General features: G+C 33.8%; 84 protein-coding genes (2 of these 84 running past the window's edge). 77 read left to right on the top strand and 7 right to left on the bottom strand.

The window, feature by feature from the left end; all coding sequences use genetic code 11:
- The 3 genes from ACOMCU_RS00210 to ACOMCU_RS00220 form a co-directional block, all read left to right on the top strand.
- A protein-coding gene (locus tag ACOMCU_RS00210; RefSeq protein WP_421048953.1) for a hypothetical protein crosses the window boundary here: on the top strand, positions 1-5,038 show its 3' portion. Its footprint begins 3,527 nt before the window's first position; the window shows 5,038 of its 8,565 coding nt (coding positions 3,528-8,565); its start codon lies off the left edge, out of view; its stop codon occupies positions 5,036-5,038.
- 238 nt (positions 5,039-5,276) lie between these two features.
- Entirely contained in the window at positions 5,277-9,677 is a 4,401-nt protein-coding gene (locus ACOMCU_RS00215) for a GA-like domain-containing protein (RefSeq protein WP_421048954.1), read from the top strand.
- A 305-nt stretch (positions 9,678-9,982) separates the two neighbouring features.
- Positions 9,983-10,987: a hypothetical protein gene (locus ACOMCU_RS00220; protein ID WP_421048955.1), complete on the top strand. Its 1,005-nt coding sequence runs from the start codon at positions 9,983-9,985 to the stop codon at positions 10,985-10,987.
- Between the two features lie 221 nt (positions 10,988-11,208).
- On the opposite strand, the gene ACOMCU_RS00225 is transcribed toward ACOMCU_RS00220, so the two are convergent.
- Positions 11,209-12,099 (bottom strand): YitT family protein, encoded by an 891-nt coding sequence (locus tag ACOMCU_RS00225; RefSeq protein ID WP_421048956.1) that lies wholly within the window; start codon positions 12,097-12,099, stop codon positions 11,209-11,211.
- 523 nt (positions 12,100-12,622) lie between these two features.
- Between ACOMCU_RS00225 and ACOMCU_RS00230 the strand changes: the two genes are divergently transcribed.
- On the top strand, positions 12,623-14,245 hold the full coding sequence (locus ACOMCU_RS00230; RefSeq protein ID WP_421048957.1) for an ATP-binding protein: 1,623 nt from the start codon (positions 12,623-12,625) through the stop codon (positions 14,243-14,245).
- Positions 14,246-14,367: 122 nt separating this feature from the next.
- On the top strand, positions 14,368-14,796 hold the full coding sequence (locus tag ACOMCU_RS00235; RefSeq protein ID WP_421048958.1) for a hypothetical protein: 429 nt from the start codon (positions 14,368-14,370) through the stop codon (positions 14,794-14,796).
- A gap of 51 nt (positions 14,797-14,847) precedes the next feature.
- On the opposite strand, the gene ACOMCU_RS00240 is transcribed toward ACOMCU_RS00235, so the two are convergent.
- On the bottom strand, positions 14,848-15,297 hold the full coding sequence (locus tag ACOMCU_RS00240; RefSeq protein WP_421048959.1) for a hypothetical protein: 450 nt from the start codon (positions 15,295-15,297) through the stop codon (positions 14,848-14,850).
- A 683-nt stretch (positions 15,298-15,980) separates the two neighbouring features.
- Here ACOMCU_RS00240 and ACOMCU_RS00245 point away from each other — a divergent pair.
- The 7 genes from ACOMCU_RS00245 to ACOMCU_RS00275 all read left to right on the top strand — a co-directional run bounded on the left by ACOMCU_RS00245 (position 15,981) and on the right by ACOMCU_RS00275 (position 21,086).
- Positions 15,981-16,262: a hypothetical protein gene (locus tag ACOMCU_RS00245; protein ID WP_421048960.1), complete on the top strand. Its 282-nt coding sequence runs from the start codon at positions 15,981-15,983 to the stop codon at positions 16,260-16,262.
- A gap of 178 nt (positions 16,263-16,440) precedes the next feature.
- On the top strand, positions 16,441-18,519 hold the full coding sequence (locus ACOMCU_RS00250) for an AAA family ATPase (RefSeq protein ID WP_421048961.1): 2,079 nt from the start codon (positions 16,441-16,443) through the stop codon (positions 18,517-18,519).
- 178 nt (positions 18,520-18,697) lie between these two features.
- Positions 18,698-18,856: a hypothetical protein gene (locus ACOMCU_RS00255; protein WP_421048962.1), complete on the top strand. Its 159-nt coding sequence runs from the start codon at positions 18,698-18,700 to the stop codon at positions 18,854-18,856.
- Between the two features lie 17 nt (positions 18,857-18,873).
- The gene (locus ACOMCU_RS00260) at positions 18,874-19,686 is read left to right on the top strand and encodes a hypothetical protein (RefSeq protein ID WP_421048963.1); all 813 of its coding nucleotides are present in this window, start codon (positions 18,874-18,876) and stop codon (positions 19,684-19,686) included.
- Between the two features lie 81 nt (positions 19,687-19,767).
- Complete coding sequence (locus ACOMCU_RS00265) at positions 19,768-19,953, top strand: hypothetical protein (RefSeq protein ID WP_421048964.1); 186 nt, start codon at positions 19,768-19,770, stop codon at positions 19,951-19,953.
- Positions 19,954-20,007: 54 nt separating this feature from the next.
- Positions 20,008-20,181 carry a hypothetical protein gene (locus tag ACOMCU_RS00270; protein ID WP_421048965.1) on the top strand — a complete coding sequence of 58 codons (174 nt, stop codon included), beginning with the start codon at positions 20,008-20,010 and terminating at the stop codon, positions 20,179-20,181.
- Positions 20,182-20,219: 38 nt separating this feature from the next.
- The gene (locus ACOMCU_RS00275) at positions 20,220-21,086 is read left to right on the top strand and encodes a hypothetical protein (protein ID WP_421048966.1); all 867 of its coding nucleotides are present in this window, start codon (positions 20,220-20,222) and stop codon (positions 21,084-21,086) included.
- A gap of 39 nt (positions 21,087-21,125) precedes the next feature.
- On the opposite strand, the gene ACOMCU_RS00280 is transcribed toward ACOMCU_RS00275, so the two are convergent.
- Complete coding sequence (locus ACOMCU_RS00280; protein ID WP_421048967.1) at positions 21,126-21,683, bottom strand: hypothetical protein; 558 nt, start codon at positions 21,681-21,683, stop codon at positions 21,126-21,128.
- Positions 21,684-22,038: 355 nt separating this feature from the next.
- Between ACOMCU_RS00280 and ACOMCU_RS00285 the strand changes: the two genes are divergently transcribed.
- Positions 22,039-22,344: a hypothetical protein gene (locus ACOMCU_RS00285; RefSeq protein ID WP_421048968.1), complete on the top strand. Its 306-nt coding sequence runs from the start codon at positions 22,039-22,041 to the stop codon at positions 22,342-22,344.
- Between the two features lie 297 nt (positions 22,345-22,641).
- Here the strand turns inward: ACOMCU_RS00285 and ACOMCU_RS00290 are convergent, their stop codons facing one another.
- From ACOMCU_RS00290 to ACOMCU_RS00305, 4 genes are all read right to left on the bottom strand, one after another.
- A complete protein-coding gene (locus tag ACOMCU_RS00290) occupies positions 22,642-22,893 on the bottom strand; it encodes a DUF4176 domain-containing protein (RefSeq protein ID WP_421048969.1) in 252 nt (83 codons plus the stop codon).
- 58 nt (positions 22,894-22,951) lie between these two features.
- On the bottom strand, positions 22,952-23,239 hold the full coding sequence (locus tag ACOMCU_RS00295; protein ID WP_421048970.1) for a hypothetical protein: 288 nt from the start codon (positions 23,237-23,239) through the stop codon (positions 22,952-22,954).
- 146 nt (positions 23,240-23,385) lie between these two features.
- Entirely contained in the window at positions 23,386-23,649 is a 264-nt protein-coding gene (locus ACOMCU_RS00300) for a hypothetical protein (RefSeq protein ID WP_421048971.1), read from the bottom strand.
- Positions 23,650-23,792: 143 nt separating this feature from the next.
- A complete protein-coding gene (locus ACOMCU_RS00305) occupies positions 23,793-24,203 on the bottom strand; it encodes a hypothetical protein (protein WP_421048972.1) in 411 nt (136 codons plus the stop codon).
- A 229-nt stretch (positions 24,204-24,432) separates the two neighbouring features.
- On the opposite strand from ACOMCU_RS00305, the gene ACOMCU_RS00310 reads away from it, so the two are divergent.
- The 64 genes from ACOMCU_RS00310 to ACOMCU_RS00625 form a co-directional block, all read left to right on the top strand.
- Positions 24,433-24,609: a hypothetical protein gene (locus ACOMCU_RS00310; protein ID WP_421048973.1), complete on the top strand. Its 177-nt coding sequence runs from the start codon at positions 24,433-24,435 to the stop codon at positions 24,607-24,609.
- Positions 24,610-24,644: 35 nt separating this feature from the next.
- Complete coding sequence (locus tag ACOMCU_RS00315) at positions 24,645-25,016, top strand: hypothetical protein (protein ID WP_421048974.1); 372 nt, start codon at positions 24,645-24,647, stop codon at positions 25,014-25,016.
- Positions 25,017-25,038: 22 nt separating this feature from the next.
- Complete coding sequence (locus ACOMCU_RS00320; RefSeq protein WP_421048975.1) at positions 25,039-25,875, top strand: hypothetical protein; 837 nt, start codon at positions 25,039-25,041, stop codon at positions 25,873-25,875.
- A 30-nt stretch (positions 25,876-25,905) separates the two neighbouring features.
- Positions 25,906-26,187 (top strand): hypothetical protein, encoded by a 282-nt coding sequence (locus ACOMCU_RS00325; RefSeq protein ID WP_421048976.1) that lies wholly within the window; start codon positions 25,906-25,908, stop codon positions 26,185-26,187.
- A gap of 17 nt (positions 26,188-26,204) precedes the next feature.
- Positions 26,205-26,672, top strand: coding sequence for a hypothetical protein (locus ACOMCU_RS00330; protein WP_421048977.1), 468 nt, complete (start codon positions 26,205-26,207; stop codon positions 26,670-26,672).
- Positions 26,673-26,706: 34 nt separating this feature from the next.
- Positions 26,707-26,925 (top strand): hypothetical protein, encoded by a 219-nt coding sequence (locus tag ACOMCU_RS00335; protein ID WP_421048978.1) that lies wholly within the window; start codon positions 26,707-26,709, stop codon positions 26,923-26,925.
- Between the two features lie 14 nt (positions 26,926-26,939).
- Positions 26,940-27,227 (top strand): hypothetical protein, encoded by a 288-nt coding sequence (locus ACOMCU_RS00340; RefSeq protein WP_421048979.1) that lies wholly within the window; start codon positions 26,940-26,942, stop codon positions 27,225-27,227.
- Between the two features lie 234 nt (positions 27,228-27,461).
- A complete protein-coding gene (locus ACOMCU_RS00345; protein ID WP_421048980.1) occupies positions 27,462-27,587 on the top strand; it encodes a hypothetical protein in 126 nt (41 codons plus the stop codon).
- Between the two features lie 14 nt (positions 27,588-27,601).
- The gene (locus ACOMCU_RS00350) at positions 27,602-28,129 is read left to right on the top strand and encodes a hypothetical protein (protein WP_421048981.1); all 528 of its coding nucleotides are present in this window, start codon (positions 27,602-27,604) and stop codon (positions 28,127-28,129) included.
- 266 nt (positions 28,130-28,395) lie between these two features.
- The gene (locus ACOMCU_RS00355; protein ID WP_421048982.1) at positions 28,396-29,130 is read left to right on the top strand and encodes a hypothetical protein; all 735 of its coding nucleotides are present in this window, start codon (positions 28,396-28,398) and stop codon (positions 29,128-29,130) included.
- A 137-nt stretch (positions 29,131-29,267) separates the two neighbouring features.
- Positions 29,268-29,765, top strand: coding sequence for a hypothetical protein (locus tag ACOMCU_RS00360; RefSeq protein WP_421048983.1), 498 nt, complete (start codon positions 29,268-29,270; stop codon positions 29,763-29,765).
- 11 nt (positions 29,766-29,776) lie between these two features.
- Complete coding sequence (locus ACOMCU_RS00365; protein WP_421048984.1) at positions 29,777-30,358, top strand: hypothetical protein; 582 nt, start codon at positions 29,777-29,779, stop codon at positions 30,356-30,358.
- Positions 30,327-30,575 carry a hypothetical protein gene (locus ACOMCU_RS00370; protein ID WP_421048985.1) on the top strand — a complete coding sequence of 83 codons (249 nt, stop codon included), beginning with the start codon at positions 30,327-30,329 and terminating at the stop codon, positions 30,573-30,575. Before ACOMCU_RS00365 ends, ACOMCU_RS00370 begins: the two co-directional genes overlap by 32 nt.
- Complete coding sequence (locus ACOMCU_RS00375) at positions 30,572-30,790, top strand: hypothetical protein (RefSeq protein ID WP_421048986.1); 219 nt, start codon at positions 30,572-30,574, stop codon at positions 30,788-30,790. The genes ACOMCU_RS00370 and ACOMCU_RS00375 overlap by 4 nt, the downstream gene beginning before the upstream one ends.
- 59 nt (positions 30,791-30,849) lie before the next feature.
- Positions 30,850-31,059: a hypothetical protein gene (locus tag ACOMCU_RS00380; protein ID WP_421048987.1), complete on the top strand. Its 210-nt coding sequence runs from the start codon at positions 30,850-30,852 to the stop codon at positions 31,057-31,059.
- 75 nt (positions 31,060-31,134) lie between these two features.
- Positions 31,135-31,947 (top strand): hypothetical protein, encoded by an 813-nt coding sequence (locus ACOMCU_RS00385; protein WP_421048988.1) that lies wholly within the window; start codon positions 31,135-31,137, stop codon positions 31,945-31,947.
- A gap of 84 nt (positions 31,948-32,031) precedes the next feature.
- Entirely contained in the window at positions 32,032-32,550 is a 519-nt protein-coding gene (locus tag ACOMCU_RS00390) for a hypothetical protein (RefSeq protein WP_421048989.1), read from the top strand.
- A 3-nt stretch (positions 32,551-32,553) separates the two neighbouring features.
- Entirely contained in the window at positions 32,554-32,826 is a 273-nt protein-coding gene (locus ACOMCU_RS00395) for a hypothetical protein (RefSeq protein WP_421048990.1), read from the top strand.
- On the top strand, positions 32,816-33,118 hold the full coding sequence (locus ACOMCU_RS00400) for a hypothetical protein (protein WP_421048991.1): 303 nt from the start codon (positions 32,816-32,818) through the stop codon (positions 33,116-33,118). The genes ACOMCU_RS00395 and ACOMCU_RS00400 overlap by 11 nt, the downstream gene beginning before the upstream one ends.
- Before the next feature lie 15 nt (positions 33,119-33,133).
- On the top strand, positions 33,134-33,535 hold the full coding sequence (locus ACOMCU_RS00405) for a hypothetical protein (protein WP_421048992.1): 402 nt from the start codon (positions 33,134-33,136) through the stop codon (positions 33,533-33,535).
- Positions 33,536-33,756: 221 nt separating this feature from the next.
- The gene (locus ACOMCU_RS00410; RefSeq protein ID WP_421048993.1) at positions 33,757-33,993 is read left to right on the top strand and encodes a hypothetical protein; all 237 of its coding nucleotides are present in this window, start codon (positions 33,757-33,759) and stop codon (positions 33,991-33,993) included.
- Positions 33,994-34,004: 11 nt separating this feature from the next.
- A complete protein-coding gene (locus ACOMCU_RS00415) occupies positions 34,005-34,442 on the top strand; it encodes a hypothetical protein (RefSeq protein ID WP_421048994.1) in 438 nt (145 codons plus the stop codon).
- Between the two features lie 86 nt (positions 34,443-34,528).
- A complete protein-coding gene (locus ACOMCU_RS00420; RefSeq protein ID WP_421048995.1) occupies positions 34,529-34,714 on the top strand; it encodes a hypothetical protein in 186 nt (61 codons plus the stop codon).
- 402 nt (positions 34,715-35,116) lie between these two features.
- Complete coding sequence (locus ACOMCU_RS00425) at positions 35,117-35,278, top strand: hypothetical protein (RefSeq protein WP_421048996.1); 162 nt, start codon at positions 35,117-35,119, stop codon at positions 35,276-35,278.
- A 74-nt stretch (positions 35,279-35,352) separates the two neighbouring features.
- Positions 35,353-35,628, top strand: coding sequence for a hypothetical protein (locus ACOMCU_RS00430; protein WP_421048997.1), 276 nt, complete (start codon positions 35,353-35,355; stop codon positions 35,626-35,628).
- Positions 35,629-35,668: 40 nt separating this feature from the next.
- On the top strand, positions 35,669-35,923 hold the full coding sequence (locus ACOMCU_RS00435) for a hypothetical protein (RefSeq protein ID WP_421048998.1): 255 nt from the start codon (positions 35,669-35,671) through the stop codon (positions 35,921-35,923).
- Between the two features lie 56 nt (positions 35,924-35,979).
- Complete coding sequence (locus ACOMCU_RS00440) at positions 35,980-36,291, top strand: hypothetical protein (RefSeq protein ID WP_421048999.1); 312 nt, start codon at positions 35,980-35,982, stop codon at positions 36,289-36,291.
- A gap of 47 nt (positions 36,292-36,338) precedes the next feature.
- Positions 36,339-36,521 (top strand): RNA-binding S4 domain-containing protein, encoded by a 183-nt coding sequence (locus tag ACOMCU_RS00445; protein ID WP_421049000.1) that lies wholly within the window; start codon positions 36,339-36,341, stop codon positions 36,519-36,521.
- Between the two features lie 46 nt (positions 36,522-36,567).
- Positions 36,568-36,879, top strand: a complete 312-nt coding sequence (locus ACOMCU_RS00450) for a hypothetical protein (RefSeq protein WP_421049001.1) — start codon at positions 36,568-36,570, stop codon at positions 36,877-36,879.
- A gap of 305 nt (positions 36,880-37,184) precedes the next feature.
- Entirely contained in the window at positions 37,185-37,280 is a 96-nt protein-coding gene (locus ACOMCU_RS00455; RefSeq protein ID WP_421049002.1) for a putative holin-like toxin, read from the top strand.
- A 239-nt stretch (positions 37,281-37,519) separates the two neighbouring features.
- Positions 37,520-37,711, top strand: a complete 192-nt coding sequence (locus tag ACOMCU_RS00460) for a hypothetical protein (protein ID WP_421049003.1) — start codon at positions 37,520-37,522, stop codon at positions 37,709-37,711.
- Positions 37,712-37,837: 126 nt separating this feature from the next.
- Positions 37,838-38,374 (top strand): NUDIX domain-containing protein, encoded by a 537-nt coding sequence (locus tag ACOMCU_RS00465; RefSeq protein WP_421049004.1) that lies wholly within the window; start codon positions 37,838-37,840, stop codon positions 38,372-38,374.
- 226 nt (positions 38,375-38,600) lie between these two features.
- Positions 38,601-38,768: a hypothetical protein gene (locus tag ACOMCU_RS00470; protein WP_421049005.1), complete on the top strand. Its 168-nt coding sequence runs from the start codon at positions 38,601-38,603 to the stop codon at positions 38,766-38,768.
- Positions 38,769-38,867: 99 nt separating this feature from the next.
- Positions 38,868-39,479, top strand: coding sequence for a hypothetical protein (locus ACOMCU_RS00475; RefSeq protein ID WP_421049006.1), 612 nt, complete (start codon positions 38,868-38,870; stop codon positions 39,477-39,479).
- A gap of 4 nt (positions 39,480-39,483) precedes the next feature.
- Positions 39,484-40,197 carry a hypothetical protein gene (locus tag ACOMCU_RS00480; protein WP_421049007.1) on the top strand — a complete coding sequence of 238 codons (714 nt, stop codon included), beginning with the start codon at positions 39,484-39,486 and terminating at the stop codon, positions 40,195-40,197.
- A gap of 2 nt (positions 40,198-40,199) precedes the next feature.
- Positions 40,200-40,592, top strand: coding sequence for a hypothetical protein (locus ACOMCU_RS00485; protein ID WP_421049008.1), 393 nt, complete (start codon positions 40,200-40,202; stop codon positions 40,590-40,592).
- 117 nt (positions 40,593-40,709) lie between these two features.
- Positions 40,710-41,342, top strand: coding sequence for a hypothetical protein (locus ACOMCU_RS00490; protein WP_421049009.1), 633 nt, complete (start codon positions 40,710-40,712; stop codon positions 41,340-41,342).
- 125 nt (positions 41,343-41,467) lie between these two features.
- Positions 41,468-41,887, top strand: coding sequence for a hypothetical protein (locus ACOMCU_RS00495; RefSeq protein WP_421049010.1), 420 nt, complete (start codon positions 41,468-41,470; stop codon positions 41,885-41,887).
- 102 nt (positions 41,888-41,989) lie between these two features.
- Complete coding sequence (locus tag ACOMCU_RS00500) at positions 41,990-42,271, top strand: hypothetical protein (protein WP_421049011.1); 282 nt, start codon at positions 41,990-41,992, stop codon at positions 42,269-42,271.
- Positions 42,272-42,285: 14 nt separating this feature from the next.
- Positions 42,286-42,438: a hypothetical protein gene (locus ACOMCU_RS00505; protein WP_421049012.1), complete on the top strand. Its 153-nt coding sequence runs from the start codon at positions 42,286-42,288 to the stop codon at positions 42,436-42,438.
- 50 nt (positions 42,439-42,488) lie between these two features.
- Positions 42,489-42,812, top strand: coding sequence for a YozE family protein (locus tag ACOMCU_RS00510; protein WP_421049013.1), 324 nt, complete (start codon positions 42,489-42,491; stop codon positions 42,810-42,812).
- A 36-nt stretch (positions 42,813-42,848) separates the two neighbouring features.
- On the top strand, positions 42,849-43,115 hold the full coding sequence (locus ACOMCU_RS00515; protein ID WP_421049014.1) for a hypothetical protein: 267 nt from the start codon (positions 42,849-42,851) through the stop codon (positions 43,113-43,115).
- A 52-nt stretch (positions 43,116-43,167) separates the two neighbouring features.
- The gene (locus tag ACOMCU_RS00520) at positions 43,168-43,611 is read left to right on the top strand and encodes an HAD domain-containing protein (protein ID WP_421049015.1); all 444 of its coding nucleotides are present in this window, start codon (positions 43,168-43,170) and stop codon (positions 43,609-43,611) included.
- Between the two features lie 152 nt (positions 43,612-43,763).
- Complete coding sequence (locus ACOMCU_RS00525; protein WP_421049016.1) at positions 43,764-44,213, top strand: hypothetical protein; 450 nt, start codon at positions 43,764-43,766, stop codon at positions 44,211-44,213.
- A gap of 252 nt (positions 44,214-44,465) precedes the next feature.
- Complete coding sequence (locus ACOMCU_RS00530; protein ID WP_421049017.1) at positions 44,466-45,728, top strand: RNA-guided endonuclease InsQ/TnpB family protein; 1,263 nt, start codon at positions 44,466-44,468, stop codon at positions 45,726-45,728.
- Positions 45,729-45,901: 173 nt separating this feature from the next.
- A complete protein-coding gene (locus tag ACOMCU_RS00535; protein WP_421049018.1) occupies positions 45,902-46,447 on the top strand; it encodes a hypothetical protein in 546 nt (181 codons plus the stop codon).
- A gap of 148 nt (positions 46,448-46,595) precedes the next feature.
- Positions 46,596-47,138, top strand: a complete 543-nt coding sequence (locus tag ACOMCU_RS00540; RefSeq protein WP_421049019.1) for a hypothetical protein — start codon at positions 46,596-46,598, stop codon at positions 47,136-47,138.
- The gene (locus ACOMCU_RS00545) at positions 47,135-47,458 is read left to right on the top strand and encodes a hypothetical protein (RefSeq protein ID WP_421049020.1); all 324 of its coding nucleotides are present in this window, start codon (positions 47,135-47,137) and stop codon (positions 47,456-47,458) included. Before ACOMCU_RS00540 ends, ACOMCU_RS00545 begins: the two co-directional genes overlap by 4 nt.
- Positions 47,458-48,234, top strand: coding sequence for a hypothetical protein (locus ACOMCU_RS00550; protein ID WP_421049021.1), 777 nt, complete (start codon positions 47,458-47,460; stop codon positions 48,232-48,234). Before ACOMCU_RS00545 ends, ACOMCU_RS00550 begins: the two co-directional genes overlap by 1 nt.
- Positions 48,234-48,641, top strand: coding sequence for a hypothetical protein (locus tag ACOMCU_RS00555; protein WP_421049022.1), 408 nt, complete (start codon positions 48,234-48,236; stop codon positions 48,639-48,641). Before ACOMCU_RS00550 ends, ACOMCU_RS00555 begins: the two co-directional genes overlap by 1 nt.
- 86 nt (positions 48,642-48,727) lie before the next feature.
- Positions 48,728-49,063, top strand: a complete 336-nt coding sequence (locus ACOMCU_RS00560) for a hypothetical protein (RefSeq protein ID WP_421049023.1) — start codon at positions 48,728-48,730, stop codon at positions 49,061-49,063.
- Positions 49,064-49,123: 60 nt separating this feature from the next.
- Entirely contained in the window at positions 49,124-49,537 is a 414-nt protein-coding gene (locus ACOMCU_RS00565; RefSeq protein WP_421049024.1) for a hypothetical protein, read from the top strand.
- An 89-nt stretch (positions 49,538-49,626) separates the two neighbouring features.
- Positions 49,627-49,815: a hypothetical protein gene (locus tag ACOMCU_RS00570; RefSeq protein WP_421049025.1), complete on the top strand. Its 189-nt coding sequence runs from the start codon at positions 49,627-49,629 to the stop codon at positions 49,813-49,815.
- A 117-nt stretch (positions 49,816-49,932) separates the two neighbouring features.
- Entirely contained in the window at positions 49,933-50,217 is a 285-nt protein-coding gene (locus ACOMCU_RS00575; protein WP_421049026.1) for a DUF6440 family protein, read from the top strand.
- A 51-nt stretch (positions 50,218-50,268) separates the two neighbouring features.
- Positions 50,269-50,754 carry a hypothetical protein gene (locus ACOMCU_RS00580; protein WP_421049027.1) on the top strand — a complete coding sequence of 162 codons (486 nt, stop codon included), beginning with the start codon at positions 50,269-50,271 and terminating at the stop codon, positions 50,752-50,754.
- A 35-nt stretch (positions 50,755-50,789) separates the two neighbouring features.
- Positions 50,790-51,269, top strand: coding sequence for a hypothetical protein (locus ACOMCU_RS00585; protein WP_421049028.1), 480 nt, complete (start codon positions 50,790-50,792; stop codon positions 51,267-51,269).
- Positions 51,270-51,388: 119 nt separating this feature from the next.
- Positions 51,389-51,766: a hypothetical protein gene (locus ACOMCU_RS00590; protein ID WP_421049029.1), complete on the top strand. Its 378-nt coding sequence runs from the start codon at positions 51,389-51,391 to the stop codon at positions 51,764-51,766.
- Between the two features lie 58 nt (positions 51,767-51,824).
- Complete coding sequence (locus ACOMCU_RS00595; RefSeq protein WP_421049030.1) at positions 51,825-52,049, top strand: hypothetical protein; 225 nt, start codon at positions 51,825-51,827, stop codon at positions 52,047-52,049.
- 57 nt (positions 52,050-52,106) lie between these two features.
- On the top strand, positions 52,107-52,412 hold the full coding sequence (locus ACOMCU_RS00600; protein WP_421049031.1) for a hypothetical protein: 306 nt from the start codon (positions 52,107-52,109) through the stop codon (positions 52,410-52,412).
- Between the two features lie 80 nt (positions 52,413-52,492).
- Positions 52,493-52,810: a hypothetical protein gene (locus tag ACOMCU_RS00605; protein ID WP_421049032.1), complete on the top strand. Its 318-nt coding sequence runs from the start codon at positions 52,493-52,495 to the stop codon at positions 52,808-52,810.
- A 215-nt stretch (positions 52,811-53,025) separates the two neighbouring features.
- The gene (locus ACOMCU_RS00610) at positions 53,026-53,193 is read left to right on the top strand and encodes a hypothetical protein (RefSeq protein WP_421049033.1); all 168 of its coding nucleotides are present in this window, start codon (positions 53,026-53,028) and stop codon (positions 53,191-53,193) included.
- Positions 53,194-53,297: 104 nt separating this feature from the next.
- Complete coding sequence (locus ACOMCU_RS00615; RefSeq protein ID WP_421049034.1) at positions 53,298-53,657, top strand: hypothetical protein; 360 nt, start codon at positions 53,298-53,300, stop codon at positions 53,655-53,657.
- A 137-nt stretch (positions 53,658-53,794) separates the two neighbouring features.
- Entirely contained in the window at positions 53,795-54,013 is a 219-nt protein-coding gene (locus ACOMCU_RS00620) for a hypothetical protein (RefSeq protein ID WP_421049035.1), read from the top strand.
- On the top strand, positions 54,010-54,018 hold the 5' end (the start) of the coding sequence (locus tag ACOMCU_RS00625; protein WP_421049036.1) for a hypothetical protein. It continues 723 nt past the right edge of the window; the window shows 9 of its 732 coding nt (coding positions 1-9); it begins with the start codon at positions 54,010-54,012; its stop codon lies beyond the right edge, outside the window. The genes ACOMCU_RS00620 and ACOMCU_RS00625 overlap by 4 nt, the downstream gene beginning before the upstream one ends.

Below are 54,018 nucleotides of genomic sequence, written 5' to 3' on the forward strand. Positions count from 1 at the left end.
GAAAACGACTAGCACTTATTCACGCAACGGCTTAGTATTCGACACTGCTTCTAACTGGAAGAAGGATGATGCAGGATTCCCTGTATTAAAACATCATGAGGTGAATCTTCAGTTAGCTGGAGCTACATGGACATCAAGTGAAGTTGATCGAGATGCAGAGTATATTTCCAATGTCACTTCGTATTTAGATACGGCAGTTACAAATAAAGATGCATCTTTATTAAATCTAGCAACAGTAGAAATCAACAAAATTTCAGATGGTAATTCTCAAAAGCAAACTTTAATCAATCGTTTAGCAGAAGTAAAAGTATTTTTAGATGCCGATACTGCGTTAAAAGTTGCTGAAGCAACATTCCGAGAAGGGCATTTTGCAGAGGCAAAAAAAGCAGTTGCATTGGTTACAAATGCTACATGGAAAGCAGAATTGCAAACAAGAATTGACGCTCTAGCAGAAGTGTTAGAAAGTCAAAAATCGTTAGAAGCTGTGGCTGAGCAATTAATTGTAGCTGCTGAAGCCAATCCTTCTGAGGAAACAATTGCGGTAGCACAAGCAGCATTGGATCAGTTGAATTATAGCGTAACTGTTGAAGTGTTATCTTCACGTTTAGCTGATGTAAGCATGAGATATTCTACAGAGGTTTCTCTTCGAACAAATTTAGAAACTTTAGAGTTTAAGATTGCGACAAAGCAAGCACGTCAATTGTATTACAATCTAGCAATTCAATTTGATGAATCAGCTAACATCATTGATGTAACTCCATATGCTGCTCGACTGAATCAAGCATTTATTGACTTACAAATTGCAGAAATGTATGGTGATTTATTCCCGAATGCAGATGCATTAGTGGTTAAAGCTGAAGCTAATCCAACAGAGGGAAATATTACGGCTGCTCAAGAAGCGGTAACGGCTCTACCTGCTGGCGGTGCTAAAAATTCTCTACAAGAACGTATTGACGCCATTTATGAAAAGCTTGGTGTAACAGCGGCATTAGATAGTGCAATCAAAAAAGCACAAAACTCAATGGCACGTGCAGATTATGATGCAGCTAATGTTCTTTTTGGTAAGTTGACAGTATCGGCAGATGTTACGAAATATACGCCTCAAATGGCAAATCTATTAAAATTAATTGAAAGTGCTGAATTGGTAGTAATTGCAGAAACTGAAAAAACAGCTGAAACAGTAAGCAAAGCACGCACTAAACTTAATTCATTAGATAAATCTTATCCAAATTGGACTGTGCTAGATGAAAGATTAAAAGCGATTGAGCTAGAATTAGCTAGTAAAAGTCAATTAGAGGAAGCAGAAAAAGCAGTAGAGAAAGCGGAAGGTTCATTGCTATTAGTAGATGTAGATGCTGCTCAATTATTAGTTGATGCATTGCCAAACGAGCCAACTTTAGTCGCTGAAAAGAAAAAAGAGCTTAATGAACGATTGGAGGCTATTAGAAATTTATTAGCTGCTCAAGAAGCATTTGAGAAAGCTGAAGAGGCAGTAGTTAAAGCTGAAGGAACATTAAAGCGTGAAGATGCAGAAGCTGCTCAATTATTAATCAATAAGTTGCCAACAGGAGCAGAGCGAGATGTATTGCAGGAGCGTTTAGATGTTATCTTCAAAACAATTGAAGATGAAGAAACGAAACTAGCTTCGATTGATGAAGCGACAAAAGCACTAGAGAAGGCTGAATCGACAAAAACAGATGAAGATATTAATAGTGCTCAAGAGAAGGTAACTGCTTTACCTGATAGCGATATTAAAACATCTTTACAAGATCGATTAGATGCTCTTAAAGCTGAAAAAGCTGATGCTGATGCATTAGCAAAAGCGACAGCAGCGGTTGTTAAGGCGGAAGGCTCAAAAGCGACTGTAGACATCGATGATGCACAAACAAAGGTAACTGCATTAAAAGATTCAGCAGAAAAGGATGCTCTACAAGATCGATTAGATAAGTTGAAAGCTCAAATTGAAGCAGATATTGCACTTGCCGAAGCGACAGCAGCAGTTGAAAAAGCAGAAGGTTCTAAAACAGATGAAAATATTAATGATGCCCAAGGAAAAGTAACAGCTTTACCTGAAAGTGAAGCGAAACAAGCATTACAAGATCGCTTAGATAAATTAACAGGTGATCAAGCTGATGCTAATGCACTTGCTGAAGCAACAAAAACAGTAGAAAAAGCAGAATCTACTAAATTAACAGTTGACATTGAAAATGCTCAAGCGAAAGTAACGGCATTAAAAGATTCACCTGAAAAGAATGCTCTACAAGACCGCTTAGATAAATTAAAAGCTCAAATTGATGCGGATAACGCACTTGCTGATGCAACAAAAGCAGTCGAAAAAGCAGAAGGCTCAAAAGCATTAGCCGATATTGATGATGCACAAGGAAAAGTAACAGCTTTACCTGATAGCGAAGCAAAGCAAGCATTGCAAAATCGCCTAGATGCACTTAAAGAAGAATTGGAAAATGCAGGTGAATTAGAAAAAGCGACAGCGGCAGTTAAAAAAGCTGAAACTACGTATAGTCAAGATGATGTAAATGTTGCTCAAGAATCGGTGAAAAAATTAGACGCTTCTCCTGAAAAGGATGCGTTGCAAGAACGTTTAGATGTGGTGCAAGCAGAAATTAATGTATTAGCTGAAGCAACAAAAGCAGTCGAAAAAGCAGAAGGTTCAAAATCGACTGTAGACATCAATGATGCTCAAATGAAAGTGACAGCATTAAAAGATTCTCCAGCAAAACAGGCATTGCAAGATCGCTTAGATGTACTTAAAGCAACAATTGATGCTGAAAAAGCATTAGATGAAGCAGTGAAGGCAGTTGAAAAGGCGGAATCGACAAAAACAGATGAAGATATTAATGCGGCACAAGAAAAAGTAACAGCTTTACCTGAAAGTGAAGCGAAACAAGAATTGCAAGATCGCTTAGATAAATTAACAGGTGATCAAACTGATGCTAATGCACTTGCTGAAGCAACAAATGCAGTCGAAAAAGCGGAAGATTCAAAAGCGACTGAAGATGTTAATGATGCACAAACGAAAGTGACAGCATTGAAAGATTCTCCTGAAAAGGATGTTCTACAAGATCGCTTAGATACTATAAAAGCTGGTTTAGATGCTGAACAAGCGTTAGATGAAGCAACGAAAGCAGTTGATCAAGCTGAAACAACGAAAGCAGATACTGACATTAATAAGGCACAAGAAAAAGTAACAGCTTTACCTGAAGGTGAAGAAAAGCAAGCGTTACAAGACCGCATTGACAAAATCAAAGCGGAAAACGAAAGCGATGTTCTGTTCCAAACATTAGTAAATGAAGTTAAAGTGATTAATAAAGGGATTTTAGACGATGTAATCAAACCAGCCGAATTCTCTGCAACTAGAGAAGAATTGGAAGCGATTCGTCAACGTGGAGAAGCATTAACAAATGCTGACCAAAAAGCACAAGTAGATACATTAATTGATGCAACATTAGCATTAATGAATTTAGTTGATACAATCGAAGGTGGCGACAAATCGAAAGAAACGATTGATAAACTACCTGCTTCTAAAATCAAAGATAAGTATCTAGCTGAAATTGCTGAGGGGGATGCATTAGCAGCCGCTGAGCAAGCAGTGAAAAAAGCTGAAGAAACAATTGAATTGGCTGATATTGAAAAAGCTGAAAATAATGTTACAAAATTAGCTCCATCGGATAAAAAGGAAGAGTTAAAAGAGCGATTAAAAGCTGTTCGTGATAAATATGAAGAACAGCAATTAATTAAGCGTGCAACAGCATTGGTAGAACAAGCTGAATCATCTAAACGTATTACAGACATCGAACGTGCAGAAGATGTTGTGAAACAACTTAAAGATGGTGATGTAAAAACAGGTCTGCAAAATCGCTTAGATGCATTACGTAAAGGCTTAGATGATGCTGAATTAAATTCTGCTACACAAGCGGTTGAAAAGGCAGAAGAGCTTAAAACAAATAATTCAATTGGTTACGCAAAAGATAAGGTGAATGCATTACGCCCTTCACCTGAAAAAACAGCTTTATTAGATCGAATTGCTGCACTTGAGAAAGCTATTTATGATCAAGCTCAAATGGACCGCCTTTACAATCAAGCATTAGAAGCTGTGATTAAAGCAGAAAATTCTAGTCTTGTCACTTATTTGAACACTGCGATTAAATTAGTTGGTAAGGTGTCGGATGCAGATGATCGTAAACAAGGGTTAGTGGATCGCTTAAATGCTATTATCCTACGCAATCAGATTGCATCAGTTGATTCAGAGCTAGGTCGATTAGAATTACGCCCATCTCAAAGTGGAGTGGAAAAAGTACAGGGCTTAATTGATAATCTCCCTGATACAGTGGCTGAAAAAGAAGCATTCCAAGCTCGTTTAGACGCTATAAAACGTTCTTTAGACAACGAAAACTATGCTAAAGCATTAAAAGGTGTTGAATTTGCAGAATCAGCTAAAATTGAAAGTAAACGTGCAGCATACTACAGTGCATTACCATTAGTAGACGTATTGTTAAACGGTGAGCGTAAAACAGCTTTAGAGAAGCGTCTTGCTAAAGTGTTGGCTGAAGTAGAGGCTTATGAAAAACTTGATGGTGATTATAAACCTGGCGACAGCGTAGTAAAATCGGCACAATCAATTAAAGATGATAAAGTGAAGCCATTATTATTGGCATGGGCGAAAGCAGTAGAAGATGCTGAAGTCTATAACTCAAATACATTAATAAAAGCATTAACTAAAGCGAAACAAGATGTTGCACAAGAAATCTTGGATAATCCGAAATACAAAGATTTAATTGAGGAATTAACGCAACGTAGTAATCATATCCAGGAATCAAGCTTAGTATTTAGTGGGTTAGTAGCACGTGGGGCAATTAAAAATGCATATGTTGCTGTATTAAAATTTGAAAATGATCGTACTGAAATTAATAAGAAGGCAGCTGAAGTATTAATTAATGACTTAAAACGATTTAAAGGTCACGAAGGGCAAGTGGAGAAATTGTTTGTTCGTATTAATAGAATTGAAATTGTAGCTGAATAAATTCATTTAGAGGTTTCCTATTTAGGAAGCCTCTTTTTTGTTACTTTGTAAACAATCAAACTACGAATTACCCATAAGTTGATAGTTAAAAATGACCAAAACGACTTTTTGGATAGTATTTTTTTATTATCAAATTGATTTTGGCGTTTATAGTTATTTAAACAGGGGCAACTGTATAGAATTCATAATGCTTAAAAAAATGAGCAAAAAAATTATTATTTAAAAAGGAGCGTGTTATATGAAAAAGAACTATAAAAAGAAAATCGTAGCAACATCGGCAATGGTAGGAGCGGTAATTGCTGCACCAGCTATTGTAGGGGTAGTTGATGATGTGAGTGGCTTAAACCTAAATGGAAAACTGGGTTTTGATAAAATTAGCAATCAGGCATTGGCGTTTTCAGGAGGGTATGGCACGGAATCAGAGCCTTATCAAGTTTCAACTATACAAGATTGGTTGGCTATGGAAGGAGCTAATAAAGACGCTTATTATGAACTCTTAAATGATATAGATTTCGGTGGTAAGTCTGCTCAATTAAATGTTTTTAATGGGAAATTAAATGGAAATGGATTTACGATTAAAAACGGAACGGCTACTGTTGGACTTTTCGCATACTCAAACCATATGTCTGCAATAAAACCACAAAAAATTGAGAATTTAAGATTAGACAATATACAAGTGAAAAAAACTAATACAAGCACTTCTGATAGAACTGATGAATATGGCGTTTTATTTGGTCAGGTTTTGGGAACAAAACCGTTAGAAATAACCAATGTGGAAATTGTGAATAGTGGTGTATTAATTAATAGTCAAGCTAGTGGTTCTGTAGGTCTTTTAATCGGGGAAGTAAATATATTAAAAGTGTCAAATCTTAAAGTATCTAATTCATCGGTAAAAGTAGATGGATTGCTGGACAAGAATCCAAATAGTAATACTCCTAGTGCTTTAGGAGGCTTGATTGGTGCATTTGTTCAAAATATAGCTGGTTATCCACCTATTATAATTGAAGATGTGAACTTGGATGTAAATTTAGAGTTAGGTAGAAACGCTCATATAGATAGAATCGGGGGATTATATGGAAACTCTGATAATCGTGACGAAATTATAATCCGTAATAATAAATGGAATACTAAGATTTTATCAGATACATCGAAGCTTAATACAAATGAGTATGCAATTGGGAAGGGAGGAAAAAAGGTAACACTTGATAATAATGACATTATTTACGATACAAATAATAAGGCTACTACAGCTTTAATAGAGGGGTTTGACATCGGCTTTAGTGGTACGGTAGCAACAGGAAATTCGCTTGAATTAATTATTAATGCAAGATCGGTGACAAAACTTCGTCCAGCAGGAGGAAATATATTAACTGATAATGTTTTAAAAATAAATTCTTCTGTTGTGCCGATATATAACGACATTGCAGCTGCTAAAAATGTTGAAAATTTAGTAGTTACAGGTAATCTTCGAGATACTGTTACTACTAGCACCTCTTTCAACAATGGTTATTTTAAATTTTTGAGTGTAAAAGGTTATTATTTATTATTAGATGAATTTAAAGTTGGAAGCGGTGGGCAAAATTATTTGTTTACAACACCAAATGATCTTAAACAAATGCAGGGAAATCCTAATATCTATGGAACACTGTATTACAACAAGGAAATGCAACGTAGCAATAAACTAACAATGAACGAAGAACCAAATGTTCTTGGGTTGACTAAGGCAGAACAAATGCAAAAAGATTTTTATCCTACTTTTGATTTTAAAAAGACATGGGGTATTTATGAAGGAACAACATTGCCATTCCTATTAAACTCTCTAACAGATGAAGAGCGTAAGGAGTATGAAGATTCAATTAATCAGAAAGACGATGTATTAATTTTAACAGTTGAAAAAGCTGTTGTGAAAGCTGAAACATCTATACTTCAAGAAGATGTCGATGACGCTCGTACAAAGATTAGTGAAATTGATCAAGTAATTTATGAAACAGAAGTAATGGATTGGAATACTCGTTTAGATGCTGTCCAGGATAAAATTAATGCAGCTAAAAAGCTTACTGAAGCAACAAGTGCAGTTGAAACAGCGGAATTAACAAAAACAGAAGTAGACATCGACATAGCAAAAGAAAAGGTGACAGCGTTACCTGAATCAGCAGCTAAAAATGCGTTGCAAGAACGTTTAGACCGATTACAGGCGGAATTAGATGCTAAAAAAGCATTGGAGGACGCTACAAAAGCAGTTGAAGATGCTGAGAGGTCAAAATTTGAATCGGACATTAAAGATGCACAAGATAAAATCGATGCATTACCTGAAAGCAGTGAAAAGGATGCGTTGCAAGATCGGTTAAATAAAGTAAAAGAATACGTGGAGAATTCAAATGCATTAGCTGAAGCCACAAAAGCGGTGGAGAAAGCGGAGTCTACAAAAATAAAAACAGATATTGATACGGCTCAAGCAAAGGTAACAGCACTTTCTGAGTCGGCAGAAAAAGATACATTGCAAAGTCGCTTAAATGCGTTGAAAGCGGAGCAGGAAGGCTCAAATGCATTAGATGAAGCGACAAAAGTAGTCGAAGATGCTGAAAAGTCAAAATCTGAATCACATATTAAGGACGCACAAGACAAAATTGATGCATTGCCTGATGGTAAGGACAAAGCAGATTTACAGGATCGTTTAGATAAAGTTAAAGATGAAGTTAGTAATTCAAATGCTCTTGTTGAAGCAATAAAGGCCGTCGAAAAAGCAGAATCAACAAAGAAAAAAGTTGATGTTGATGCAGCACAAACAAAAGTAATGGCACTTCCTGCATCAGTTGAAAAAGATGCATTACAAGTACGTTTAGATGCACTTAAAAAAGAAGTTGCCGACAGCACGTTGTTTGAGGAATTAAAAGCTGAAGTAGCTGTTATTAATAAAGGTATCTTAGATGGAAAAATTAAAGTGGATGGTTTTGCTAAAGCAAGAACAGATTTAGAAGCCATTCGTGAACGTGGTAAAGTATTAACAGTAGCCGATAATAAAGAGCAATTAAATGTTTTAATCGATGCAACGCTGACTTTAATGGAGTTAGTGGAAAAAATTGAAGGTGGAGAAAATACACTAGATAACATTAGTAAATTACCTGATTCAATTATCAAAGATGGTTATTTAGATGAAATTGCAGCATCGGATGCATTAGTAGCGGCTGAAGCAGCGGTTGTGAAAGTAGAAGGCACTATTTCTTTAGCTGATATTGAAGCGGCAGATAAGTTGATTATTAAATTAAGTCCTTCTAAGAAAAAAGAAGAACTGAAAGAGCGATTAAATGTTGTACGAGAAAAATACAATGATCTTCAGGCATTATATAAAGCAACTAAGTTAGTAGAGGAAGCTGAAGCTACGAAACGTATTACGGACATCGAGCGTGCTGAAAAAGCGGTTGCTCAATTAAAAGAGAGTCCAGCAAAAGCCGATTTAAACGCTCGATTAGAAACCATTCGTAAAGGGATAGATGATGCAGGAATTGCAATAGCTCGTCAGGCAGTAGAGAAAGCAGAAGAATTGCGTACAAGTGCTTCTATTGTCTACGCTAAGGAAAAAGTAAATGCCCTACGCCCATCAACTGAAAAAACGGAGCTATTAGAGCGTATTGCGAAGTTGGAAAGCGATATTTACACACAAGAAGAAATGGACCGTCTGTACAATCAAGCATTAGATGCAGTTATAAAAGCAGAAAATTCAACATTAATTACGTATTTAAACACTGCGATTTCACTTGTAGGAAAGGTATCATCTAATGATTCACGCAAACAAGGCTTAGTTGACCGCATTGACGCAATCAAATTGCGAAATCAAATTACAGCAGTTGAAACTGAGTTAACTCGTTTAGAACAACGCCCAACACAAGCTGGCGTGGAAAAAGTACAGGCATTAATTAATACTTTACCTGATGAAGTAAGTCAAAAAGATGCTTTCCAGGTTCGATTAGAAACAGTGAAGCAAGTAATTGACAATGAGAACTATGCAAAAGCATTAAAAGCAGTACAGGATGCTGAAAACGCTAAAATCGATAAAAAACGCTCTTTATATTATGTAGCATTGCCATTAGTAGATGTATTGCTGAAAAGTGAACGTAAAACGATATTAGAAGATCGTTTAGCAAAATTATTATTCGAAGTTGAAACTTGGGAGAAATTAGATGGTAATTATACAGCAGGAGATCATGTTGTTGAAGCGGCTGAATCTATTAAAAATCCTGAAATTAAAAAGCACTTGCTTGCATGGGCAAAAGCCATTTACGATGCAGAATTATACAATTCTAACACTCTTGTAAATAGTCTAATCAAAGTACAAGGAACTGTTCCAAAAGATTTACTTGATAATAAAAAATATGCTGATTTAATTGAGGAACTAGTTCAACGTAGTGAGCATGTCATTAAATCAAACACTGTATTTGGTTCATTAACAGCTCGTGCAACAGCGAAGAAAGCTTATATTGCAGTGGACGCATTTGAGCGAAATCGAACTGAAGAAAATAAAATAGCGGCACAATATGCGGTTGATGATCTAAAACGCTTTATAGGTCATGAAACGCAAGTTCAAAAGTTCCATGAACGTATTGACCGTCTTGAGTTAACGATGAAAGAAACATCGAAATAGAATAAGCAATCTTAATATAGAGGTATAGCTCACTAGTATGCCTCTTATTTATCCTGAAGTATTGGCGGCTGTAATTGCAGCAGAAATAACTATCACTTATGCTGAAAAGAAGATTTCTCAAGTCAAATACGATAGCACAAGTAAGTAAGGTTTCATTAAGAAATATCCATTGGGAGATGTTGCTTTGTTTGTAACATCTCCTTTTTCATGCATTGGATTCTCCTATCCGACATGTTTTTTGGAATATACATTATCGAATTGTATAGAGTGAAAGATAACTTTTATTAAAGGGGAGATAAATTGATATGAAGATGAAATCTAAATTTATTGCAAGTTTATTATTAGCTACCGCATTATTGGGTGCTTGTACGCAGGAAGAAAAGCCGTATACTGAGGCACAAGAAAAAGAAGTGTTGAGTGAATTGATTACTGAGGATAGTTCAATTGCTGATACGTATGCATTTAAGGAAAAAATGGATGCTGAATTGCCTAGATTATCGAAGGATGGATCAAGTGATTTGGTGGACACATGGCTTTATACGCTATATAGCGAAACAGAAGCGTTGAATAATAAATTGTCAGCATTCCAAAAAGAATTAGGGGAGTTAGTGGAAGCAGAAAATGATCCGACATCAGAAAAATTTGATGTAAACAAAGTGGAAGATGAAGCATTAAAAGCGATTTTAAAAGAAACAGCAAAGCTGCACGTTGTTATGAAAACCGAATTTGATCGCAATTCGAAAGAATTAGTTTTCTTTTTAAATCCTGACTTTGAGCGTATTTTAAAGGATTATAAGCAATATATGGACAAAGATATTATTGCCTATATCGAGTTTAATATTCTTCAAACAGGCACAAATATTGTAAATGAAGATGGTACTGCTCCATTGCTTCCTGAAGTGGCAAAAATGATCGTTGAGCTTGAAGGAATTATTAAAACGAATGAAGATTCTAAGTATGTGCCAGCATTTAAGCAAATGTTAGTGTATTACTATGACATTTACTTCAGCGTAACAGCACCAGGGTTATTAAATGCAGAATCAACTGCATATTTAGATTCTACAATTGAAAGCTATTCAGCTCATGCAGAAGCATATAAAACATTCCAATTTGGTAAAGATTTATTACGTATTCTGAATGTTGTGCAGAAAACAGATGGCAACTTGATTACAAATGAAGTAACAGATGAAGTATCTCAATTGCTGCAAGAACGTGCTCCTGAAGAGTGGATGGAACATGTTGATGAAGGCGAAGAGCCGCTGGTGAACACTGGAGAATCAGAACAAGAAGCAGAATCTATAAAGAAATAGTATGAAAGGGGTGAGTATGAGGAATCATACCACCTTTTTTTGTGCAAAAAGAATAAAAGGATTTTAAAAATTAGTATTTATCAAATGTAAAGGTTTTTAAAATAACAAAGATTTTAAAAAAGTAGACTATTAAACAAATTTATTAGTTTTTTTAAAAACAAGGTTTATTAAAATAAAAAACAAATAAAAAATGTGTAGCTAACTAGCCACACATTTCCTGATTAATGAATATTTTCTTTAAAGTTGCTACCATGTACTTCTGAAATGTGGAATTTCGTTACAAAAGCCTTTGGATCAACTGATCTTACAATTTGTTGAAGCTTTGTTTCTTCAATACGTGTAATAGCAACATAAACGATCTTTTTAGGATCTTTATTATAGCCGCCTTCACCGATAAATAATGTTGAGCTTCGCCCTAATCGAGCTGAAATGGCTTCAACCATTTGATCAGGATTGTCAGTGATGACAAATACTCCTTTTGATTCATCGAAGCCTACTTGTACAATGTCGATTACTTTTGTAGCGATATAGAACGTTAAAGCACTGTACATAGCTGACTCCCATGTAAATACGAAACCTGCTACAGTAAAAATTACAACATTGAACATCATTATGATGTCGCCTACGGAAAAAGGTAGCTTTTTAGCTAGTAGTAGGGCAACTAAGTCGATGCTATCAATTGCTGCATTGGATCGGAATGCAAGACCTGCTGCTAATCCGAGTAATACGCCACCAAATGCGAATGCTAACAATGAATCCGAAGTAAATGGTTTAACGTGGTGTAGTAAACTTGTCGATATAGCGAAGCTTGTAATGCCGAGAGCAGTTAAAAATGCGAAAGATCGTCCGTTAGTTTTATATGCCACATAAATAAATGGAGCATTGAATATTAATAAGAATACACCTAAAGGTAAATCAATAAATTGTTTTGTGATAATTGAGATACCTGTAATTCCACCATCCAAAAAACTATTTGGAATGATGAAGAATTCAAGAGCTACGCCCCCGATGAATCCAGCAATAATCGTCATTATGATATTTTTAATATTACCTAGCAATAACGATCCAATGCCTCCTTTTGTTCTTTGAGCACTAGATGTTGTGTTTGTCATAAAACGCCTCCTGAAATTATTTCATATACGCTATGAAAAAGAGGCTGTTGTTATAATAAAAAACCTGTCGGACGTTGAAATTAATTGTGATTTAAAGGTTGCTTATATGAAGTGAGGTACTATATATTGTGGTATAAAAAAATGCCAACACAATGTATGTGCTGGCGATATGTATTCTAAAGTTACTTAGAAAACATTTTAGAGTACAAAAAGTTCAAAGATTTTGCCGAATGAAACGCCTAAAACGAGGTTGATAGCTAAAGATTTAGCGTGAAATGCAAGTTCTGCTGTTAAAAGTGATTTTTTCATAATGTATTCCCCCTAATTGAATGTTTTATAATAGTATATGTCAAAGTGTTACATAGGAAACTTATTAGCTTTAAATAAAATATAACACAAGATATGGTATAGGTCAATTAAAATTGACGATATATATAGTGTGTGTTAAAATAAATATAACATAGAAACATAAGCGGCAGTGTCCGACTACTATAGATAGATAATAAATAGGGAAGTGAATGATATGAAGGAAACAAATGTTGGTTGGTATACAGAATTGGTTAATCATTATACGTCAGGGGTATCAAACGTATTTTTATTAACAGGTAACATTTATGATTACATGACAGAAGCGAAATTGTTAAAGGAATTTTTAAAAGAAGAGCTAAAAGAAAAATTTAACTCTATTTCTTTATATAATCTATCTACACAAGGGGTAGACATTTATAATGATGATCCTGATTTAAAGGGTGACTTAGGAAGCTATGAATGGGACGAAATGATTTTGAATTTGAAAAATACTGAACGTAAACAGTGTTTAATAGTAGAATATCCCGAATTCTTCTTATCTCAAGGTGCAAATGGTCATATTTCAGATGAAGAGAAGAAGAAAGTTGTGGATCTAAACGAGTTATTTATGAGTAAAGAATTTGTAATCTCAAAAAATATGGTGATCTTTGTAAGTGAATCAAAATCAGGTATCCATCCGATGCTATTATCTGCAAATTCACGTATTAGCGTCATCAATATCGAGTTTCCAAATTTCGAAGAACGCAAGGAAATGATCAACTATTTAACAGATCGAGGCACATTTGTATTTAAAAATGATTTAACATCAGCTGAGCTATCACGTATTACAGCAGGTTTGTCACGATTGCACATCGAAGATATTTTTTTAATTGCTCACCAAAATGGCGTATTGGATAAAGATATGATTATGGAGCGTAAAAAAGAATTAATCGAACGACAATTCGGACAATTGATTGAAATGGTGGATACAGATCGTTACTCATTAGATGATTTTTCAGGACAAGAACATTTAAAAAACTATCATTTAGAAGCAATTGTAAATCCTATATTGGCTGGTGATTTGAATTCAGTTCCAAAAGGGCTTTTATATTCAGGTCCTCCAGGTACAGGTAAAACATATTTTGCGAACTGTTTAGCTGGTAGTGCTAAAATCAACTTTATCGAATTTAAAATGAGTAAGATTTTGGACAAATGGGTGGGGGAAGCTGAGAAAAATTTAGAAAAGGCTTTTAACTGCTTCAACTCATTAACACCTGTAATTGTATTTATTGATGAAATCGATCAAGCATTATCAAGAGGCAACGGTAGCGATTCTAATAGTGTTCGAAGCAATATGTTTGGTATGTTCTTATCATTTTTATCAAAGCCTGAAAATCGAGGCAATATCTTATTTATTGGTGCAACAAACTATCCAAATCAATTAGATGAAGCGTTAAAACGTGCAGGTCGCTTTGATAAAAAGATTCCGTTCATGCTGCCTAGTAAGGAAGAGCGGTCAAATGTCATCGAATATCATGTTAATAAATGTTCAGTTCTAAACAATTTAGGCAAAGCAGATTTCGATGCAATTGCGGATAATACAAATGATTATTCGCCAGCAGAATTAGAAAACATTGTAGTAAAGACATTGGAGCTTTGTAAACGAAGAAAATTGGATCTAATTGATAAGGCATTGATTGATGAAGCAATGAAATATATCTTGTCGGCTAAAAATCCTAAGATTGAAGAGATGACGGATTTAGCTATTCAGGAATGTAATGATTTAGAGTTTTTACCTAATCGTTACCTAGAGCGTTATAAAAAGCTATTATCTGAGGGGAAAATAGCAAGTCGATAATAAGTAGGAACAGACTTTCTCTAACAATGGAGAAGGTCTTTTTTTATCGTAATCTATTGAATAATACTCTGATCAAATATGTATAGTAATAGATAAAGAATTATATAAGGGGGGAGTTTGATTTGACAGAATTATCAACATCGTTTGTAGACAAATATTTGCAGCGAATTCGTGAAAATCGAGAGCTTAAAAACGCTACAACGATTACAAGTACGGAAGCAAAGCTGGAATTAGATGCTAGTAAAATTGTGTTTATTCCATCTTCTATTGAAGGAACGAAGGCTGTAGAAGTAGGTGAAGGAAACAATGCTTTAAAGTACGATTATGCAATTGATGAGACTGTTATGGAAATGATTTCGAGAAAGAATGCATTCACATTGAATTGCACGATTGTCGAAGGGTTGCCTGATGTTCATATCCATACATTCGCTGACTTATCATATGCCTATGACGATTATAACCCAGCTGCACAAAAGGGTGTTTATATTCCATTAAGTCGTAAAAAAGAAGAACCGATTATTATGCTATCGGATATAGGTGCAAATAAATGAAAATAAAAAAGCGTATGTCGTGAGAGCAAATCTACGATTACGCTTTTTTATTTACTGGCTAACAGCTAGTAGCAATTGATCCATGTCGTAAAATGGCTCCAATCTTGATAATCCAGTAAATGAAGTTTTATAACCTGCTTTTCGAATATTTTTGTCCAGTATAAATTGATCGTCTTGAAACGAATTTAACACTTCAGGTGTAGCTACACCTAGCACATAAAAAGTGTCACTCTTTTTCACAACGAATATTTGAGGAATTGGATTATTCCGATGGATGATTGGAAATTTTCCATATTCAACTGTTTTGATACCAATATTAATCCCTAGTCGTTTCATGTCAGAACCTCTATAATTCATAGAATCACCAATTGTTAAATCGACAAAATTCGCCTCAAGTAAATGAGCAATTGCCATTTCACCTGCAAATCCAGTTTTGAACCGTCTGAATTTTCCATAGTAATCTTTTCGATATTCCATTTCTTTTACTTTTTGATAAAGCATTCCCTTAATAAAAGTGTCGATTTTAGCATTTTCCTCGGTGGAAAGTTGAATGGAAGGTATTTTATAAGGAATGTTTCGTATTTCAGATTGAAAAGCTACTAATTGATTATTATTCTTGTGATTATATTTTGAAATAATTATCCCCTCCTAGAGTTCCAATTTTTTTTGATAAAATAAAACTATTAATAGAAGAAACGACTTATTTATTCTATCCAGCAAAATTTCATACTATTCGTGTCTAAATATAGGCATAAAGAATCAATGGAGTATTGAATGAAAAAAAGGTAAAATTTTGATTAAAAAGGACAATATTTTCTTATATGGTAATAGCTGATTATGGAATTCTCGGACTAGCATATCCATTTATTTGAATATAATTTACATAAAAAGGCATTTAACTCGACAGAATTCGACATAAAATGCTATATCTTAGGTAAAAATAATCAATTTTTTAATAGATTTAAAAAAATTAGTGCAATTGTACGGTTTTTTTTGAATTACAAGATAAAATCGCTAGATAACTTGAAAGAGCTCAAAAACTTCGATACAATACTGATTATGGATAAGATAATAGGCAAAATGATACAGGATAACAACCTGTTTGCTTGGTACTTATAGAAGCGAACGAGCGTTCTTTCATAGATGAAGAGGAATAGAAAAGGGAAAAGGGAAGAGGGATTGAAGTGAAAATTGAAGCATCCGTAGAATCAACTGAGTTGGAAGGTTATTTATATAACGTACTTAACAAGAAGATGGACCAGGTAGATGTTGAAATTGTTTTCAGTGAAAAAGACATGACTGATTATATTAAAGTAACTAATCAAAATGGCGAAACTGTAATTGAAAAACCAATGGATGAATCTTTTGAAATGATTAAAGAAGCTCTATTCAATGATTCAGTTAAGTTAAAGATTATAAGTTATCAACCAACAGAAGAAGGATTTGATTTTGTGTTAATGCAATAATCGATCTTGTTTATACATACAAAAAAAGGCAAATAAGGCATTCGATAAGGTAGCTAGGCTGCCTTTTTTTGTTGGACTTTTTTAGTACCTTCGTTATAAATCCTTAATTCAATACGTATCATGAAGCAGATTTAAAAATAAGGAATCGCTTTTATGCGATATATTGGAGGATTTTATTATGAATGGCATTATTTTTAATAGTTTACGTTTAAAGGGTTTTAAAGGATTTGAAGAAGAGGTCGTGTTTAATTTGGGACCAGGTTTAAATCCATTTAAGGCGGATAACGGACAAGGTAAAACATCGATTGGTGAGGGGATTGTATGGGTAGTTTTAGGAAAGAATTTAAGCGGAAACTCACGTAATATTAATGTAAAAAATAACCAATCAGAAGGTGCTTACGGAGAGCTGAAATTTGACTTTAATGGTGTGTCACATACGATTACTCGTAAACAAACATCTAGTGTGACAATTAAATTGAATGATAAAGAAATTTCGCAATCTGAATTAAACGAATTTATACAGGGTGACATTTTCTTACTCCTATTTAATCCAACGTATTTTTCTTCATTAGAGATGGCAGCTCAACGTAAAACAATCGTAGATATTATGCCAACATTCGGTAAGGATATAATTCTAGCTAATATGAATAATATTCATGCGAAAGTATTAGAAAATGAGCGTTTTGATGAAAATGATACGCAATATTACATCAAAAATCGTACAGCCGAGGTTGATAAATACGAGAAAGAAATGGAGCAACTAAAAGGTCGCATTGACTTTTTACAAGAGCCAATTCAAGAGGTCGCTGCACCAACGGTTAATAAGGATGAACTTGTAAAGCAATTCGATCAAAAAGAAGAGGAATTGCAAGCGATTGAAGGACAGTTGGCTGGAATGAGAAATGAAGTTGCACACAATGAGATGTTAAAATCATTACAGCAACAATTAACAATGCAGGAGCAAATGGCTTTTCCACAAGCAGGTGAATTGCAAGGTATTGCATCAGAACACAAGCGTATTACGGCTGAAATTGCTCGCATTACAAACGATACGTTTCGTCCTGAGCAAAATGTGATTGAAAATCAGCTAAAATATGTACGGAAACGTTATGAAGAACTTTCAGCTTCATATAACCAACAAGTACAATTGATTCAGCAAAACAGCCAGCCTATACAAACGGCTTGCCCAACATGTAATGGTCAATTACCTGGTCAAAAGATTGTAGAACTGCAAAATCAACAAAACCAGCGTTTAGCCCAATTAAACAATCACTTAGAGCAAATTCGAGCTGAGCATACAGATTGCTATCAACAAGGTAATCTGTTAAGTGAACAATTAAAGCAATTTAATGAACAACAGCAGAAAAACTTTGAGCAATTCGAAGCAGGTAAAGCGAATGCTATTCAGCAGTTAAATGTTGAGTTGCAAACAATTACCGCTAACGGTATTCAGCTGAAGGAACAGCGAACTTTATTCAATGCTCAAAAAGAGCGTGTTGTTATTGAATTACAAGAAAAGATTCGTATGGCTCAACTTCCATCAAATGTTAGTCAACAAGTAGAATCTTTAACTATAAAGGCGACTGCATTAAAAAATGAAATACAGCAGCTAAATGCACAAATTCGTGAAGTTTACGGAATGCATTCTGCGTATGAAGCGTATATGAAGCAATTAGATGAACGCAAAAAAGAATTAGCGTCATCTCAAAATTTATTTGTAGAAGCAAGTAAGCGAAGTAATCAAGCAACTATGACTATTCAAGCAATGAAAGAGTACAACGCAACATTCGTTCGTTTGTTAAATGGCGAATTAGAAAAACATCTAAATAAAGTTTCGATTGTATTACAAAAGTTTGTTCAATCGACAGGGGAAATTAAAGATGCTTTTGAGATTCAATATGAAGGCAAGAAACTTTCTATTTGTTCAACAGCCGAAAATATTAAGGCAGGTCTTGAAATTACAAATATGCTATCCGTATTATTGGAGTTTAAAATGCCTGTATTCTTAGATAACGCTGAAAGTATTACTGCTTATAAAGCCAATGCAGAACAGATTATTGAAGTTAGAGTGGTGAAAAACGCAAAATTACGTGATTCTAAAAAGAATCCATTGGTTCAGTCGTTAGTACCTGAAAATGAAAAAGACAGTGGTAAAGGTTCTGCTAAGGTAACAGAAGATGAAGGTTTGTCAACAAGCGGAAATATTGAACTACCAGTTACTACTGAAGAAACAGAAAATTTAGTGCCAGCCAAATAATTGAAATTTTTAAAGTGAGCGTACCTGTAGGTATAGCTCACTTTTTTTGTTATATCAAAGACTTCAAATACGTAATATGCGATATAAAACTTTTGAATAGGGGGGATTAAAAATCGAAAAAGATAGTCGTGTTTCTCGGACCATGTATCGAAAGCGATTGATTTTCTTAAATAGAGTTATGGCAGCGTTTTTATTGATCGTTGTGGCTTTTCAGTTAATTGGCTATTCAAAAGTAATTGAACGAAATTCGTATGATGTTGCTCTTGAGCCAATAACTTTTGAAAAAGCAGATAGAGAGGTAAATGCATCAGTCGGAGAAATTGTTCAATACAATTAAAATGGAGGTGTTTGTAAATGATTGCAGGTTTTTATACGGTGATTGTTGGACTAATCGGGATCTTTGTCATTCGTTCATTGTTAATTAAACGTGACAACGGAATTCCCTTTAAAGGTGGTGTTGTTATGCTTTTAACAACATTGTTGATTACATTTGGCAATTCGTTTATTGAAGGAGGGAAAGAGCGTATTGCTGAAATGTTCCAGCTTAATATGATCATTTCATCATTTTGTGGAATCGTTATTGGAGGAATGTTTTTTTGGAAAAGACGTGATATATTTGCGTATTTAGACAAAAATAAACTTCTATTTAACTGGAAGGTAACGCCATCAGGAACAATTGAAAATTTTGAGGAATGGCAAAAAGAGCAGGAACTCACTAAGGAAAAGGCTGTGGCATCAAATGTTAGTCATTCAAAGTCTGAATTCGTCCCAAAAGAAGATGTATTAAAGCGTATACGTGAAGATCGTGAGCGTATTAAAGGTCAAGGTTCAGATCCTACACCTCAATTACGATTCGAAACAGGTAAGGAATTGAGTGAAGAAGAGAGTCATCGTCAACTTGAACTGGATGAGGCTAAAAAGCGTCAACGCCAAATTGAACAAGAGGAAGCGGATAAGCGTAGACGAGAGCGTGAGCGAGAAGAAGAGCGTCAACGTCAACAGAATATAACAATGCAACAAAATGCACAACATGCGTCCAATTATCCTTCCTATGAAGATCATGACTGTGGTAGTAATTCTAGTGGCAGCTCTAGCAGTAGCTATGACTGCGGTTCTAGCTCTAGTAGTTCTAGTAGTTCAGACAGTGGTTCAAGTAGCTGCGATTAGTCAAATGAGCTCCATCAATTCGGTGGGGCTCATTTTTAAAATTGTGATTGTAAAATACTGTATTAAAAGGAGGGCATTGTGTTGTCAGTGGAAATGTTGGTAATTATTTTATTTGTATTAATAGGATTTGGAGCATTAGCTGCGGTTTCTTTTGCACTTTGGATCATGTTTTATACTTCAGAGCAGTCGGTAGATAACCAGGATGAAAAAGGTGAAATTGGTGGAGGAAACTCTAATTACTCAAGCTATGTTGGCGGGGGCGGCTAAGACGGTGGTAGTGACAGCTATAGTAGTGATTAGATTGAAAGGCAGGTGGTAAAAATGGGTTTACTTTTACTAATTACTGTAGGTCTAATTTGTACAACTATACATTTATATATAGAACATGCAGGGATGCCAGCTGGAGATAAAAATGAACGCGACACGAATTTTTCAACGGATGGCGGAGCAAATAGTGGCGACAGTGGTTCAACTGGCGATTGTGGAGGCTTTTAGTAAGATAAAAATATTGTAGAAAAAGGTGAAATGGACAAATGATAGTGTCAGAAATTATAGTAGGCATCATAGTTATTGTATCACTTTTTATGTTCTATACAGGCGGAAGAATGCTATGGGATTCGATTAAGTATGAGGTAAATAGGAAGAAGAATAAGGATTCAAAAACCATTTTTCAAAAGAAAGGATTTTACATGATTGCATTTAGTTTTCTTGCAATCATAGGGCTTATTCAATTTGGAAATTGTTTAATTAATGATCGAGTTGAAAATGGGCTTGTAGCGTATAAAGCTCTTGCACCTACAGCTTGTCTTAATGACGGTAAGATCGTTCGGGAAGATTTAGGTATCTTGTCTGAACGAAGATATTACATTAATTTTAATGAAGAAATGAAGCATTATGAGCACAAACATGAAGAAGCTAGTGAATGGGAACATGAAATTACAGATTTCCAATTATGTAAGAGGACAATTGGTGATGGTATGTTTTATTATAAATTTGAGGAAGGACTTGTGCATATCAACAAAGAAGGTATTGCTATTAATGCAGAAGGTGTAATATCATCTTTCCCTGAAAGTGTTGTCGAAATAACAAAAGAAAATTCAGATGAAAATATTCAAGTAGCAAGTAAAATTATTGAATCAGGTTATGAGCTGCTATATATGAAGGAATTCATGACAAATGTGACAAAGCCGTTCTATATGTTTAAATTTGAGTATTGGGACAAATTAGATACTGGGTATAAAGAGATGGCAGAACATAACGATGTTCAGAACAGAACATTTATAGCGGTAAAGGCAGATAGCATTGAATCAATAGAGAAGGACTTATTGCTTGAATTTAAAAAAGCTACTGTTCCTGTGGTTGTATATGTAGGAGAAGAATTCAAAGTGTATAAAAAATAAGTAAAGAGCGGAGTGCAATGCTGCTGCTCTTTACTTATTCTATACATATGCAGGTGGAGATTTATCAGTTTGTACATAATTTCGAATTTGATGTTGTTCAATACCATGTTTTGTTAAGCATTCACAAAATAATTCAATTTGATCTAAGCTTAAATCTATTTTAAATGTATATTTTTTGGTGATGCTGTTCTTGATTGAACTTAAAACCTTTACCCTACATATAGTTGGTGAGATTGGGTTAAGTACAACTTTTTCTAAGAAACGTAGTGAAAGAATTTTTTCCGAAAAGCCTACTTGATAATTTGTTGTATATGTTTGAGGGCGTTCAGTGAATTCCCATACAGCTTGTTCTATGCCTTTTTTTAATTTTGCCATTAAAATGATTTGAAAAAATCCAATAAAAAAGGCTAAAAATACCATTAATAAAAAATAAAATCCATAATAGCCCAATTTTGAAACGGCAATAAATGTTCCAATAATGTTAGCTAAACCAATGGATGTAAAAAAGATTAAATTCTTTACTACTTCAGACTTCCGCTGTTCAACAGATGTGTAAAATACATCTAATTTTTCTTTTGTTTGCGTGTTGTTTTCCAAATTTATCGCCACCTTTCTATTTAATTCCCTATACTATATACACCTAATGGCTCAATGATTGCGTTTGGATAGTATAATCAGTGACAAATACAAGATATAGGAAAAAGGTTACAATATGGATGTTGTGAACTAAACATCGATAAAGAAGTCTGAAAAATATTCAGGCTTTTTTATTTTGATTGAAAAAGATGATTAGTGATAGTGACTATAATCATTTCCATAAAGAGTTGTAGTATAGTATAGAAAACAAGCGTTCGAGCATAGAATGATTAATAAAAATCATAAAGGGAGTGAAAATGTTGAAATTAGGATTTGTCGTAGAAGGAACAAATGATGCCTGGGGCTATTAGAAAAATTGTATCCAAATGTCATGGTAGTAACAACAAGGGGAACTAGATTTGATAATCGTGTAAGAAAGCTAATTGATGAAATGTTAGAAGAAGTAGATTTAGCCTTTTTATTAGTCGATCCTGACGAACCAGGAATTAATTTTGGAAGATTGATTTTGGCGGAATATCAGTTGCCACAAATTCATCTTGATCCAGCAAAATGCATGTGTTATCGCAATCATAAATGGAAATGCGGTGTAGAACATGCCAATAAGGATTATCTAAAGAAAACAATTGATGATGCTATTGAAGCAGAACTGATCAAATCGTAACAAAAGGGACCACTTCTAAAGTACGGTTCTTTTTCTATTATTCAATGAATCGATAAGCGTTGCATAATGTAAGATTCAGGATTTCGAAGCTGCATCATATCCAAATCGCCTAATCGAATACTATTAAGCCAATCTGCATCCTTTCTATGATCATATTTTTAAATTCTTATGAATAGACTGTTAGCAAAGTGAAACGATAAGCTAGTATATGGTTTCACTTTTCAAACAACATACCAATAGAAAATAAAATAAAAAGTGACCTAACAATAAGTTTTGATAGATCACTTTAATAAAGTATTATTCATCTGATTTATTTTCTTCAGTCTTATCAATGATGTCAGGATGATTAAAATAAATAAAATCATCGTAATCAAAAGTTTTGGTAGTTGTAAAATGTCTTACAAGCCCTTTAGGGTGAGCTACAGCTACGTAGTCCCACGCTTTCATCGAAAACGGATTAATAATACGATGTCCAATAATTAAGCAGGGGGTTTTCTTTTCTTCAATATTGGCTGTTACAACTGTTCCAATAGGATGAAAAACTTCCATTCTGAACCACTCCTTTCTATAAATTTAGTAGATGTAATATTTAATCATTTTATGAGGATTATTTAATCGAAATGTTTACTACTTCATAATCTGGGTAATCAAAGCTCTTATTTTCATATTCTATATCATAGAGAGTATTTTCAACCATTTGCTTAATTTTTTCGTCTGAGATAGGTAGCTTAAATTGTTCACCATTTTCCTTTTCAAAAACACCATAAGAACATGTTTTACAGTTTTCAAAAGGATCTGTATCAACAAGCTTAACATTTTCAATAATTGCTGTTTCTGTTGGATTACAGGCAGATAATAATAGTGTTAAAGATGTGATAGCTAATAACTTTTTCATGTTTATCTCCACATATTTCATCCTCTCATTTACAGGTGACTGCCTATTACAACTACCTGCTTAAATTAAAATATATTTAATTTCTGATATGCAGCAAGCGTTTTTTCTGAACTAATTCATGAGGCAAGAATTCAATTCCTGCAAATTCATCTCGCAAGCGTAAATTTTTTAATGCATAGGAAAGGGGTAGCAATTCCCCAACGTGAAACGATTGTGCGTGTAGCTGCTTTAATGCGTACAGATGATGCAGATATGCGAACAATCTCATAGCAAGCAGTTTCTGTGCCTATACGTTCAAGAATGAAACGCCCTAGTAGCTTATTATTATCACGCAATTTTATATCGATTTCACAAATTTTATTAATTGTTTCTCTTAGCTCTTCATTTGTAGCTGGTAGTGCTACTGTCATGTGTTTCCACCCCCGACATAAACAATAAGTAATTTAATATATCTATTTTAATATGGTTAAATTATAATGTTTCTAATTATATGTGTCAATAATAATTTACATATAAAAAAGATCATTGAATAGTTCAATGATCTTTCGCAATACTACTTCTTCACAACTAATTGTACTACAGCTCCCGAAGGCACAAATTGTTTTTGAATATGTGGATTTTCTTCGATCACTACAGTCATTTGACGATTTAATTCTTCACCGTCTAAATATTGAGATTGTAAATCGTATAAATTTGATGGCTCATGTGCAATTGCTTCAATAATAGAAAATTGTGATGACCATTGTTTTTTAGCTTCAACTTTACCTGCCTCAATAAATTCATCATATTTAACTTCTACTACTTCAGCAACTTTATTTGCAGTTACTCCAGCTCCAATAGCTGAGAAGAGAATGACTGCAAGGAAGATAGCGACATTTCCCCAACGCACACCAACGATACGAGTACCCTTCATGCTGCGAATCGGTTTGATTGCATAATTTAATCCTTTTAAAATCCATTCCATAATAAAATCTACTCCCTTTTTGAAGTGCATTTGTAAATGCATCAGTTTTATTAAAATCACTTATTATAGTTGGGGTTTTTGCTAAATATTCCATTAAATATAGATTCAGTGAAACAAAATTATTTGTCGAAAAAAGTGTCGAATAGAGTGTTGAAGCTATTGCTAGATGCATATCATGTGTCATGAGCAATCTTTGATTGAGAAAATATCTAATGCGAGGTGATTAGTTATGGAAGAAAAACAAGGTCGAGAAAATAGAGGTTTAAATAAATGGATGACATTAGTTGCTTCTACGGCACTGATTGTTGTAATGATTTTTGGCTATTTTCACGCTTCGGATGAAACTCAAATGAAGGAATATGCTCCTGATGACACTTTTGAATCGAAGGACGTAAACATCGGCTAGTCCTAAAACATCAAAGAGAAAGGGGTGTATGGGACATGATTATTAAGCAGACAACAATTCAATTGGTCAAAGATGAAGTATCTGAAATTGAAGGTACTTATTTTGAAAACTTAATGGCTAAGATGCAAACACCGTATCATTTAATCAATATTTCGGTTTGGGAAAATCCAGTAATTTTTAGAGAATCAGTTGATAATGGTGCTTTTCGCTTTGTTAGATCAATAATCGTGTTAACAGACATGTATCCAATGTTGTTTTCTAAACAATCAAAGCGATTAGTTTCAGACATATTGATGCAGTTGTCTTATGGACAAAACAAAGTTTTCATCATTTTAAGTAATGATGTAGAAAAACGTACAGCAGAGGAAGAATTTATGAAAATGTATTTTGACAGCACGTATAACTAAAATCGAAGGGACGTGAAAAAAAATGAGTAATCCTAACCAATCTTATTCAAATAGTAATGAGATTAGAGATTTGAGTGATTACAGTCTTGATTCTATTAAAAAGACTATCGCTAAAATCTTTTCAACAGCACATCCATTAACGAGTATTATAGTAAACGCTCAATTTTCAATCTTAGATGAATTAAATGTAGGGGATAAAATTAAAGCCCCACTAATTAATCGAAATCGTGACAAAAATAAAGAAGTGAAATTAATTGAAGGTGAACGAAATTTAAAGGTTGAACGGTTTGAAATTGAAATCGATATTTCAGACATTAAAAAATATCAATGGCTGCGTTCGGTCAATCACGAATTAAGCAATTTGATAAAAATGCGTATACGTGATAAAAGTTTTGAAATTATTTTGAGCAATTTAAAGGAGCAGTTCAGCACTACACCTACAGCTGTTGTATTGCGTGAACAATTGATCGTGGAGCGTGCCTTAATGACAAGTTCTTATATTTATGAATCAATGCAAAACCAAAAATTTTTACTAATTGATCGGGATCAAATTCCATCTATTGTTTGGAGCGATGGCTTCATTAGCCAGTCTGAGGTTTCTAAAGCAGATCCGCTATCGAAACGTGTTGCTGGTATGATTGGCGGCGTTTATGTTGTGCCAGTTGAGAATATGGACCGTCAAGAAAGAAGCTACATCAATTATATGATTGAATATGGTTCAATTCTTTTAGGGTTTGGTCATAACGTGGAAGTGACCGAAAATGAAGATCGTACAAAGCTAACTATTGGTGTTAATTGTACGTGTCAAATTATAGATGAAACTCGTATTGATGCACTTGTTTTAAGAGCTACTACTTAGGCTATTCAAAAAAGCTAGGAGGTATTTGATATGAAAATAGAAGAATTGATGGAGAAGTTAGGGGAAATTGGTTTACAAATTTGTTATTGCAATCCACATGACAAAAATGTGATCAGCGTTGTAAAGGCTCATGTAGCCAATCCGTTATTGTTCTTTAATAATTTGCAAAGAGGTGCGTTTTATAACGGAAACGTCACATTCAAATCTGTAAACGCATGGCTCTTTACTGAATCAGAAATCGTTGGAGCTATTCGATTGGTAGATGAATATCTGAAATCGACACCAACACAAAATGCACAAATTTTAAATTGATTAGGGGGGAATTTTTAATGTTTAAAAAAGAAGATAAATTCGTATGGAATGGCATTGAAATCACAAAGGAGAAACCAGTGCTATTTATTCCAAAAACGGATAAATATAAAATCGATCAAGTATCGGATGAATTTATTAAAGCAGCAAAAGCAGCAGGTGCAATTAAAAGTAAAAAGCCAGCTGTAGCAAATTATTGGGATCAAGAAGTTCCACTGCGTGAGATGATTGATCACGACATTGTAGGGATGATCAAACAACGTGTGTCGCCAATTTTAGGGATTGTGCTGCTAACAAAGCAACGTGATTTAGAATGGGCAACAGATAAGTTTAAAAAAACGGTAGAACGTTTAATTGAAAAGAAAAATTTTGTCTTACTGATGCCAGCAGAAACAACGCCAACTCTTGATGGAAAACCATCACAACAAGAGCTGGAACTTGAAATCTTCCGCAAATTGTTTCCTGATTCACAAATTATCGAAGTTTAATGTTTGCTACTAAACAATAAGGAGTATAGAAACGATGGCAAAAACAATTGAATTATACACTGATCAAAAAGGTTATGAGTTATTTTTAGCAGGGAAGTCGTTTATAGCAACTTCTGAACAAAAAGAAGATGATTATAAGGTAATTGCACCGATTGAAAATGTAACAGAATATCCATTGGAAGATGAATTGGAATCTTACGATATTGTCGATTTGACAGATGTGAAAGTTGAAAAAATAGAAAATTCTCTTTAAGGGAGGTGATTGCAATGACTATTATTACAATGGTTCTTATTGCCACTTATTTGCTTTCGGGTATTATTACTTGGTTAGGTTTATTTAGATTAGCTGGTAGTAATGCCAATCCTACATCTCGTACTTTTGGCATCATATTGCTTTTATTAGGTTTTGCTGTTCGTTTTATCACCTTACTACTTGCATGGTTTAATGGGTTGCCACTATATATGGCTTGCATTGCACAATTTATACCTAGTGTTCTCTTTATGGCATTCTTTTTACTATACGATAAAATAAATGCTATACGAAAAAATAACTAAATTATGAATGAAAGAGTAGAACCCTAGAGAATAGCGTATCTGCTCTTTTTTTATACCAAAAAAGAGGTGAGGTAATGCAAGAACGAGAGAGTGATTGGAGCAGCAAAAATAAGTGACAATATAAATAGAAGAAACTCCATAATATTTCTAAATGTAAAATATAATTGACGATATGTATATTAAAATGTAAAGATTGATTTAACAAAAAATGAATGAAAAAATGGAGGGGTTTTAATGGTAGGTAGAAATGATGAAGCGTATAAAAAAGGTGGATTAGCTTTGATGATTGGCGATTTTTTGATGATTGGTATGCCGCCCGATTCATTAGAGACAAATGTTAATGGAAAATTCCACTTTTAGAGCTTGTAAAGGATATGAATATAAAAGGCTATACTCGCAATGGTTACGATTTAAGAGTTTTAATCTACGGTATTGAAGTAGGGAAAATTGAATTTGATTCACTGAAATCGCTAGAATCTTTTGCTGCTCAACTTGATGCAGGTGTTGTGAAACTCCAATGGGATGAAATGTTGAACAAAGCGAAAATTGCAACAGGACGAGCACAAGAAGATTTATTAACAGATGAATTTTATCGTAAAGAAGGTTTAGCTCTAACTATTTCGGACTATCTGGTACTAGGTGTTCATCCTGATGAAGTATATAGGGAAATGTCTAATTTAAGCATTGGTACTCGTAAAATCAACTATTCTGATGCATTTAGGACAATGATGCAGTCAAAGACAGAGGATGCTAAGCCATACTTAATGATTAATTTTAAAGGCATCTTGGTATCATGCATCACCTTTACTTCTTTTGAAAAAATGGGTGAGTTTTTAAGGTTGGTTGATGCAGGTGTTCATCCGATTAACTGGACAGCTATTAAAGACATAGTGAAAAAATGAAGAATATAACCTAATAATGATTGAAAGAGTAGATACCTAGACAATAGTGTATCTACTCTTTTTATATGAACGAGGTGAAGGAAATATAAATACCAATATTATTCACTTGTACATAAGTAGCCATTGTTTTAATTGGCATTTTTAGAGCAATGAAAGTATACGAGCAACATCAAAATAGTAAACAATAATGTAATGTAAATTATAATTGACTTAATATATATTGAAGTGTTAGGATGAAATTAATCAAAAACATGGAGGAATTTTCAGTGATACATTTAAACAAGCAAGCTTATATAAAAAATGGTTTAGCCCTTATGATTGGCGACTTCTTGATGATTGGTTATGCTCGCCATGATATAAGTATAAACATTGAAGCGATAATGAGTGGAAAACTTAAATATTCGTTTGTAGGCATTGTAGAAAGCATAAATCCAGGAGCGTTTGCTCAAAACGAAAGCGGTTATGATCTAAGGATTTCAATTTTTGGGATTGAAGTTGAAAAATTTGAATTTGATTCATTGGAATCATTAAAGTCATTCGCTTCTCAAGTAGATGCAGGAGTTGTAAATATACAATGGGATGAAATGCTTAATAGAGCGATAATTGCCAAAAAGCAAAAGGAAATGCAGGAAGAGTTAGAGCTAGAACAATTTTTTATTAAAGAAGGTTTAGCCTTAACTATTTCAGACTACCTGGCAATAGGGCTTCGGTGCGATGCATATAGAAGTATATCTACATTAGGAACGAGTGTTCGTGGCTCTCTTAAAATCAACTATTCTAATGCATTTAAGGAAATGATGCAGTCAAAGGCAGAGAATGCTGAGCCATGCTTAACAATCCGTTACAAAGGAAGTGTCGTATCATGCAGCACCTTTACTTCTTTTGAAGAAATGGGTGAGTATTTAAAGTTAATTGACGAAGGTGTTCATTCGATTGACTGGACAGCCGTTAAGAACCTGGCGAATGAAGAATATCGGTTGCGTTTAGAAATGCTGAAGTGAAGTGTTGGACCACTTTTTCAGCATACCGAATAGGTTCTATTGCATAGATTGTGATAGGACCTATTTATTTATAACAAGTTTTAAGCCTAAAAAGTTTTCAACAAAACATTTTACATAGGCATAAGGAGGAATGGATTGTGTTAGAACAGTATTTTGCTCAAAGAGAGCGTTCTGAGGCTGAAATTTCTAACTACCGAGAAGAGATACGAGCAATTGAAGCAGAGTTGAAGCCCATTGAGGAAAAGTTAAGACCGTTCTATGATCGTATTCGAGAATTGAAAAATTGGATTGAATATGAAAAACAAGAAATCTATCGTGGCTATTATATGTTGGTACGTGATATAAAACGTGGCACAACATGGCTAGAAAAAATCGGTGAATATTGTGATGAAAGTACGCCTGGGAAGATTAGCCGAGGCGGAATATTTAAACAGATTGCTTCAAATGCATCTTACGAAGAGGCTAAAGAGGTAGCTAATTTAATTATTGACTCATGGAATAGTAGTCGTTCAGTGAGTACGCAATCAGAATCAAAACGTGAATTAGTTGTCATTATCCATTTTGACCGTAAAAAAGTGTATGAAAATAACAAGGCTATTGCAATAGATAAATGGATTCAATCAAATAAACAATAGGTGAGTGATTTATGAAAAACGAGTTTATGCATAGTTCAACTGAAGAAACGTGGGAGCTTCTTGAAAAGTTATCAAGTGAACAGTTAATTGAACGTTTTAAAATGATTAATGGTGTATTTGGTAAAAGCTACTTCCTGCACAAAAGCGGAAATTTATATTATGCAGACAAGGCATGTACTGTAAACAAAGACGGACGTTCGTGGTTAGGAATGTCTTATTATCCAGTAACGAAGGAAGGAAAAATCGTTCACGATATTCCTCATACACGTGTTATGGATGAATTTGCATCTTACCGATTTGTCCCAATCAATACCCTTTATGATAGTTTTGCAGAAATATTTGAAATGGTTAAACATTTAGCCAACTATACAATGTATGCCATGAAATCGGTGCATGGAACATGGTCTTATAGTTTTTTACCATTTAACGAAGAAGATTTTAAAGGCATGGATGTAGAGCTCCATACTATTTGTGTAGAGGAATTTTTAATCACTAATACAACAATCAATGCAGAAACGGAAGGGCAATCTTTTGATGAAACTTATAGAGGGGTGAAAGACATTGGTGAATACGATACAAATGCCAGCAAATAAAAAGAAATTAGAAGTCGGAAATCGAGTGAAAACGAATTTAAAATTAGATGGAGTTGAAGCGACAGGGACGGTCAAAGCCTTAGAAGAAGGCGGCTTATTTGCTCTAATCGATTGGGATAAAGATACATTTGAAAATTATGAAGGACATCAAATAAAGGTTGGAGAGCTGCGTATTGCAGAACACCTAATACATTTAGAAGAAGAGGTGAAGTCATGATGGCTCAATTAGAAACAGGCTATTTTTACAATGTAATGGTTGAAGATCGTAGTAAAGATAATGAAATGAAAATTTTCAGCAAGAATGATTTGGACGAAAAAGATGTTTTTACCGTCATGGGTGAATATTTCGTTGTAACAGAAGTAGATGGTAATGACATTATTGTTAAATGTGTATCAGATAACGCTGATAAAGTAATGCTCGTAACGGAGTAAGCCCCTTCTTAGGGGATACATAAATGAGAATAATTACATGAAGTGAAGGAGCGGTTAAAATGACATATATTTTGTATCACACGATAATGAAAGTGTATGTAGTGGATGATGAATCGGGAGAAATCAGTGAGGACTTGCAGAAAGCGATGGTACTGATCGGAGAAGAAGTGGTTGCTGATGTAAAGAAATCGTTTGATGGATTCGTTGCCTTGCAAGTAGAGCGGTCTAATAAAGATGATTCATCGGAAATCAGTCTTTTGCAAGTATAAATCTTTTTTAAAATGTTTAGTAAAAAACAAGATAAAAAGATAGTTTTTTTAAAATTATTAAAAGGGGGGTTCGATTTGAAGGAATCCGATATGTTTGAGCCATTAAAAGCGTATTTGCAAGGAATTGGCTATGAGAAAGTATATGGAGAAGTGGGAACAGCCGATATTGTAGGAATTAATAAACAAGGTGAAGAAATCATTGTTGAAATGAAGAAAACGCTCAATTTTAAAGTATTAGAGCAAGCATTTGAACGGTTTGGACGAGCTAAATACATTTATATTGCTGTGCCATTAGCTAATCGTAGTAAGGCATATAATGTAAATCATCGTTTTGCTTATTACATCCTGCGTGAATATGGGGTTGGGTTACTTTATGTGCCTATAGGTTTAATAACAGGTGAAAATTCATATGAAAATGTGTATGAATTTATCGAAAGTGCTGAGCATCATGTTGAAAGAAGCATAGCTGATAGCATTAGACCTTATAACGAATTAACAGTAGGTGGTTCGAAATCGGGTGATACGATTACAGATTACGGCTATACCATGATGGCGGTCAAAGCTTTTATGCAGGAATATGGTGATTGGCTAACAGTGGATGAAATTTTAAAGCATGTAGAAACACATTGGGCTAGACCAAAACCATCGTTAGCTGCTGATTTACGAATGAGCCACAATACTAATTGGTGTGAATTTAAAAAAGTAGGTAGGGAAAACGTCTACCGCTATATAGAAGGAGCTGAAGAAAATGGACGAGAAGAAATTCGAGCACTTGAATCTGCTACCATTTCAGAAAAAGTCGATTCAAAGCCTAATTCAAAAAAGAAATTACATGAGCTATTTAGCCAGCCTAACAAATCACTCAAAAAAGAAAAAGCGTCATCTTGATGGTGTGCAGTTTTATCAGGAAGTGATTGAGGAAGCTTATAAGGAATATACAGAAATGAATGCAGTGAGGGAGCGTGAAGAAAAATGTTAAGAAGTACACAAATTGAAATTGATCAAGTGAAAGCGAAAATTCAGGGGGCAGAATCGAATTTTTTAGATGGACAGGTAATAATGAATGTATCAATGACGGACATCAATCAATTACTTGATCTAGCGTACCGCTATGAACGAGAATCCTTCGGGACTTCTGAAGTATTACAAAAAGCAAACGAGCTCCTTGAAGCTCCACAATACGATCCAAATGAGGCAGCAAAAGCATTAATCGAAGCTGGATTTGCAGGTTGGACATTAGTAAATAATACGTATCAAGTTTCGCTTATTCGGGATTTAATGAATCCAATAGAAGGTGACTATGTATTTGAAACAACAAATCCATTCGTTGAGCCAATTAAAGCGGTAGGAAAACTAATTGAAATTGTTGAAACCGACTGTGGTAAAGTTTTTCGCATTTTACGCTTAGATGGTGTTGTTCAAAAATGGTCAAATGCTCATTTTACTAAAGTGGTTGATGCAAAAACGAGAAAATTAGTGAAGGAGGCGTAAATAATGAATGAGGAATATAAACGGTTAAAAGCCGAATACGATCAAGTTGGTCGTGAAATTTCAGCATTGCATGACAGACAAAATGAATTACGTGACTTAATGGAAGAGGCATGTACACATTCCGATTTGTTAAAAATTGAACCTGATTCATATTTAGTGGGAATCGGAGTGGAGGATGATGAAGTGAAATATAAATGCAAAGATTGCTATCGTTACTTTACTAAAGAAGAAGTTGAGGTAATGAAAGCGGAGCAGGGTGAATCAAATGCCAAATAAGCGATTTTACAAAAGATTTGCAGAAGCCTTTCAAAAAAGCAGGGAAGTAATTATGGAGCGGCAAGTGATTTTACAAATTGCACATTCAGCTACGGATCGAAAATATCATGAAGTTCGATATGAATTAGAGGATATGAAAAAGAAATTAGATGCAGCATCTCCAGGTTCTGAGGAAGCCAAAAAGTATAAAAGTGAAGTAGATTATTTACAACAATGCTTAGACGGTTGGCAAACGACACTTGACCATATTAAAATATGGAGCAAAGAATTAGACGCTTATGGAAAGCAATAAAGGGGAGGGATTATTTTGGAACAAATTTTAGCTACAGCTACTATGCATCCGATGGCACGTTTCATTATGGAATCAGATCAGTATGATCCATATGAGCAAACGTTTTATCAAACTGAAGAAAAAAATTTAATGTCATTATTATTGATTTATATAGAGGTAACAACAAAAGTTTTATTCCGCAATCCATTTATGCGTGAGGATGCTATTAAACTTTTACAGGAGCTATTGGACCAGCTGAATGACTTCTCTAGTATTCAGAATCTACTTGCTACAAATCAAGTAAGTGATGAAATGCTGAATCAATTATGGGAAACGGATGCATTCTTTATTGTTTCACCATTAACAGATAAAGTATTTCATGAACAGGATATTATGCGTAAAAATGTTTGCCTAATAACATTAAAAAAAAAGAATTAAACGTTTATCATTTCCAATAACCAATTAAATAAAATGCCGAAAAGTGTTCTGTGCGTAGGGTTTTACGCATAGAACACTTTTTTTTGAATAATCTCATTCGGAAATCGGTATAATGCATAAGTTTATGGGAAAGGAGTAATGCGTGTTTTCTAAGCATTCATTTTTTTTACATGAAATTGATAAAGCTTTACTAAAATACAAACAATAAGGAGTAGATTGTGATGAAAAAAATTACGTATACAGAGGCTTTAAATTTAATGATTCAAAAAGGATTTGAAATACAGGGAGAAATGGGTGTTGCTCCTAATCGTTATGCAACGATTGCAAAGGGCGATGGCTGTGAAGTATTGGAAGAAAATAAATTGGAAGCACTTTCGACAGAACTTGAACAAAAAGAATATTTGAAGCAGCTAGGCGAAAGCATTGAAGATGTTTTTGTTACAGCTGATTTATCATAGGTGGCGGCTGTATGAATAAGATAAAATGGCTACTATTGAGTGTTATGATGCTAACATTCACATTATTAGCAGGTTGTACAGACGAAAAACCAAAAGAAGATCAAGTATCGATTCAAGCAGAAGAGAAAATTTTAAATACCACCGCTGGTTATGAAAGTGGTTTTTTTGGTAAAGGTGCGTATTACGTTGTTGAAACAGACGTACAAACATATAGTCTGAGTACAACTACATCGTTTACTTATACAATTTTGAATAATGGAGCGGAAGTAGATATGCTTTATTTAGTAGGAAAAGATGATGATACGTCTAACTACTATAAAAAAGTGATTGAATTGACACCAAAAACATATAAAAAGCTTAGTAATAAATTTACAGAAAAAACAGGTATGACGCTTAAATATGAAGGTCAAACAATTGATGAATATATTAAAGAGAAAAATGAGTATTAAAGGAGGTTTAGGAAAGTGAAAAAGAAGATTAAATATCGATATTACAATATGAATAATATTATTTAAACTAGAAAGGATTGATAATTATGGCTAAATATTGTGGTAAAGAATGCGAAGAAATGGGTGGAGTTTGTGATTTCTGTAATCACTATACAGATGATTATAAAGGTACTGATAAAGGATTTGCTGGTGAAGGATTATGCACTAAAAAGAATATAAAAGTAGTTGCTCATGATGGATGCGATGATGATTTCCATTGTAAGAGGGAGTAATTATATTTTATTGATTTCATTGATGATTGCAGAGGGATTATCGAGCATAATGTTTGGCGGCTCCATCGGGATAAAAATCAAACGGCAATATTTGAGCACATCATAACGGTGTGCTTTTTTATTACAAAAATAGTCAACAATAATTGACGATACATAATTGACAACGAGTTAATTAAAATATATCATGATACATATAGTTAAAATCATATTAAAAATTACATAAATGAAGGAGTTGAAAATAATATGTTCACGATATATAAACCAGCTGTATGATACAGGTGTTGAAGAAGAATATTTACCTGAATATTTTGCTTTATATGAAGGCGAAACCATTCTGATTGGACGAAAACTTTGATAAGGGGGATGAATCTGACTGATTGCAAGCCTTGACATGTAGAAGGTGTGTGGTATGTCGAAGTAGATACACACACAATATTAGGGAAGGTATTATTGTTAGATAGAAAACATTCATTACCAATTCCTCTAGCGTTTGAATCTGAAGAGGCAGCACAAAAATTTATTGATCAGGGCTGTGAAGTAGAAGATAATACCGACTATTCGTAATTAGTAGGGAAATGTGTTTAGAGATTATCAACTACTAATAAGAACAGTTTTGTTAAGAAAACGAGGCGTAAATAATGGATATACAAAGCAATTATATGTCAGTAGAAGAATTTACAGATTTGTTAGCTTACATTCAAAAAAAACATTCGTTTGGTGAGATGAAAGGTAAGCTAATTAAGTACATTTCACCTACTTATGATACAAGAACAGGTAAGATATTTCACATCAATTTAAGTCTAGGTGGGGATGGGTTGCACTTTAGCGTAACTAATGAAAACAAACATCGCAATTTGGCAGTTTGGATATATGAATGGTTAGATGACGGTGATTGGAACAGCACTAATTGCTAAACGAATTGAATATTATATGGAGTGAAAGAAGGAGATACGAATGGCTAAATATGTTGTAACTTATACGCCCGATGGGAAAGTAAAAAAAGAATTAACATTTAAAGGTGAAGTTTTTGCCTACACAATGATTCCGAACGAGTTCGGTAAAGTAGGTGATAATAAAGGCTTCGATCTTCAAGTAGCTGACAAATTCCCTAATGAGCCTGATAAAGTTGTTGAAGCTTTGGAAGAACTAGGTTTTGCAGATGAAGATGAAATCGAAGAATATTTATCAACTTTAACTGATAATGAGTAACTCAACAACACGTTAAAACTAATAGAAATGAAATCTGTAGAAAGGAGTTTGGGCAAATGAATATCAAAGAAGAATTAGCACAAATGGAATTAGGCGAGTTATTGGATTGTGTAGCGGAGTTGGAACGATTTGAATTGGATGGTGTGTTGATAAATGGTAAAATTCGTGCCTTAAATAGAAAGCACTTTGAGAATAATCCAACGATGTTAATGGTTGTTGACAAATTTGTATACAGGGAGTTAGCAAAACGTCATACCGATATAATTAAGGTCTTACGCAATATTGATAATCATATCCGCTCTACTCCTGAGCCAGTACCTTACATTGTTGAAGAATTGAAGGCAGTGTTGCCCGAATATAAAAACTAATTAAAGAGGCTATTGATTGAAAGATATTGTGCAGGAGAGTGAATAGCATGTATCCCTTTTATGTGAATGGTAAAAAGGTGTTTTCATTTAGTTACAAACCCCAAAAAGGCGATGTTATTAAATACGATGAAACAGGTCAATGGTTTGAAGTAACGGCAGTAGAAAACGGTAGGGGTCGCAAGGTTTATGGTCGCTATACGATTGAGCCTAATTGGAGATTTGGATATTAAATAATCGATAAAAAATGTTCAGCAATAGGAAGGATGAATGAGAAAAATGAGAAGTGTAATTTTTGATGTAACTGATGAATCAGTTAGTAAAGTAGCAAAACAAATTAAAGAAAGTAATTCTGATAGTATGTTAGTTTTAGCTCCGATGTCGGGTAGTTGCTCTGTACATGCACCTAGTAAATCAGGTAAAAGCAAAGGTTATCATCGAATCAAATTAGAAGTGTGGATTCCAGAAGATGCAATTAAGGGTGATAACGCACTAGATGATTTCGGTTTAGTCACTTTATTGCGTTTGCCCAAATCAAGAGTGCAACCGCATTTGATTCGCAATGAAGATAAACAGACGGTTACTGAATAATATTAGGAAAAATTTAGAAAATGTTGAGAAAAATAGAATTTTAAAAAGTATTTTAAGAGTGGATTAAAATTATATCATTACCATTTTAAAAGTACGTTTGTATACAAACAAAAGTGCTTTCAAGCCTTGATATAACAGCGTTTTGATGTAAAAGAAGATGGTAAATTTAAGAGAAAAAAACTATATTTCACCTAACAAAAATGGTATAATAAGAGAGTAGCAAGTGAGAGGTTTCATGGGCGGTTGGCAATAATTAAACACCTATAATCTTCGTTTTTTTTGAAGGGGAAAGGAGTTGATTGCCAATGACAGTTTTCGAAGCAATGATGATGACTATAAGTTTTTCAACACTTATCGTATCTGTGATTGCATTGTCATTTACTTTTACTAAAAAAAAGTAAACCGCCCTCGCCCCCAAAGCTGAGTAGTGGTTTACTTTTTGCTCGCTAATCGCCTTTGAAGCGATTCTACTTGTTACTAAGACTGTTTGGTGTACCACCACTAAACAGTCTTATTTTTTTTATATTCTTCTTCACACCGAATTATAACATGATTTTTGAATTTCCTCAATCCATCCACTTTGTTTTGACTGGAATTATTAATTAATAAACGAAATTTTTGAAGAGGGGAGGGATCTAATTTGGTCAAATATGAAGTGATGTTTTACTTCGGAGTTCATCATATTAATCCATTTTTAATGCCTAGTAAAGTGGTCGAAGTCGAAGTAGACAAAACACTTGAAGAAAATGAAATTATCGCATGTGCATTAATGAAATTAGAAGGTAATCGTCCACGAACTTACGCAACTAAAGTAAAGAAAATTATTTGGTAAAGAAAAATGTAAAGTGAGGACATTTCACAATTTATTACGAATATGCATACGGATATAGTGGTGAAGGTATCTCAACGTCAGAAATTTTATGGAACGATTACAAATGGGAAGAAGGGATAAATTAAAATGACTTACTTATATGATGGATTTCATAAGATTGAAGCAGTTAATGCCACTGTTAATGGCAAGAAAAAACAATACGAAAAGCTTATTTTAAAAGATGCGATAGCAGGTCTTGTAATAGATCAGAGCGGAAATATGTGTTTAGTAGAGCAGTATAGACCTACGGTTGGAGGGATGACCTATGAGATACCTGCTGGTGTATTAGATAAAGAAGGGTTAGCTCCATTAGGAGTATTGATTGAAGAACTTGAAGAGGAATGTTTGATTCCTCGTAAAGACATTATCGAAATCGATCCTCTTATGTTGACTAAATATTATATGGTTATTGGTTCTACGGATGCGATGATTGAAATTCATGTGTTACGAGTTAAAGACCAGGGGAAGTTATTTATCGAAAATCCAAGTGATGAAGTTTCAGCTATTCATTGGTTCGGTCCATGCAGAGTAAATGAGATGCTAATAGAAGGACTTATTCAGGACCCTAAAACCATAATTGCTATTAATCATTACTTATCTTTATCACGCACTCATGACTTGTAAGAACAATTTTGTGCAGTAAGGAGGGATTGCAATGTCTCCCGAAAAAAAGAAAGTACAGCTAAAAGAAGAATTTAAAAAACGTAAAAAATGCAATGAAACTAATCATTTTCTGATCTGAATATCCATATAGAAAAGCACAATTGAAGAATGGAGAAATAATCGTTACTGAACAGAACAATATGTGAAGTATAAGAAAGGTAATGTGTAGTAATCTAGGTGAGGAATTGTGGAGAAAAAGGAAATTTCTATAATTGAAGCGTTTGACGAGGTATTAACAAAAGCGTTGGCTAAAAATCCAGATTTAATTAATATTTTAGAACAACGATTAATCGAAAAACGCAAACGTGTAGAAGAACGAAAAAAACTTAGAAACAAACACAATGAAAAAAGTTAAATAAAGTGTACTAAACAATCAAATTATTTAGCAAAAAAAGTGCAAAGTGAGGGCATTCACCATTTATTACGAATGACCATTAAAGAGAGGATGGTTGACTTGAAACATGAAGTATTTAAAGTTGTAGCATTAGAAGGCTTAACAACAGATCAAAATAGTTGGTCGAAAGGAGAGGTTTACGAAGTAGTCGAAACCGATACGAAGTTTCAATTAACTTCAAACGAAGCACAAGTTGCCTATGTTGTGGTACTAAAAGAGGCAATTATGGAAAATTTCAAACGAGTTACAGATGAAGAGGCAGCTACTATTGAGGCGGAAAACAAAAACGTTACAATTTGCTGGTCCGATTTCTTTAACGTGAGCTATGTACGCAAATTGAAAGTAATTGAATTATCTGAAGGTGAAGCACCTCAAGTAAAAGAAGGCTTATATACGCCTCAACTAAGCAACTACGAGCCAACTATATTCGAAAATGGCGAGTTAGTTATTATCAGTGAAGTATTTAGCAATAAAGATTTAAAACATCCTGTAAAGACTTGTCTATTTTATCATTTAGTAAAAGTTGATAAATCACAATCAAATGGATTTGACGTAATTAAAACAGTACGAGCATTGCAAGATGGGGATATTACACCATTCCAAAAAATCTTAGCAACAATCATTGAATCAGATGAATTAAAAGCATCTGTTCAAATTGTGGAGGCGGCATAAGCATATGACACAAGAAGAATTAGTAGCCGTTTACGAACAATATGTAGGAGTAAGTTTTACAGTTCCAATATTGGCATTAGGCGGCTTTTTCTTCATGTTGTTCTTCATCTACTTTATAGCAAAAGATGAAGTAGGACGTTTTAAAAGTAATTGGTGGATGTATTCAACAACTACCATGTTTGGTATTTGTGTAATTGTATTAGTGGTCTTTGCAGTACGTGTCATGTTTGCAGGAGATGAAATCAACGAGATGGATTCGGATTATAAAATGGTAGAAGAGCAATTTATTTTACCGTATTTTAATAGTTTAGAACCAATCATTTATAACGAATTGGAGCTTACAGAGCGTACAGCTCGTTCAAGTAGAAGTAGTTATATTTATTATGTCATTGGAGGGCAACAGCAAGGTAAGGCATCTTATGATTCGAAGTTGCAACGTGAATTTGATGAATACTTCAGAATCGAAAATTTGACATATCACGAAAGTACAAAAGGTTATAGCTATGTAGAATTTCGTCAATTCCCTTTTAAATTAGATAAAAATTATAATCCTGATTATGGCAAATACGTTGCCTACTTTACTGTAGAGGATATGGCAGCATTAATCGATGCAGACACTAGTTCAAGGAGTATTACAATGAAAAAGGATTTCGCTAAAAAGGTGCAAGCTTATCAAATGTCACAACAACCAAATGTAAATGAAGAAGGGGTGGAGTAACTATGAAGGAACAAACAACAAAAATACCATTTGAAATAGATTGGTCTGAGAAGAAAGTTGAAGCACGTTCGTTTTTACTAATTCGATATGGCACACGTAATGAGGAATCTATTGAAAAAGAGCTGGAACTAACACATGTCGAGGATTTATCCAGTTATATCGATGCTATTGTAAATGAGCGATACGATGAAGTATTTGAAGAGTATGAGCTCGATGAAGGCATTTGTCACGTAGAATTTGCAGGAATTAAAGTACGTGCTAAAAACGAAAAAGGTGGCATGTTTTATCAGCTGCGTGAACGCCAAAATCATGCATATATGACAGTTGATGTATCAGTGCTTAACAACATTAACAAGGACAAAATGGATCGCATTATGGCGATTATTCAAGAGTAATATTAGGAGAAATAAGTTTTGCAGATGAAGATGAAATTGAAGAGTTTTTATCAACTTTATCAGATAACGAGTAACTGAACATTTTGTCAAAAATAATTAGAATGGGGGAATTTTGATATGGAAATATCGAATCAAGTTAAATCAAAATATCGTGAAGTAAAAGAAGGTCGGGACATATGGTTGTTGTTTGGTGCTAAGAACAATAACATCAAGCTACCTAAAGGAACATTCGGAAAAATTGTATATGCTCGAAATCAAGTTGAAGCAGATGTATGGTTTAAAGATACCTGCCATGAAATTTCCAAAGTTTTGAATTTAGAAACTGGATTCATTGTTAAAAACAGTTTTAGTGGGGTTGTATTAAACATCAAATCCACTGATTTTGCATTGGTTTACAACCATGAAAAAGATTCAGAAATAATGATATATGAAGATGTGCTATGTTCCATTCCGTTTTTAGATTTGAAAAATATAAAATGTGCTGTAGGAAATCGTTTCAAACAAAACAAACGATTATATCAGTATCGTCTTATAGATTTAATTGAGAATATAGAAGAGCAATTTTCACAATGGGTTTCTGAATTAGATGTGATTAAGGACGCTGATGATGAAGATGAAAACGAAAACCTATATGTATTTACTGATGAAGCAGCAGAACTATTCAAAAACAAACAATCACAAATCATAGAAGAGTTTGCTAACGTAACTGGTATTTACTATGAATTTAAAGGTGGAACAATAGAATATTAAACATAATGAGAAAATTAATTTCACCATTAATTGCGAACGCTACCCAAAAAAACAGGTCGAACACTTATTAAGTGCTTGATCTGATACATAGAATATGAAAATGAGTAAAAGAGGGAGGTATCTTGATGTTGAAGGATGAAACCGCATTAAAAAGCTTACAAAAGATGTTGAACACAGGTGGGGTATCAGAAGAAGAGCGTTTAGCAATCACTTATAGTATGAATGCTATTGAACGAGCGGCTGAGCTTGAAACAATAAAGGAATCTTTGGAATCTGAATGTTTGGGACTAAACATTTTTAAAAATCAAGTGCAAAAGCTCATTACAAAGGAAGAGTTTCAGGCATGTGAGCAGCACGATAATGGCTCTTGTTGCCAGCATCCAGTGGTAGTGATTGTTAATGGAGAGAATCCTGATGAAGCAGGGCAAAGTGGACCAAAAACAGCTGATTTAATTATTCGTTGTGACTCTTGCAATAATGAATTCGTAAGGATTCATGAAAAAGGTAGAAAAATCATTAATTTCTCAAAGCATCAATACTTTTGATGTAAAGAGACGAGCTGATATGGATGATTGTGATGATCGTTTTAATTGGCAGTCTTTTTTATCAAATAAAACAGTTGCTTAATGGCAAAAGGGGGAATGGTTGTGAAGAAAATTGAGAAATACCTGCAATCAATTGGCTGTGCTTTACTCTTTTCTACAGTCGTTCGCTATCAGAATAGCGGTGGAAAAAGTTTCAATAACGATGGGACATATCAAGAGGAAGTGTTTCAGGTAATCGGTACACCATTTATCATTCATAATAAATGTACAGGGCGACCACAATTTACATTGTACAAAGGTTCAGAATTAGTAGGGCTAGATTTTACGCAAAAAAGATTTATTACTGAAGTGCTGGAGAAGCATTTGAACAATATTATTCATTAAGAAGGGCGATAAAAATGGAGAATAAAAGTTTAGATGAAATTACAAACGAAGTATTAAAACTATATGAAAAAGGAAAAGAAACACAAGAGATAGCTAAGTTGTGTTCAATTCCAGAATATCTTGTTGAATCAATATTAATTCAAATAAAGGGTATTTATTTTAGATAAAGTTTCTGAACAATTTGATATGATAATACACCATATGAAGGAGGATTACTGTGAGAAATTGGATGACCTTTTATAGCTTTGCTATTACTTTTAGACATGAACATATTAGGAAAGACCGAGGAGATGGTTGTTATCATGCATTAAATTGCGAACGAATATTTTTTTTTGCAAACCAAATGTATAGAGATAAAAAATTCCCGAACAATAGCAATAGTTATTTAGAGTTAAAACACTACGTTACTGAAAACTATAGTGAGGATATTGTAATTGGTTTTGAATTAATATGGAAAAAGTACAAGAAAGCAAAGTTACATGCTTTGAATGAAGCTCATAAAGAAGCTTTAGCACACAACGAAAAATACAGTGGTAAATAATATTGGAAAGAAAATATGCAGTAAGGGGGAATTAAGATGGCAGATGTTCTTACTGATAAAATCGTTAAAACTCGAAAAGAACATAAGTGTTGGGGTTGTGGTGAAAATTTCGAAAAAGGTGTTGGTTTACGTTTCGTTAAAAGTGTAGATGGTGGTGTAATCAGCAGTTCTTATTGGTGCAGAATTTGTGACGTTACTGCATTAGAACATCACGATTGGAATGATGATGGATTTCAATTTGCAGTCGTGAAGGATTTAGATGGTTGGTTTGATAACTCACGACATTTGCCAAGAACTTACTGAATACTTTGAGTAAAAGGTACGAGGAAAAGGTACTGGAAGGCGGTGTTTCAGAGTGAATATTATTTTTTTAGATATTGATGGCATGATGAATCATCTTAATCATTTTATACGTAGTGATAAACATATTCTTCAAGAATTTTGTCCAATAGCGGTGAAGAACTTAAAGCGGATAATAAGAGAATGTGATGCAAAAATCGTTGTTTCATCCACATGGCGGAAAATTGCCAACAGTGTAGATGGCTCAATTGAAGAATGGCTATTCTCTCACTATGACTTAGAGAATGATGTGATTGGAATTACACCATATTTAGCAAATGAAATACGAGGCAAGGAAATCGAATCCTACCTTAATAGTTGTCAGCATCCTGTTGGTAAATTCGTCATTATAGATGATGATAATGATATGGGGGAGCTTATAAATCATCTTGTACGTACTGATTACAGATATGGTCTAACTGTTGAAAAATGTGACGCAGCTATAAAGGTTCTTACTTAATACTTTGAATTTATTCGATAAATGTTGTTTAGTGATACAAGAGGTTTAATCTTTAATTTGAGCATTTTATTGGGCTGAAGATGTATGTTTTCCTGGTGTTAGACAAAGTAAATTCGAAAAAGATGTTAAAGAAATCAGAAAGGATGATTTAGATGAATACATTAATAGAGTTAGGTATTCAAAAAGACGAATTAGAAGCTATAAGTGAAGGAATGTCGAATAGCTTTGTAGTGGGGCTAAAAGAAGGCATTGTTTTAGGAAAGGCAATCTATATTTATAATAATGACTTGCGTTATAAATCTATGAAATTGATAACAGCGATCAATACAAATCATCAAAAAGAAGGGTATGCTGTGATCTCGGTGCAGGATGTGCCAGCTACATTCGAGGCATATCTAGGGTTAACAGAATTGGATCAGTCCATATTTAGAAAAGCCATTGTTCATTTCCATACAAAAGGACAAACTGCTTCTACAAATACATTAGTAGAAATTGCTGAAAAATTGGTAAAATCAGCTAATATATCCGCAACTGATCAACAATGGTATATGGAATATTGGGAAGATTGGGAAGATTGGGTAGATAGTGAGGATAATAACTGATGCCCATCAGCCTGTTTACAGAACGGCATCGTTTTAAAACATCTGAGCGAGGAATGCTAATGGCGGAACAATGCGAACGTGAATTGGTTAAAAAGGGATACAAGATGATGTATCAGGATTATAGATTGTTAGTGAGAAAACCCACTCCTTTAGGGGTGGGATGATAACGAACGTAGTGTCTTTAGGCACTACCATTTTATTGCGTTTTTTAATCTTACTAGATAATCAAAATATAGCAAAGGAGGTGACAGTATGAACAAGACATATCGTACACAAGCTAATCGGATCAAAGGTTTAACAAAACAAGAATATCAGCATTTACGTAATCTTTGTGGAGTCAGTAAGAACCTTTTTAATGTAGGCTTGTACCATGTCAGACAACACTATTTCACTGAGAAATCATTTTTAACCTATGAATCAAATTATCATGTATCGAAATCCAATGAAAATTATAAATTGCTACAAGCAGGTATTTCACAACAGATTTTAAAAGTCGTTGATCGTAGCTTTAAATCCTTTTTTAACTTACTTAAAAAGGCAAAGCATGGTGAATATCGTTTTCAAGATGTAAAAATGCCAAAATATTTACCGAAAAACGGACTGTTCCCATTGATTTTAAGTACCAACGCTATTCGAGTGAAAGATGGCTTTTTCTATATTCCGCTTTCTAATGCGTATAAAAAGGTACACAGAATCAAGGAATTAAAGGTAAAATTTCCACAGCATCTTGAAGGAAAAACCTTAAAAGAGGTACGTATTATTCCAAAAGCACAAGGGAAACACTTTGATATTCAATATGTGTATAAACAACCATTTGAAAGCGTAGCCCTGGATTCAGACAAAGCCCTTTCGATTGATATTGGCTTAAACAACTTAGCAACGTGTGTAACAAGTGATGGGCTGTCTTATTTATATGACGGAAAACCTTTAAAATCAATTAACCATTACTACAATAAGAAAAAAGCTAAGTATCAAGCGATTAGTATGAAACAAGGATTGAAATACACAAATCGTTTGGCTCGTATGGATATAAAACGAAATTATCGAATAAGAGACTATTTTCATAAAGTAGCACGTTCTATCGTTAATCTTTGTATTGAACAGAAAATCGGTATATTGATCATTGGCTATAATATGGATTTTAAACGAAATATCCATTTAGGGAAGAAAACGAATCAGCAATTTACGCAAATCCCTTTTGGGCTACTACGAGAATATCTGTATAACCATTGTGAATATTACGGCATCGAGTACGTTGAACAAGAAGAAAGTTATACATCAAAGGCGAGTTTCTTTGATGATGATGAATTACCTGTATGGCAAGCGGAAAAACAATTCATTACGTTTAGTGGAAAACGTCTAAAACGTGGTCTTTACCAAACTGCAACAGGACAACTTCTTAACGCTGATGTAAATGGGGCATTGAACATTTTACGAAAAAGTAACTTGATAGATACACGTATCTTACAAGCTAAAGGGTGCTTGGCTCACCCTCAAAGAGTGAAGATTTACTAATCCTCACTCTCGGATAAGGGTTCGTTAGAATCAAACTCCTTTGGAATTCCACTCCTTTAGGGGTGGGAGCAGTCAAGACGGTGTTAGTCGTAATCGATATTTTCGTCAACATCCTAAGAGAGCAGAAACGGTTTCTGTAACACTAATATTTGATAGGTAATGGAGGGGGATTTATGAGTAGAACACAATTTGTATTCTTTTATCTAGTTATGCAAGCGTTGATATTTTTGTCTATCCTTAGATATTCAACATCTATTGAAGTGATTGATCTATTAGGATTATCGAACCTTTACGATAAAGATGTGACATTGATGATTGATCAAACTTTTTTCGATATAAATGTTGTAAAAATGATCGTTAATTTATTGCTGGTTTACGCTATTATTTCTTTGCTGATCAACGGAACATTTTATATTTTCTATAAGAAGCTTGTACAATTAAACAAGTTGCTTGCATGTATAAGAATTGGAGAATTAGTGCGTGAGTGGGCAAGGATTGCAATGAATGTTTTAATTTTCGGAAGCAGTATATTCTTTATAGCTCCATTTACAAATATATTGCTTAACAAATTTATCGGAGCAGATGACGGTATATTAGAAATGGTAATGGGAAGATATATGGCAACAATGATGGTTATTGGAGCAATGGTGTTATTTAGCGGATTCGTTATAGATGTAATGAAGCAAAACGTATTTAAAAATGAATACAAAAAGGCGTAGGCGATCATGGTTGCTTATGTCTTTTTTTTATTTTAAAGGTATAGAACGCTTTTTTTGAAAAAATGACGAATATAATGAGTTTGAGTATGATAAAATTACATATAGTTAATATAATTGGTGTAAATTCATATAGTTAAGGAGTGGAACGATGAAATTTAAAAAGATTATTTTAGGTGCAGCATTGACATCTTCGTTATTTTTAGGAGGTTGTAGCTATTTTACAGTTGATGCACTAGACGCAATGGATTTAGGTATTACAGGAATGCATCAAGGCGTACATGCGTATCAAAATGTATTAAGCGAAAATAAGCTAGATAGCAATAAAGTGAAAATTGATTATGAGTTAGCGGAAAAAGGCTACTTCTATAAGGAATTTTCAATGAGCTATCCAAACACTTTTGAATACACGATGCGTAACGTAGATCACAATATAAGTATTCGTATCGATATGCCGCATTCAGTACCTTTAGATGTAATGGAATCGTTAATTAGAAATATGGTATACAATCCAACGGAAGATACATCAGCTGAGGCAACAGAGGTAGTGACAGCTATTCGTAAGTTAAAAGATGGCGAAGCTGTAACAATTCAGCCAGCAGAAGAAGTGGCTACCTTTAAACTTTCGTATAAAGACAACTATTATAAAGCGATTTATGAGTTGGATGGAAAGGAGCTGCTACAGTCAATATGAGAGTAAAAATCAAAAAATCTGTATCTGTTGATAAGGACGAATTGGCGGCATTAGAATTTGGCAAGCGATATTGTGCTTCTATTTTAGCTTGTTCGTCATGGTCTGAATTTGTTTTTACTCGAAAAAATACAATTCAATTGCTAGATATACGTGCAACTGTTCAGGATGGTGTAATTACTCATTATATAGGTAGTAGCTGCAAAATTTCAAAAGCCGAATTGAAGCGGTATATACGAGAAGGTGCATTTGAATATATTGTCGAAATCGATTCAAACGAATCGTTAAGGGAGCGAAATCGAAAAATGAAGGAGCGGTCATAATGTCTGAAAGTAAACAATTTATCGAATTGGATCAGGATGCAACAGCAGTATTAAAACGTGAATTTAACAAGTTGTGTAGTAGCCTCGGAACAATGGTTCAAATGGCAACCAATGGAGAGCTGGATGAAGAAATGAAAGAAACGTTTCTGAAACTTGCTAACTATAATTTAGAAGAAATTCAAGAAACAGTTGGCTTTACTGGAGCTGAAACGGATCGAGAAAAAGAAATACGACTAGCTGCATTAAAAATGCGTGATGATGAAATTGCCTCATTGAAAAAAGCTATTGAGAATACGTCACCTGGAGCGATTGTACCAATCATTAAACAATTGTATGAAAAATTAGAACAATGGTGGAAAATTGAAGGATTTAACTATCTACGCAAGTTCACTCTATTGAAAAACGGTGCAATTAAAGCAGAGTTAGGATTTTCCCTATATAACTTTATGCAGCAATATTCAAGTAAGCCTGTAACAGAAGATAATCAACGTTTATCAAAAATAGATGACTTGAAGGAAAAGGGTTATCAGTTGTTGGAGGAAAAAGGCAACGACATTGATCTGTTAGATAATGATGCAAATAGAGCTATTTTCATCAAAGAGCTTCAAACAGCATTTCCTAGTGCAACAGTGTTTAATTTTGAAAGTCGTCCAGCTAGGGGAAAAAGGGAGAATCAATTTACTATTTCAGGGATTACAATAATTATTCGGGATATTGACAACGTTCACAACCTAACAATTAGAAAAGTAAATTTTGTAGGGGAGGATGATGAATAATGACAGTATTGGAAGATAAAAATACGGAGCTGGCGTTGATTGAACAGCAAATTGAGTTAAAAAGTTTAGTAAATGAAGCATTATCAATATTTCCAAAGTCTTTTATTAATGACAACGAAGAAATTATTTTAATTCCAAAGTTTAATGAATTTTTCATTTTAAAAGGAATTGATTCTGCTCTAATTTTTAAATGCAAAATGCTTGAGTGGTTATCAAGACCAATCTCTAAAGGACTGCCTAGAACGACTGCTAGGAAATATTTGTTGATTTTTAATCGATTCATGCGAACTGATTTTACAATGGAAGATATGGGGCAAATCTATACGGCTCTAGGTAATGCAACGAATCGAGAGCTAACAATATCGTTTATAAAATCTGACTTCAACATGGATTTACTGGAAAAGTAATGGTTGTTATATCGTAATCTTGTTGAGAATGACATGATTTTAACATTTAAAAAAAACTCTAATAACAGTAAGGGAGGTATGTATCATTGAAACAGCATATTAATGCAATAGATTTGACATTTGCCGAGCTATTTCATCTAACAAAGGAAACATCACCGATTCAAGTAGGCATGGGATTGGAATTAGTAAAAGAAAAGCGTGAGATTGCTCGACATGGAGGGGGATTCTATTCTGACATTGTTATCATAAGAACAACAAGTCAGGAGCCTCAATATTTCCGTTTTATGATCACTACGTATTTGGATGAAACAGAAGAATTTACATCTTTCACGAAGCCATATGAGGTGTTTAAGTCAGTTGAGAAGAAGGAACTGGATCGATACAGCAGTTGGATAGAAGAAAAAGATGAAATTTCTAATTAAAAGCAGAGGTAACATTTGAAACATATTGTGCAGTACCAAGAGAAAGAGGAGGAACTTATTTTGATTGATGTACCAAAAAAAATAGAGATTGGGCAAAAGATGGTAAATCTTGATTACAGTTATTGCGATTTAGCAGAGGCTTATGTTGTGGATGCTTTATTTGTTGAGGAATACAACCCGTCACATGCCTATCATGAAAATGGACAGCCTTCTATTCGTGTCGTAGAAACATTAGAGCAGCATATAGGTGAAATCATTGTTCGCTCAAATACAAAAGATAGCTTCATTGTAAAAGTAAGAATTGATCACTTCGTCAATAGAACAGAAGCTAATATCGTAATCAATAAGGATGATGCTAAAGCAGTCGGCATCACAAGGTTTGATATAGCTAAAAAGAACTTGCCTAAAATGAAAGGATTTATTTTATTACAAATCAATAGACAGTATCCTCATTTTTGGGACTTAGATTACTGAACATAGAGGACCATGTAATGTTCTTATTTGGGGGTCCATAAACTTTCTTTGGATCTATACCATTGTTCAGGATGTGAAGGAGGAGAAAAATGAAAGAGATGATTTATAATTTGCTTATTGAAAATGGTATGACAGAAAAGTCGGTAGCAGATGCGATAAAAATTATTGAAGAAACGGCTTATAAAGAAGGGTATGAACAAGGATTAAAAGAGGGACGGCAAAGCGGTATAAAAGCTTCGATACGAGCCATTAATAAGATTGAAAAATGGGAGGATTGACATGAAAACCTATGCACTCAATAACACAATCGCTAACAGAACAAGAAAAAGACAAAATGCAACATATTTTAAACAAAATGTAGTTACTGCACAATATGATGAAAAGGTGAAAAAGTCATGAAGAAAATATTAGCAGGATTAAGTCTTTGCATTTTATTAACAGGTTGTTCTACACCATATGTTGAAACCAAAGCCGATGATAACGGTGAAGTTTCAGAACAAAAAACTCCTAAAACAGTTTCTTCTATAACTCAAATTAGTCAATTAAAAAGAGGATTTTATTTTTATGTAGATGAAGAAACAGGGTGTCAATATATTATCTATAAAGATGATGGAGATGGTGGTATAACACCTAGACTAAACAACAACGGGCAACCCATGTGTAATGTTGACGGACAGTAGAAAGATTTTGTTCAAAAAAATAAAGCTTTTAGTAAAGGGGGTTGAGGTTAGGTGAACGAATTAACAGACAAATTCAAGCAAGTACAACTAGCAAATCAAATCCAATATGTGCAACGTGCCAGCAATAGCATTGAACATCATTTGCGTAATTCAGTAGAAATCGAATTATTGATGCAACTAGAACAAGATGGTTTAGGTGATTGGACAATCACTAGATTACTCAATTGTTTACAAGATATGAGGCGAAAAGGTGAGACTGAATATTTTTCAGCTTTAGATAATAGGATAAAAATTTTGGAGCCAATTATTAAAAATGTCATATGGCAATTACCTGTTAAGCAAAGCAATAAAACCGATAATGATTGGATTCATCCAAGAGCTAAGTACCATGCTTATATAGATGATATAAGAGCCTGTGATGGGTCAGGACAAGATACAAGATACTTCGATAATACGATTGAGGAAGAAGAATTGCTGAAGAATAAGGAAGTAGCTTGTAAGAAATGTCTGAAAAAATTAGGGATAGATTACTACTAAACAATCTGAACATATTGTTTAAGGAGGACAAATAAATGGGACTTTTAAAATTTTTCAATAGAAAACCTAGTGAGGTTATTTCAGACTATCAGAAAAATAGAATTAATGCTATGAAAGTAATATCAGAACTCGATTTAGAGAAAAAAGTTACTCAAAAATCTACCCACGAACTTAAAGTTATCGCATTAGAACTTTTATTTCTTGGTTCAATAGAAATCCGACTCATAGCACGTTCAGATAGCTTTTCTAAAGACTTTTCTAAACTATCAATCTTAGATATTTCAGATGGTATGCATAATTTACCTCAACTGATTGGTTATTTAGAAAATGATAAAGTAGACCCTGCCTATTTTAGAGCAAGTTTGGAATTAGAAATAAATAAGTGTATTTTTGCTTTGATTATGAATTTTATGATGAAAAATGAAAAAGAAAAACACTTTAGTAGGCTTCACTTGAATGATTTTTTAAATAAGTATATGAACATAAATGTTAATTTGAAAGATTTTGTGCAGTAACAGAAAGGAGAATAATATGAATGTCAATTTTATAACTTCCAACAAAGTTTATATTGGTGAGATAGAAAAAGAAGTTTCAAATTGGATAAAAAATGTTCAGTAACGAAAGGGAGATAAAAATGGAGATTTTAACAGATTATAAAGATTTAGTTGGTAAGAAAATTGTTTTTTCACATATGGCACAGTTTGCCGAACAAATTACATTAGCAACGGAAGATGGTTGCGTATTAATGGCAACATTTGATTATGACGAATCGGAAGAAGAATCAAGAGTAAGGGTTATGTATCCTCATTTGGTAATTCAAGTCCTTAATAAGCAAGATTGGATACGTAATGAACTAGGTAGATTAGGTATTTTTGATATCGAAAAATATAAAGAAGAACAACGTATCAAGCAAGAAAAAGAAAAAGAGGAATATCGCAAAAAGCAAGAAGAAAAAGACCTCGCTGAATATGAACGTTTAAAAGCTAAATACGAAAAAGTAGTTAATAAATAATATGAGGATATTGCACACTGGATAAATATTGTGCAGTAAAAGGAGAGTGAGGTAAAAGTTGATTTCATTAGATGATGTTAAAAAATCGTTTAAAACTTTTAATTTGAGTTTAACAGGCATTTTAACAGTAAGCATAGCAACAATGAGTTTAGCGGTTATTGGAAGTGTCCTTTTGTTTAAAAAAGGAGGTAATTTGTTTTCAAGATTAGGTATTTTATATTTTGGTGGATTTCTATTTGGATTAGTTGCATTTTTCGCTGCATTAAATGGTTATATCTCTTGATAATACTGAACATTTTGAAGATTTTGTTTGATATAAAAATTTGAGGAGGTAAAATATATGGGGCTTCTTGGTAGAGAAAGTAGCGGAATTTATGAGCCAGAACTAGAAGGGGTAAATGCAGGGGTAGTAATTCAAATAACATCTATTGCAGTCTATTTGTATATTTCTAAAACTGGTACTCCTAGCAGTACAAATAATTCAGCATTATCATTTGAAGATTTAGACAGTAACTATATAGAAGTGAGTGGAACTTATATATCTGTAGGAATGAAGTCTATTCATGATTTAGATGCCACTCTTACTAAATTTGGTATAGACAATATAAATTTACCGATTATCAAAATTGAAATAAGAAATATTTAGATAAAGCGGTAGGTTGAAAATTTATTGTGAAATTATTTAAGTCATAATCGATAAAAAATATTCAGTAAGGAGAGATATTAATGGAACAAGCATTGCAATGTAATATCGGTGGAATTAAATGCGATAAGGATACATGTGACTATCGTGATGATTCAGTAAAAGTAGAGGATTATGATAAATGGCTTAATAAACCTTGCCCAAAATGTTCTTCGAACTTGTTAACAGAAGAAGATTATAGCAATGTTCAGATGTTACTGCAAACTGCTCAAATGATTAACAGCATGACTCCAGAACAATTAGAAGCGTTAGCAGGGAACACTGATAATGATGAAATTGTTCAAATGAGTGTTGAAATGAATGGTACAAGTAAAATGAAATTTAACATTGAAGAGCAATAAACAATTTGAGGAAAATGTGCTTTAGATCAAATGTTAGATAAAATGAAACAGTTAGATGATGAAGATTGATTTTTAGTAGATAAAAGCTGAAATCATTACAGAATCAAAGAATCAATCGTTAGAACCTGTTAAACACCTTTTTTAGAATATTTGCTTACCTGTTTGTATATTTAATATGTAAACAGGTTTTTTATTGGAAAGGGAATAGTGGGAGTATGGGGATATTTGAGTTATTTAGCAAACCGAAGCCTAAGCCAAAATCCAAAGAAGATGTATTAATAGAGCGTGCATTTTCACGTAAAAATGTCTTTGTAGATGTGTTGAATGAAATCTGCGAATGGTCGCCAGGGCGAAAAAAATTAAGGAATGTTTCAGGGAAATAGATATAAAAGAATCTTATTCACATGAATTTACTATTACAGGTAGTATCTTTGATAGAGATGTTCTAAAAATTAATCGTGAAACAAAACCGTATATTGAGCAATTAATGAAATTGCATGTGCAAAGTCGAAAAATAGCTAGTATTATCTATCCATTGAACCGAGAAAAAGATGAAATATTGCTTGCGGAATTAATGCCAGCAATTAATTTGATGATACAAGTTGAACGAGGCTTGAGAAAAGGTGTACCAATTAGTCATGTCACGATACAATCGGCTGTGTTTTCTATTAACGATATTGTAGAAAAGGCGTTAGATAATTATTATTCAGTTAGCTTGCTTGATTTGAATATGGAGCTGCGATTGGCAAAAGAAATTCAGATTGAGTATCAAAAAAGGCGTGAAAAATGGATTGAAGATACAAAAGCTTTTTTTGAGCCAGCACAAATAAATAAATCGATTGAATGAGGCGTAGCTGCTATACTACGTCTTTTTTAATGGTACAACAGATTTTTTAGCATGATAGATTCTTGAAATACATAGCATTAATAGAAGATTGAATTTATAAAGTTCTTTAGTAAACATTGAAGGAAGGGAGTTAAATATTGAAACATTTACGAAAGAAGCAAATTGCAAAAAGTTACGGCTTTAACTATAAAAAGAAGCGGCATCGGGATGTCATGCATTATTTTAAAAAGGGTGGAACAACGCTAGGTATGTATTTTGTAACAGATGAAGATTTCTTATACACCTTAAAAAACTTTGATAAGCATCCTTTCGGCTTTACTCTACCTTCTCGTAGGAAGGAGCGGTCAATGAAATGACAATT

Source organism: Lysinibacillus sp. UGB7, assembly GCF_049058285.1.
Lineage (GTDB): Bacteria > Bacillota > Bacilli > Bacillales_A > Planococcaceae > Lysinibacillus > Lysinibacillus sphaericus_B.

What these genes read in the sequence shown, in the direction of transcription:
- ACOMCU_RS00215 (WP_421048954.1), top strand. Translation starts at nt 5,277, where the DNA reads ATGAAAAAGAACTATAAAAAGAAAATCGTAGCAACATCGGCAATGGTA.
- ACOMCU_RS00220 (WP_421048955.1), top strand. Translation starts at nt 9,983, where the DNA reads ATGAAGATGAAATCTAAATTTATTGCAAGTTTATTATTAGCTACCGCA.
- ACOMCU_RS00225 (WP_421048956.1), bottom strand. Translation starts at nt 12,099, where the DNA reads ATGACAAACACAACATCTAGTGCTCAAAGAACAAAAGGAGGCATTGGA.
- ACOMCU_RS00230 (WP_421048957.1), top strand. Translation starts at nt 12,623, where the DNA reads ATGAAGGAAACAAATGTTGGTTGGTATACAGAATTGGTTAATCATTAT.
- ACOMCU_RS00240 (WP_421048959.1), bottom strand. Translation starts at nt 15,297, where the DNA reads ATGCTTTATCAAAAAGTAAAAGAAATGGAATATCGAAAAGATTACTAT.
- ACOMCU_RS00250 (WP_421048961.1), top strand. Translation starts at nt 16,441, where the DNA reads ATGAATGGCATTATTTTTAATAGTTTACGTTTAAAGGGTTTTAAAGGA.
- ACOMCU_RS00255 (WP_421048962.1), top strand. Translation starts at nt 18,698, where the DNA reads ATGGCAGCGTTTTTATTGATCGTTGTGGCTTTTCAGTTAATTGGCTAT.
- ACOMCU_RS00260 (WP_421048963.1), top strand. Translation starts at nt 18,874, where the DNA reads ATGATTGCAGGTTTTTATACGGTGATTGTTGGACTAATCGGGATCTTT.
- ACOMCU_RS00270 (WP_421048965.1), top strand. Translation starts at nt 20,008, where the DNA reads ATGGGTTTACTTTTACTAATTACTGTAGGTCTAATTTGTACAACTATA.
- ACOMCU_RS00275 (WP_421048966.1), top strand. Translation starts at nt 20,220, where the DNA reads ATGATAGTGTCAGAAATTATAGTAGGCATCATAGTTATTGTATCACTT.
- ACOMCU_RS00290 (WP_421048969.1), bottom strand. Translation starts at nt 22,893, where the DNA reads ATGGAAGTTTTTCATCCTATTGGAACAGTTGTAACAGCCAATATTGAA.
- ACOMCU_RS00295 (WP_421048970.1), bottom strand. Translation starts at nt 23,239, where the DNA reads ATGAAAAAGTTATTAGCTATCACATCTTTAACACTATTATTATCTGCC.
- ACOMCU_RS00300 (WP_421048971.1), bottom strand. Translation starts at nt 23,649, where the DNA reads ATGACAGTAGCACTACCAGCTACAAATGAAGAGCTAAGAGAAACAATT.
- ACOMCU_RS00305 (WP_421048972.1), bottom strand. Translation starts at nt 24,203, where the DNA reads ATGGAATGGATTTTAAAAGGATTAAATTATGCAATCAAACCGATTCGC.
- ACOMCU_RS00310 (WP_421048973.1), top strand. Translation starts at nt 24,433, where the DNA reads ATGGAAGAAAAACAAGGTCGAGAAAATAGAGGTTTAAATAAATGGATG.
- ACOMCU_RS00315 (WP_421048974.1), top strand. Translation starts at nt 24,645, where the DNA reads ATGATTATTAAGCAGACAACAATTCAATTGGTCAAAGATGAAGTATCT.
- ACOMCU_RS00320 (WP_421048975.1), top strand. Translation starts at nt 25,039, where the DNA reads ATGAGTAATCCTAACCAATCTTATTCAAATAGTAATGAGATTAGAGAT.
- ACOMCU_RS00325 (WP_421048976.1), top strand. Translation starts at nt 25,906, where the DNA reads ATGAAAATAGAAGAATTGATGGAGAAGTTAGGGGAAATTGGTTTACAA.
- ACOMCU_RS00330 (WP_421048977.1), top strand. Translation starts at nt 26,205, where the DNA reads ATGTTTAAAAAAGAAGATAAATTCGTATGGAATGGCATTGAAATCACA.
- ACOMCU_RS00335 (WP_421048978.1), top strand. Translation starts at nt 26,707, where the DNA reads ATGGCAAAAACAATTGAATTATACACTGATCAAAAAGGTTATGAGTTA.
- ACOMCU_RS00340 (WP_421048979.1), top strand. Translation starts at nt 26,940, where the DNA reads ATGACTATTATTACAATGGTTCTTATTGCCACTTATTTGCTTTCGGGT.
- ACOMCU_RS00345 (WP_421048980.1), top strand. Translation starts at nt 27,462, where the DNA reads ATGGTAGGTAGAAATGATGAAGCGTATAAAAAAGGTGGATTAGCTTTG.
- ACOMCU_RS00350 (WP_421048981.1), top strand. Translation starts at nt 27,602, where the DNA reads ATGAATATAAAAGGCTATACTCGCAATGGTTACGATTTAAGAGTTTTA.
- ACOMCU_RS00365 (WP_421048984.1), top strand. Translation starts at nt 29,777, where the DNA reads ATGAAAAACGAGTTTATGCATAGTTCAACTGAAGAAACGTGGGAGCTT.
- ACOMCU_RS00375 (WP_421048986.1), top strand. Translation starts at nt 30,572, where the DNA reads ATGATGGCTCAATTAGAAACAGGCTATTTTTACAATGTAATGGTTGAA.
- ACOMCU_RS00380 (WP_421048987.1), top strand. Translation starts at nt 30,850, where the DNA reads ATGACATATATTTTGTATCACACGATAATGAAAGTGTATGTAGTGGAT.
- ACOMCU_RS00390 (WP_421048989.1), top strand. Translation starts at nt 32,032, where the DNA reads ATGTTAAGAAGTACACAAATTGAAATTGATCAAGTGAAAGCGAAAATT.
- ACOMCU_RS00395 (WP_421048990.1), top strand. Translation starts at nt 32,554, where the DNA reads ATGAATGAGGAATATAAACGGTTAAAAGCCGAATACGATCAAGTTGGT.
- ACOMCU_RS00400 (WP_421048991.1), top strand. Translation starts at nt 32,816, where the DNA reads ATGCCAAATAAGCGATTTTACAAAAGATTTGCAGAAGCCTTTCAAAAA.
- ACOMCU_RS00410 (WP_421048993.1), top strand. Translation starts at nt 33,757, where the DNA reads ATGAAAAAAATTACGTATACAGAGGCTTTAAATTTAATGATTCAAAAA.
- ACOMCU_RS00415 (WP_421048994.1), top strand. Translation starts at nt 34,005, where the DNA reads ATGAATAAGATAAAATGGCTACTATTGAGTGTTATGATGCTAACATTC.
- ACOMCU_RS00420 (WP_421048995.1), top strand. Translation starts at nt 34,529, where the DNA reads ATGGCTAAATATTGTGGTAAAGAATGCGAAGAAATGGGTGGAGTTTGT.
- ACOMCU_RS00430 (WP_421048997.1), top strand. Translation starts at nt 35,353, where the DNA reads ATGGATATACAAAGCAATTATATGTCAGTAGAAGAATTTACAGATTTG.
- ACOMCU_RS00435 (WP_421048998.1), top strand. Translation starts at nt 35,669, where the DNA reads ATGGCTAAATATGTTGTAACTTATACGCCCGATGGGAAAGTAAAAAAA.
- ACOMCU_RS00440 (WP_421048999.1), top strand. Translation starts at nt 35,980, where the DNA reads ATGAATATCAAAGAAGAATTAGCACAAATGGAATTAGGCGAGTTATTG.
- ACOMCU_RS00445 (WP_421049000.1), top strand. Translation starts at nt 36,339, where the DNA reads ATGTATCCCTTTTATGTGAATGGTAAAAAGGTGTTTTCATTTAGTTAC.
- ACOMCU_RS00450 (WP_421049001.1), top strand. Translation starts at nt 36,568, where the DNA reads ATGAGAAGTGTAATTTTTGATGTAACTGATGAATCAGTTAGTAAAGTA.
- ACOMCU_RS00455 (WP_421049002.1), top strand. Translation starts at nt 37,185, where the DNA reads ATGACAGTTTTCGAAGCAATGATGATGACTATAAGTTTTTCAACACTT.
- ACOMCU_RS00465 (WP_421049004.1), top strand. Translation starts at nt 37,838, where the DNA reads ATGACTTACTTATATGATGGATTTCATAAGATTGAAGCAGTTAATGCC.
- ACOMCU_RS00480 (WP_421049007.1), top strand. Translation starts at nt 39,484, where the DNA reads ATGACACAAGAAGAATTAGTAGCCGTTTACGAACAATATGTAGGAGTA.
- ACOMCU_RS00485 (WP_421049008.1), top strand. Translation starts at nt 40,200, where the DNA reads ATGAAGGAACAAACAACAAAAATACCATTTGAAATAGATTGGTCTGAG.
- ACOMCU_RS00490 (WP_421049009.1), top strand. Translation starts at nt 40,710, where the DNA reads ATGGAAATATCGAATCAAGTTAAATCAAAATATCGTGAAGTAAAAGAA.
- ACOMCU_RS00495 (WP_421049010.1), top strand. Translation starts at nt 41,468, where the DNA reads ATGTTGAAGGATGAAACCGCATTAAAAAGCTTACAAAAGATGTTGAAC.
- ACOMCU_RS00505 (WP_421049012.1), top strand. Translation starts at nt 42,286, where the DNA reads ATGGAGAATAAAAGTTTAGATGAAATTACAAACGAAGTATTAAAACTA.
- ACOMCU_RS00515 (WP_421049014.1), top strand. Translation starts at nt 42,849, where the DNA reads ATGGCAGATGTTCTTACTGATAAAATCGTTAAAACTCGAAAAGAACAT.
- ACOMCU_RS00525 (WP_421049016.1), top strand. Translation starts at nt 43,764, where the DNA reads ATGAATACATTAATAGAGTTAGGTATTCAAAAAGACGAATTAGAAGCT.
- ACOMCU_RS00530 (WP_421049017.1), top strand. Translation starts at nt 44,466, where the DNA reads ATGAACAAGACATATCGTACACAAGCTAATCGGATCAAAGGTTTAACA.
- ACOMCU_RS00535 (WP_421049018.1), top strand. Translation starts at nt 45,902, where the DNA reads ATGAGTAGAACACAATTTGTATTCTTTTATCTAGTTATGCAAGCGTTG.
- ACOMCU_RS00540 (WP_421049019.1), top strand. Translation starts at nt 46,596, where the DNA reads ATGAAATTTAAAAAGATTATTTTAGGTGCAGCATTGACATCTTCGTTA.
- ACOMCU_RS00545 (WP_421049020.1), top strand. Translation starts at nt 47,135, where the DNA reads ATGAGAGTAAAAATCAAAAAATCTGTATCTGTTGATAAGGACGAATTG.
- ACOMCU_RS00550 (WP_421049021.1), top strand. Translation starts at nt 47,458, where the DNA reads ATGTCTGAAAGTAAACAATTTATCGAATTGGATCAGGATGCAACAGCA.
- ACOMCU_RS00555 (WP_421049022.1), top strand. Translation starts at nt 48,234, where the DNA reads ATGACAGTATTGGAAGATAAAAATACGGAGCTGGCGTTGATTGAACAG.
- ACOMCU_RS00570 (WP_421049025.1), top strand. Translation starts at nt 49,627, where the DNA reads ATGAAAGAGATGATTTATAATTTGCTTATTGAAAATGGTATGACAGAA.
- ACOMCU_RS00575 (WP_421049026.1), top strand. Translation starts at nt 49,933, where the DNA reads ATGAAGAAAATATTAGCAGGATTAAGTCTTTGCATTTTATTAACAGGT.
- ACOMCU_RS00585 (WP_421049028.1), top strand. Translation starts at nt 50,790, where the DNA reads ATGGGACTTTTAAAATTTTTCAATAGAAAACCTAGTGAGGTTATTTCA.
- ACOMCU_RS00590 (WP_421049029.1), top strand. Translation starts at nt 51,389, where the DNA reads ATGGAGATTTTAACAGATTATAAAGATTTAGTTGGTAAGAAAATTGTT.
- ACOMCU_RS00600 (WP_421049031.1), top strand. Translation starts at nt 52,107, where the DNA reads ATGGGGCTTCTTGGTAGAGAAAGTAGCGGAATTTATGAGCCAGAACTA.
- ACOMCU_RS00605 (WP_421049032.1), top strand. Translation starts at nt 52,493, where the DNA reads ATGGAACAAGCATTGCAATGTAATATCGGTGGAATTAAATGCGATAAG.
- ACOMCU_RS00610 (WP_421049033.1), top strand. Translation starts at nt 53,026, where the DNA reads ATGGGGATATTTGAGTTATTTAGCAAACCGAAGCCTAAGCCAAAATCC.
- ACOMCU_RS00615 (WP_421049034.1), top strand. Translation starts at nt 53,298, where the DNA reads ATGAAATTGCATGTGCAAAGTCGAAAAATAGCTAGTATTATCTATCCA.